This window comes from Streptomyces sp. NPDC002795, assembly GCF_042888725.1.
Taxonomy (GTDB): Bacteria; Actinomycetota; Actinomycetes; order Streptomycetales; family Streptomycetaceae; genus Streptomyces.
This window is the reverse complement of the sequence record NZ_JBIAQB010000001.1, coordinates 287641-343143: the sequence shown is the minus strand read 5'-3', so window position 1 is coordinate 343143 and position 55503 is coordinate 287641. Positions and strand designations below refer to the sequence as shown.

Sequence of the window (55503 nt, the reverse complement as noted above, 5' to 3'; positions counted from 1 at the left end):
GCTTCTGCCGAGAAGCGGGTGCGGGCTCACTGCCGAACCCGCCACGACCAGCATCGACCGTTCCGCCCCCCGGAGTAACACGCAGGCACGCTCACTCACGCAAACGTGCCCGGAATCTTCACGCTCTGTGCGGCTGGATCGTGGCGGACCCTCCGTCAACGATCGCGGTAAGCCTGCTCAGCACCACGTCGACCTCCTCGTCCGACAGCGGTACGAGTTCCAGGGCCAGCTCGCCGTCGTCCTGACGGTCCGTGTAGAGCCAGATCTGCGGATCCCCGGCCCTGAGCGCGTCCGCGAGGTCCGTGGCGTCGAGCCCGGCGCGTGCCGCGTCGACCCTTAGCACCGAGCGGGGGAACGGCAGGCCGGACGGGTCGGGGACGGGATGGGCGCTGAGGCCGGGCAGCGCGGCGGCGCGGGCGGCGAACCGTGCGACCTTGTCTTCCTGGCGCCGCGCCCACGCGGACACGTCGAGCTCCTGCCGTGCCTCCAGCGCGGCGAGCGTGCCCACGATCGACTCCTTGCTCGCCTTCATCGCCCGGCCGATCCCCTTGCCCTGCGCCCGCACCGCCCGGACGGCCCCCGCGCGGCCGAGCACCAGGCCGGCGGTCGGGCCGCCCAGGTACTTCTGGCCGCTGACGAGGACGAGATCGGCCCCGGTGTCCAGGAGTTCACCGACCCGGAAGTCCTGCGCGGCCCCGTCGATGATCGCGGGCACCCCGCGCCGGTGCGCCGCGGAGACCGCGTCGATGAGCGGGATCCGCGCCCCGCGCGTGAGCCGCGACGACACCAGGACGAGGCACGCCGTGCCGGGGTGGGCGAGGTCCTTCTCCAACTCCTCCGGCGAGCAGGCCGCGTCGGATCCCGACAGGACGGGCGTGGCGCCCGCCAGGCGGATGTCCTGGACCAGCGGGTGCCCGTAGTCGACCGCGTGGCCCGCGGGCAGCACCACGCGCGCGGGCAGCCCGCCGGTGTCCGGCAGTGCGGCGATCCGCTCCGCCGCTTCACCCGTCATCGCGGCCGCGACCGACAGCGTGATCGCCGACGATGTGCAGTGCACGACCGTTCCGGCCTCCGCCCCGGTGGCGCGTGCGAGGGCGCGGTCGGCGAGTTCGTGCAGCTCCTCCATGACGAAGAAGCCGGACAGCGCCTCCGCGACGGCGCGTCCGACCCGCTCCTCGCTGCGCGAGACACCGGCCGGGGTGAACGGCCCCCGGGCATTGATCAGCCGCGTCAGCCCGTATCGCTCGTGAAGCCCCTGTTGTTCGTGAAGTCCCATGGGCAGCATGGTGCCTGGTCGGTGCCGCCTGCCCGGCGACCGACTCAGCGGGCCGCGTGCAGCGCGTCGCCGAACCGCCGATGACTGTGCCGCCAACCGTCCGTGACCCGCACAGCGTCACGCACATGCGGATGATCCGCGGCGAGCCCCACATGCTCGTGCTCCACCTCGGTGGCCGGGTCACCCACACCCACCGGCCACAACCGCGCCGCCGCGACCCCCGCGCCCACCGCCACCACTCCGAGCCCGACCACGGCAGCGCCAAGACCAGCCCGCGCGCCCAGCCACCCCGCCAGCGGGTACGTGAGCAGCCAGCACGCGTGCGACAGGGAGAACTGCGCGGCGAAGGCGGCCGTACGCTCCCGCTCCGGCGCGGCCCGCCGGACCAGCCGGCCGGTCGGCGTGAGCACCAAGGAGCACGCACCACCGAACGCGGCCCACGCGGCGAGCAGCGCTGGCACCCGCCAACTCCCGGCGGGCGCCGCCGTGATGACCCCGACGGCGACGAACACGCCGCCCAGCGCCAGCGCCCCGCGCACCATCACCGTCCGCTCACCGACCCGCTCCAGCATCCGCGGCACCACGAGCGCCACCGCCATCGACCCGGCCCCGTACGCCCCGAGCGCCACCGGCACCGCACCCGCCGACAGGCCCAGGAAGTCCCTTACGTAGACGACGGAGTTGACGGTCACCATCGCGCTCGCCGCCGCCACGGCCAGGTTCAGCGCGAGCAGGCCCCGCAGTTGGGGGAGCGCGAGGAAGAGGCGGGTCCCGGCCGTCGCCTTGGCGAACACGCCACCCGCGCGCGGGGGAGCGGGCGCGCGCTCGGGCAGCGCCGTCGAGACCACGAGCGCGGCCGAGACGAGGAAGCCCACGACCGTCCCCGTGAACAGGCGGTCGTACGAGAGCACGGACAGCAGCGCCGCGGCGAGCGCCGGACTGAACAGGCTCTCCATGTCGTACGCGAGCCGGGCGAGCGACAACGCGCGCGTGTAGTCGCGTTCGTCGGGCAGTACGTCCGGGATCAGCGCCTGGAACGTGGGCGTGAAGACGGCCGAGGCGGACTGCAACGCGAACACCAGGACGTAGACCTGCCAGACCTGGTCCACGAACGGCAACGCCAGGGCCACGGCGGCCCGCAGCAGATCGGAGCCCACCAGCACCGCGCGCCGCGGCAGTCGCTCCGCGAACGCCCCCACCAGCGGGGCGACCAGCACATACGCCGTCATCTTGATCGCGAGCGCGGTGCCGAGCACGGCCCCCGCGTCCGCACCGGCCATGTCGTACGCCAGGAGTCCGAGCGCGACGGTGGCGAGACCGGTGCCGACGAGGGCGACGACCTGGGCGCCGAACAGCCGGCGGTACGTGCGGTGGCGCAGAACCGTGAGCATGCGGACCCCTCCCGAAGGCTGCGCCGCCAGAATACTCGTCATGTGCGCACCTGCGCACATGACGAGTATGTAACCGCTGGGTGCGCCGTTCGCGCAAGGGCTCCATAGGGAGGCATCTAGGCTGGGGCCATGCCCGCCAGCGACCCGACCCCCACCGCGGCTCCCACGGCTCCCGCGGCCGTCGCGCACCCGCGCGAGCCCGACGCCGCCCGACTCGCCGAGGCGACAAGGGTGTTCGCCCTGCTGTCGGACGCGACCCGGCTGCACGTGCTGTGGCTGCTCGCCCTGGAGGAGTCGGACGTGGGATCGCTCGCCGACCGCGTCGCGGCATCGCGCACGGCCGTCAGCCAGCATCTGGCGAAGTTGCGGCTCGCGGGCCTGGTCGAGGCGCGCCGCGAAGGCCGGCACATGCACTACCGCCTCGCCGACGGGCACCTGCGGCGCCTGGTGACGGAGGCGCTGAGTCACGCGGACCACCGGGTCACCGGAGAGGCCCCGCACGACTGAGCCGTACAGGACCTACGTCACGTACGGTCGCGGACCGAGGTGAGCAGGCCGTAGAGGACGACGTTCCCCGCGTACCCGGTGCCCTTGCTGTACGTGCCGCCGCAGGTGATGACGCGGAGCTCGGGCAGGCCGGTGCCGCCGTAGACGAGGCGGGACGGGAAGTGCTTCTTGTCGACCACATCGATGCCGTGGATCTCGAACACGGCCGTCTTCCCGTCGGCGCGGTCGATCTCGATGTGCTCGCCCTTCTTGAGCGCGCCGAGCCCGTAGAAGACGGCGCGGCCCTCGGCGTTGTCGACGTGCCCGTCGATGACGGCCGTGCCGCGTTCGCCGGGCGTGACCGCTCCGGGGAACCAGCCCGCCAGGTTCGCCTTGTCCGGCGGCGGCGCGTCCAGCCAGCCCTCCGCGTCCCGGCCGACGCGCGTCAGCGGAGCGTTCACACCGATCTCGGGGATGCGGATGCGCTGCGGAGCGGCGGCGGGCAGCGGGTCGGCGGGCGGTGTGTCGGTGCCGAGCTTCGCGGCGCCTGGCTCGGGCTGCGGCGGCCCGTCACCGGATATCCCGTGGTGCACGAGCAGCACTCCGGCCAGCAACGTCGCCGCGAGGAAGGACCACGTGGGGCGGCGACGCGGCACCGCGGGCGAGGACTCGGCTATCGCAGGCATCAGCGGCTCCCGGGCCCGGTCCGTCGTCGGCGCAGCCGCCTGCCGACGAGCACCGGCACACACGCCAGGGCCAGCAGCCCCGCCGCCGCGCCGAGGTGCCGGCCGATCCCGCCCGAGGTGTCGCCCGGCTCGGCCCCCGTGGCGGGTGCGGGCGCCGGGGCTGCCGCGGCCAGCTGCTGCGGAGCCGAAGGGCGCCGCAACGCCGCCGCCTGCCGCGCGTGCAGGGGCGCCGCCTGCGCGCCCCAGTCGAGCAGCGCGCGGCTCTCTTCGTAGACCGCGTTGAAGTCCCCGTCCTGCGGGTTCATGACGGTCACCAGGACCGTGCGCCCCTTGTGGCTCGCGGCGGAGACCAGGGTGCTGCCGGCCTTCGACGTGTAGCCGTTCTTCACGCCGATCAGGCCCGGATAGGCCGCCACCCCGTGCGAGCCCACGAGGAGCCGGTTGGTGTTCTCGATGCCGAACGCCTGCGGGCCGCCGGCCGCGGGGAAGCGCGCCCACTTCGTGGCCATGTAGCGCCGGAAGTCGGGGTTCTTGAGGCCCTCCCTGGCGATCAGGGCCAGATCGTGGGCCGAGGAGAACTGGCCGGGTGTGTCGTAGCCGTCGGGGGAGCGCACCTGGGTGTCGCGGGCGCCGATCCGGCGGGCGGTCGCCTGCATCTGCTCGACGGTGCGGGAGACACCGCCGTTCATGTGGGCGAGCGTGTGCACGGCGTCGTTGCCGGAGCTGAGGAACACACCGCGCCACAGGTCGGCGACCGTGTACCGGTTGCCTTCGTCGACCCCGACGAGGCTGCTGCCCTCGGAGACGTCGGAGAGATCCCCGTACGTCGCCCGGTGCACCTCGTCCTGACGCAGCTTCGGCAGCACGGTGAGGGCGAACAGGGTCTTGAGCGTGCTCGCGGGCGGCAGCCTGAGGTGAGCCGCCTTTGCGGCGAGGACGTCGCCGGTGCGGGCGTCCATGACCTCCCAGGACAGCGCGGAGACGGACGGCGGCGCGGGCGGGTCCGGCACCGGAGGATCGGCGCTGACGGGGCCGACGGTGCCCGCGGACACCACCGCGCACACGCCGCACGAGACAACGGCCCTGCCGAAGGCAGGGCGAAAGCCGAGGAAAGACGCCATGCCGGAAACGTAGAACCGGCATCGAACGACCGCGCTCCAGGTACGCCATACGGCCGCCGCACACGGGGGACGCCCGCCCGAGGTGCGCGCGATATCACCCGGAAATAGGCTGTTCGAGTGACGGCCGCGCCGATCCGGGCGGCCGTGATCCTCCCCGCCGAGCCGGGCGGGCCACGAACGTGACGTACGTACGCTGGAATGACACGACGGTGGAGGTGGCCGCCATGACGGCCCAGACACGACTCCTGAACCGGCTCTCGCACGCGGACCGGGACCGGTTGTTGCCCATGGCCAAAGAGGTCTCGTTCGCGCAGGACACCCGGATCTTCGAGGAGGGGGACCGGGCGGACCGGTTCTGGATCATCCGGACCGGGATGGTCACCCTCGACGTCCACGTCTCCGGCCGCGCCCTTCTGCCCATCGACCCGCTCGGCCCCGGTGACCTGCTGGGCTGGTCCTGGCTGTTCGAGCCGTACGAATGGGACTTCGGCGCGGAGGCGTTCAGCCCGGTGCGCGCCTACGAGTTCGACGGCGCGGCCGTACGCACGCTGTGCGAGCAGGAACCGACGCTCGGGGTGGCGGTGCTGCACGGAGTGGCCGAGGTGATGGCGCACCGGCTGGAGGCGGCGCGGGTCAAGCTGCTCGAGGCGCATCGGACGCACGGGTACGTCTAGCGCCCTTCTGACGTCACCAGGGGTTCCAAAGAGTCGTTCGCGTCACCCGACTCGACGCCTCGACAGGCGGTGGGCGCGTCCACGCGGTGGGATCGGTCGCGGAGTACCCGCACATCCGTGGTCCGTCCGCCGGGCCCGCCGAGAGGAACCGCATGGGCCGCACCGCGTCCTGGCCGACCGCCGCCGTCGCCGCGGCCACACTCGCCATCGGGGCTCTGATGTGCCCCGTGGCCTGGGCCGCGGACGACGATCCCGCGTGGGACACCGACACATCATGGACCGAGAGTCCGCCGGTCGCCGACACGTCGGGAACGCTGGAGCTCGTGCCCGCCGACCCGGGGCCGGGAGCGAGCGTCACGGCGAGCACGAGCGCCTGCGGCGAGGACCAGACCGCGACGGGGGACGCCGCCAGCCTCGGGGCGGGCGAGTTCCCCTTGCAGACCGCGACCCAGGAGGGCTCGGTCACGGGTCAGTTCAAGGTGCCGACGGGCTCCAGGTCCGGCACCTTCCCGATCACCGTGACCTGCGAGGACGGCACCGAGGTGCGACAGACGCTCACCGTTTCGGGGCGGGGTGGCACCGAACTGGGCGGCGTCAAGGCCGGGGACGGCGGCTCGCTCGGCACGCTGAGCGTCGCGCAACTCGCCCTGGGCGGGACCCTCATCGCCGGTGCGCTGATCGCGGCCGGGCACTACGCACGCCGCCGCGGCCAGGAAGCGTGAAGCTCCCGGGCGCGGCGGCGGTCTCGAAGTGCCTTAGCCCTTCCGGGACTTGACGTCCTCGGTCAGGGCGGGGACGACGTCGAAGAGGTCGCCGACGACGCCGTAGTCGACGAGGTCGAAGATCGGGGCCTCGGCGTCCTTGTTGATCGCGACGATCGTCTTCGAGGTCTGCATGCCGGCCCGGTGCTGGATCGCGCCGGAGATGCCGGAGGCGATGTACAGCTGCGGGGACACGGACTTGCCGGTCTGGCCGACCTGGTTGGAGTGCGGGTACCAGCCCGCGTCCACCGCGGCACGCGAAGCGCCGACGGCCGCGCCCAGGGAGTCGGCGAGCGCCTCGATGACCGAGAAGTTCTCGGCACCGTTGACGCCACGGCCACCGGAGACCACGATCGCGGCCTCGGTCAGGTCCGGGCGGCCCGAGGACTCACGCGCGGTGCGCGAGGTCACCTTCGTACCCGTCGCCTTCTCGGAGAAGGAGACGGCCAGGGCCTCGACGGCGCCGGCGGCCGGAGCGGCCTCCACGGCGGCGGAGTTGGGCTTGACGGTGATGACCGGCGTGCCCTTCGACACCGTCGACGTGGTGGTGTACGAGGCGGCGAACACCGACTGCGTGGCGACGGGGCCGGATTCGCCGGCCACCAGGTCGGTGGCGTCGGTGATGATGCCCGAACCGATCCGCAGCGCCAGACGCGCGGCGATCTCCTTGCCCTCCGCGGAGGACGGCACCAGTACGGCGGCCGGGGAGACGGCCTCGACGGCGGCCTGCAGCGCGTCGACCTTCGGCACGACCAGGTAGTCGGCGTACTCGGCGGCCTCGTGCGTGAGCACCTTGACGGCGCCGTGCTCGGCCAGCGCGGCCTGCGTGTCACCGGCACCGTTGCCCAGCGCGACGGCGACCGGGTCGCCGATCCGGCGCGCGAGGGTCAGCAGCTCCAGGGTGGGCTTGCGGACGGCACCGTCCACGTGGTCGACAAAGACCAGAACTTCAGCCATGACTGTACTTCTCCAACTTCCGCTGTCTCAGATGAACTTCTGGCCCGCGAGGAACTCGGCGAGCTGCTTGCCGCCCTCGCCCTCGTCCTTGACGATCGTGCCCGCGGTCCGCGCCGGACGCTCATCGGCGGACGCGACCTTCGTCCACGCGCCCTCCAGACCCACTTCCCCGGCCTCGATGTCCAGGTCGTCCAGGTCCCACGCCTCGACCGGCTTCTTCTTCGCCGCCATGATCCCCTTGAACGAGGGGTAACGCGCCTCACCCGACTGGTCCGTCACCGAGACGACCGCCGGAAGCGAAGCCTCCAGCTGCTCCGAGGCGGTGTCACCGTCACGACGGCCGGTCACCTTGCCGTCGGCCACCGCGACCTCGGACAGCAGCGTCACCTGCGGCACACCCAGACGCTCGGCGACCAGCGCCGGCACGATCCCCGCGGTGCCGTCCGTGGACGCCATACCGGAGACCACCAGGTCGAACCCGGCCTTCTCGATCGCCTTCGCCAACACCAGCGAGGTGCCGATCGCGTCCGTGCCGTGCAGGTCGTCGTCCTCGACGTGGATCGCCTTGTCCGCACCCATCGACAGCGCCTTGCGCAGCGCGTCCTTGGCGTCCTCGGGACCCACCGTCAACACGGTGATCTCCACGTCGTCATCGGAGTTCTCCGAGATCTGCAGCGCCTGCTCCACCGCGTACTCGTCCAGCTCCGACAGCAGACCATCGACATCGTCACGGTCCAACGTCAGGTCATCGGCGAAACCCCGGTCGCCCGTGGTGTCCGGCACGTACTTCACGGTGACAACGATCCTCAAGCTCACGCCGACTCCTCCACTGCCTGCTGCCCTACCGCAGTCGTCCAACTACTGCCGCCAACGTATGGCACTCAGTTCCCTCTGTAAAGGTACCTAGTGCCAATGGTGGCCGTCCGGTGTTACGTTCCCGGCATGAGCGAGGCGCGCGAGGTCAACGGGTCACAGAAGAAGGCACCCATGCGGGAGGTGCTGGCCGAGGCGGCGTTCCAGCTGTTTCTGGAGCGTGGTTTCGAGCGGACGACCGTGGACGACATCGTGGCGCGGGCCGGGGTGGGGCGGCGGTCCTTCTTCCGCTACTTCCCGTCGAAGGAGGACGTGGTCTTCCCCGACCACGAGAGCTGCCTCGCCGACATGACGGCCTTCCTGGAGGCCGCGAGCGACGAGAGCGACGCCGTGGACGTGGTGTGCGACGCCGCGTGCCTGGTGCTGCGCGTGTACGCCACGAACCCCGAATTCTCCGTGCAGCGCTACAAGTTGACCCGTGAGGTGCCGGGTCTGCGGACGTACGAACTGTCCGTCGTGCGGCGCTACGAGAGCATGCTCGCCGGGTATCTGCGGCGGCGCTGGGCCGACACCGCCGACGGGTCCCTGCGCGCCGAGGTGGTGGCCGCGTCCGTCGTCGCCGCGCACAACAACGGCCTTCGCTCCTGGCTGCGTTCGGGCGGAGAGGGTGACGCCGAGGTCGCGGTGGACCGCGCACTGAGGCTCGTACGGCGGACATGGGGGGAGGGGGGCGCGGCCGCGCCCGAGCCTCAACAGGAGGACGTCGTCGTGATGGTGGCGACCAAGGGGGCCCCGATGTGGCGGGTCATCCAGCGGGTGGAGTCGGCACTGCGGGACGGCTGAGAACGGAGCCCGAAGCAACTTGATGGTACTCAGTGTCTTTACCGGTTGGCACTGAGTGTCATACGCTGAGGGGGCGCCGAGGCACCGTCGCCCGGCGCGCGCCGGCGAGTGCGGGAGGCCGAAGGATGTCAGTGATGTCAGGGACGTTCACGAGCAGCATCGGTGTCATGGCGCCGAAGGGTGTCGGCGGCGTCAAGGGTGCCGCGGAGGCCGACGCGGGATTCCCCTACCAGCGCTGCCGTTGGTGCCGCACCCCGTCCTTCCGGCGGCTGCTGTGTCCGGTGTGCGCGTCGAGCGAGCTGAAGACCGAGCACAGTGAGGGCCCCGGCGTCGTGGTCCAGTCCCGGGTCGTCCACCGCGGCACTGGAGTCGCGCGCAATGAGGCGCTCGTCCGCTTCCCCGAGGACTTCATCGTGCCCTGCCGCATCGTGGGCACCGCACCGCACATGGTGTGGCTCGGCGCCAGTGTGCGCCCGGTGGAGAACGCGGCCGCCGACTCCGGCGAGGTCCTCTTCGAGCTGGAGGACGACTTCACCGTCGACTACGGCCCGCGCTGACCGTCACACCTACCGCGCCCGCGCCGCCTCCTCGGCGATCCGGTCGAACTGGGCGCCCATCGCCTCTGCCAGCGCCTGCGCGGCGGACAGTGGACGCACCATCACCATGAACTCGTCGATCAGGCCGTCCTCGTCGAAGTGCAGGAAGTCGGCGCCGGTGATCTTCCGGTCGCCGACCCGCGCCTCGAAGACGAGCACGTGATCCCGCCCGTTCGCGTCGCCGATCTCCCGTACGTAGCGGAAGTCCTCGAAGACACGGGTGACCCCGCGCAGGATCGCCGCGGTGATCGCCTTGCCCGGGTACGGCTTGAACACGACCGGGCTGGTGAAGACCACGTCCTCGGCCAGCATGGCCTCGACCGCGTCGAGATCGTCCTTCTCCACGGCTGCACGGAAGGGATGCATGGATGCCACCTCGGTTTCTCGCCCACAGCTCCACAGCTTCATAGGCAACAAGTTGAATAGGTGCGGGTGACAGTAATCGCATCGCTGTAGGGTGTCCACATGTCGCTCAAGTACGCCGTCCTGTCCGCGCTGCTTGAGGGCGAGGCCTCCGGGTACGACCTGGCGAAGATCTTCGACGTCTCGGTGTCGAACTTCTGGGCGGCGACGCCCCAGCAGCTCTACCGGGAGCTGGACCGGCTGACCGCCGACGGGCTGATCGACGCGCGGGTGGTGGCCCAGGAACGCAGGCCGAACAAGCGGATGTTCACGCTGTCCGTGGCCGGCCGCGCCGACCTGGCCGCGTTCACGCGGCGACAGCCCAAACCGCTCGCGCTGCGCGACGAACTCATGGTGAAGGTGCAGGCCGTCGACGTCGGCGAACTCGACGCCGTCCGCGCGCACATCGCGGAGCGGATGGACTGGGCGCACGGGAAGCTCGCCCGCTACGAGCGGCTGCGGCGGCATCTGCTCGGCGAGCTGGACGAGGCGGACTTCCTCGCCGACGGAGAGCGTGTCGGACCGTATCTGACACTGCTGCGCGGCATCTCCTTCGAGGAGGAGAACCTGCGCTGGGGGCGACGCGTCCTGGAGATCCTGGAGCGGCGCGCCGCCCGCGCGGCTCAGCCCTCGGGTTCGCCGGGAGCCTCGGGCTCCCTGAGCTGAAGCCCGTTCTCCCAGATCTTGTTGAGCGTCGTCACCAGCTTCTCGTACGGGATGCGCTGGCCGAGGACGAACACCAGGTACGCCATGCGGCTCACCATGACGGACAGGGCGTGCGCCGTCACCAGCGGGTCGAGGCCCGGGTCGGCCTGGCCTGCGTCCTGGAGGGAACGGATCAGTTTGGCGTTGCGGCGCGCGAACGCGTTGCCCCGCTCGATGCGCAGCTGCTTGAACGTCTCGTCGACCTGCGCGACCTGCTCGAAGAGCGCCATGAGGCGGGCGTTCTTCTTGTAGGCGCGCAGGTATTCGCGGTTCGACGCGTCGATCATCTCGCGCGGATCCGTGATGCCGGTGCGCTCGCGCAGATGCGGGTGCAGCATCTCCTCCTGCACCTGCGCGACGAGCGCCTGGAAGATCTCTTCCTTGCTGTTGAAATACGTGTAGAACGAGCCGGACGCGACATGCGCGGCCTTGGAGATGTCCGTGATCCGGGCGTCGAGATACCCGTCGCGCTCGAACACCTCACGGGCGGCGACGACCAGCGCGTTGCGCGTGCGGACGCCGCGGGCGCTGCGCGGTGTGATGGGTTGCTTCTGTCCGCCGTCTGCGGCCGGGGCCTGGGCAGCCAACGCGGGTCCCTTCGTTCGTGTTTCCACTGGTGGACGAGCATCCGTCAGGGGGTGTGCACCCACCGGTGGCTGCGGATCGTATCAGCCGACATCCGCGAGGAACTCCAGGAGAGCGGCGCTGACCGCACCGGCACGCTCCTGCTGGATCCAGTGTCCGGCCCCTTCGAGCACGACGCGTCCGCGCAGATCGGTCAGCACCTCCTCAAGACGGTCGGCGGGCATGAACCGGGCCACCGGGTCCGCGGAGCCGGTGACGAACAGCGAGGGGCAGTCGACGGTGCGTCCGTCGAGATGCTTCGTCAGTTCCCAGGTGCGGTCCAGGTTCCGGTAGTAGTTGAGGCCGCCGGTGAACCCGGTGCGCTCGAACTCCTCGACGTAGTAGGCGAGTTCCTCCTCGCTCAGCCACGGGGCCGGCGGGAAGTTCTCGTCCGGGCGCGCGGCCCACTCGGCCGACCAGATCTCCCGGGTCACCAGCGTCCTGCGCACGTTCTGCGCGAGGGCGCGGTCGGCGACACCCGGCTCCTGGAACCACACCATGTAGAAGGCGTCGCCGAGTCGCCGCTGCATCACGGGCAGGGGTGCCACGGGGGAGCGCGGCGCCACCGGCACACTCATCCCCACCACGCCCCGCACCCGCTCCGGGTGAGCGAGCGCCATCTGCCACACCACCTGCGCACCCCAGTCGTGGCCCACGAACACCGCGTCGTCCGCGCCCACCGCATCGAGCAGCCCGACGAGGTCCGCGCAGACGGTCAGCGTGTCGTACGCGTCGACCTCCGCGGGCCGTGAACTCCCGCCGAACCCGCGCATGTCGGGGGCGAGCACCCGGTACCCCGCCGCGCCGAGCGCGAGCACCTGGTGGCGCCACGAGAAGGCCAGCTCCGGAAAACCGTGGCAGAGCACCACCAGTGGCTTGTCGTGCTGGTCGGTATCCGCCGGTCCGTGCTCGAAGACGCGCAGCGAGATCCCGTTCACATCGACCTGCCGCGCGCTCACGCGCTTCCACTCGGTCACGGCTCCGGGGGTACTCATGAGGGCAACTCCTCGATCTCGGCATCGGGTGACGACTTGAACAGTCCCTGTTCACAGGCGTGTTCAAGGTATTGAAGTTGACGTTGGGTTCAAATATACAGGGGGCGGCCGCAGGGCCGCAGCGGTCGTGACATGTTTGGACGACGGAGGAGCCCCGCACGTGAATCCGCCCACCGCACAGCCCCGAAAAGGCACCGAACAGGCAGCCGCCGAGACACCTCCGGCGCGCGCCTCGGGCAAGCTACTCGCCGCGGGACTCATCGGCAGTTCCATCGAGTGGTACGACTTCTTTCTCTACGGGACGGCCGCCGCGCTGGTCTTCCCGCACGTCTTCTTCCCCGACTCGTCGGCTCTGATCGGCACCCTGCTGTCGTTCAGCACCTTCTGGGCGGGCTTCCTCGCCCGGCCGATCGGCGGCGTCGTCGCGGGACACCTCGGCGACCGGCACGGCCGCAAGGCCATGGTCGTCCTCTCCATGGCGCTGATGGGCGCCTGCACCTTCCTCATCGGCTGCCTCCCGGGCGCCGGGGTCCTCGGCGCCGCCGCGCCGCTGCTCCTCGTACTGCTGCGCTTCCTCCAGGGCCTCGCCTGCGGCGCCCAGTGGGGCGGCATTGCGCTGCTGCTCACCGAGTCCGCGTCACCCAAACGCAAGGGGTATGCGGGCACCTTCGGGCAGATGGGTGTCTCGCTCGGTGTGTTCCTCGGCAACGGGGTCTTCCTGCTGGCGAGCGCGGTCACCTCGGACGACGCGTTCATGAGCTGGGGCTGGCGCATCCCGTTCCTGGTGAGTGCCGTGCTGCTGCCCGTCGTGATGTACGTACAGAACAAGGTCGAGGACTCGCCCGAGTTCCGGCAGATGTCCGAGCAGGCCGCCGCGAAGAGCGACAAGCAGAAGGTGGCACGGGCGCCCGTCGTCGAGGTGATCCGCTCCAAGTGGCGCACCGTGCTGCTCGCGGCCGGACTCCTCGCCGGAACCAACTGCCTCTTCTACATCAGCATCGCGGGTGTCATCAGCTACGCCGCCGAGCACCTCGGCCTCGACAAGGACTCCATCCTCCTGGTCGCGATGCCGGTGACGGCGGTCGGCGCCCTGTTCGTGCTGTGGGCGGGATGGCTGTCCGACCGCGTCGGGCGGCGGCCGGCCGTGCTCGTCGGGGCGGCGATCATCGTGCTGTGGGCGTTCCCCTACTTCTGGCTGGTCAACACCGGTTCGCTGCTGTGGCTCGGTGTCGCCGTCCTGATCGGCGGGTTCGGCCAGTCCCTCACGTACGGTCCGCTCGCCGCCTACATCGGTGAGCTCTTCGAGCCGCGGGTGCGCTACTCCGGCGCCTCGCTCGCCTACCAGATCGCCGCCCTGACCATCAGCGGCGGCACCCCGCTCATCATGACCGCGATCATCGGCGGCACCGGAGGCACCACCTGGGTGTCCGTGTTCATCGCGGTGATGGGCCTGCTCACCTTCGGCTGCGCCTGGGTGCTGCGCGAGACCAACCCGCGCGAGGTGCGCGAGGACCCGACAGCGGTGCCGGGCGCCGCGGAAGGAGTGCGATCGTGACGACGACCGAGCAGGACCTGGTGTACGCCGAGCGGCGTGGCGCCGTGACCGTGGTGACACTCAACCGCCCCGACCGGCTCAACGCCTGGACCAACGAGCTGGAGGACCGCTACTTCGCGCTCCTCGACGAGGCGGAGGCCGACCCCGAGGTGCGCGCGGTCGTCGTGACCGGAGCGGGTCGCGGGTTCTGCGCGGGCGCCGACATGGCCGAGCTGGAGCGGATCGGCTCCGCCGACGCGACGAGCGAGGAACGGCCGAAGAGGGAGCGGCCCCGCTGGTTCCCGCTGAGCCTGCGCAAGCCGCTGATCGGGGCGATCAACGGGGCGGCGGCGGGGCTCGGTCTCGTCGAGGCCCTGTACTGCGACATCCGTTTCAGCACACCGGACGCCAAATTCACCACGTCGTTCGCGCGCCGCGGGCTGATCGCCGAGTACGGGATCGCGTGGCTGCTGCCACGCATCGTCGGGCCCGCGCGAGCGGCGGACCTGCTGTTCTCGGGGCGGGTGATGCGTGGCACGGAGGCGTACGAGATGGGGCTCGTGAACCGGGTCGTCGAGCGGGACGCGCTGCTCGACGAGGCGGTCGCCTACGCCACGGAGCTGGCGACCTGGTCGTCGCCGACGTCGATGAGTGTGATGAAGCGGCAGCTCAGCGAGGCGTTCGACACGGACTTCTACGCTGCCGCTCGGCAGGCGGAGGTGTTGATGGAGGAGTCGTTCGGGCGGGCCGATGCGGTGGAGGGTGTGCGGAGTTATGTGGAGGGGCGGGAGCCGGGGTTTCGGTCGTTGGGCTCGGCCTGACGGTTGTTTGCGCTCACCCGGCGCGGGGTCGCGGGGCTCTGCCCCGGACCCCGCTGCTCAATCGCCGCAGGGGCTTGATTTGGTCGGCCCGCCGCTCTGGAGCTCATGAAAGGTCCCGTATGTCCAACGCCTCCGCTCCCATCTGGACCCATGCCGCCTCCGCTCCCGACCGGATCGCGCTGCGCGGTTCGGCATCCGGCGTCTGGACCTACGGGCAGCTCAGTGAACGCGCCTGCGCCGTACGGGAGTTGCTGAGCACGCACACCGTCCGGCCCGGTGACCGGGTGCTGCTCGTCGCGCCGTCCGTGCCCGAGTTCGCCATGGCGTACTACGGGATCCTCGCTGCGGGTGCCATCGCGGTCACCGCCAACACCATGGCAACCGAGCGCGAGTTGACGTACATGGCGCGGGACGCGGACGTGCGGCTCGTCCTGGCGTGGACCGCGCTCGCCCCGGCCGCCCGGCGCACGGCCGACGAACTCGCGGTGCCGTTCCGGAAGTTGAGTGAAGGGCTGGACGGCATCGCGCCCGCCTCCGTCGCACCCGAACCGCTTCCCGCCGACGCCCACGACACCGCGGCAATCCTCTACACCTCCGGCACCACGGGCAAGCCCAAGGGTGCCCAGCTCACGCACGGGAACCTCGAATCGTGCGCCGCCATCTTCTGTGACATCCACGCTATCGGCCCCGACGATCGCGCCGTCACCGGGCTGCCGCTCTTTCACGTGTTCGGGCAGGCCTGCGTGATGGGGACGACGATGCGTGCCGGTGGCTCGCTCACCCTGCTCGAACGGTTCGAAGCGCGTGCCATGACGGCGCTCATCCGGCGCGACCGGCCCACCTTCATCGCGGGCGTGCCGACCATGTGGAACGCCATGCTGCGGGCGGCCGACGAGGAGAGAGCCGACTTCTCGGGCCTGCGGCTCGCCTCCTCCGGCGGGGCCTGTCTGCCCGTCGAGGTCATGCGGGCCTTCGAGGAGCGGTTCGGGTGCGCCATCGTCGAGGGGTACGGCCTCACCGAGACCACCGGCGCCGGGACCTGCCATCTCGCGGGCGAACCGGCCACGCCGGGGACCGTGGGGCGGGCGCTGCCGGGCTGTGCGGTCGCCGTACGTGACGACGAGGGCGCCGAGCTGCCGCCGGGCGAGGTGGGTGAGGTGCACATCAAGGGGCCCGTCGTGATGAAGGGCTACTGGAACCGGCCCGACGCGACCGGGGAGGCCCTCGACGCCGACGGCTGGCTGCGCACCGGGGACCTCGGCTCCCTCGACGCCGACGGTGATCTGCGCATCGTCGACCGCAAGAAGGACCTCGTGATCCGCGGCGGCTACAACGTCTACCCGCGCGAGGTCGAGGAGGTGCTGTACGAGCACCCCGACATCGTCGAGGCCGCCGTCATCGGGGTGCCCGACCCGCATTACGGCGAGGAGGTCGCCGCCGTCGTCGCCCTGCGTCCCGGGGCCGCGCTCGATGTACGGGGGCTGCGGGCCTGGGCCAAGGAGCGGCTGTCCGCGTACAAGGTGCCCCATCTGCTCGCCGTGGTCGACGAGTTGCCGAAGGGAGCCACCGGCAAGATCCTCAAGCGCGCCATCGACCCCGCGGTCGTCACCGGAATCTCTAGAACTTGACGTCGGATTCAAGTACGGTGAGTGCCACGCACCGGGTGGGACGAAGGAAGCGAAGGAGCGGACAGCGGGATGTTGATCAACGACAAGGTCGCGATCGTGACGGGAGCCGCCGGAGGCATCGGCGCCGCCGTCGCCCAGCGCCTCCTGGAGGCCGGCGCCCGAGGTGTACTGCTCACCGACCTCGACGCGGCCCGCCTGGACGAGACCGTGCGGCGGCTCGCCGAGAGTCACGGGGAGCGCGTCGCGGGCAGGGCCGGGGACGCGGGGGACACCGAGCACCTGCGCGGCCTCATCGCGGCGGCCGAGGAGGGCTTCGGGCCCGTCGACCTGTACTTCGCCAACGCCGGGATCAGCGGCGGCGCCGGGCTCGACGCGAGCGAGGAGGAGTGGAGCCGCGCCCTCGACATCAACGTGATGGCACATGTGCGCGCCGCGAAGCTCCTCCTGCCGGGCTGGACCGAGCGCGGCGAGGGCTACTTCTTCTCCACCGCGTCCGCCGCGGGCCTGCTCACACAGATCGGCTCGGCGACGTACTCCGTCAGCAAGCACGCCGCCGTCGCCTTCTCCGAGTGGCTCTCGGTCACGTACGGCGACCAGGGTGTGCGCGTCAGCTGCCTGTGCCCGCAGGGCGTCGAGACCGAGCTGCTCATGGCGGGCACCCGCTCCTCCGACCCCACCGAGCAGGCCGCGGCCCGCGCCGTGCTGGAGGCCGGGAACCTGCTCAAGCCGCTCGACGTCGCCGACGAGGTGCTGGCGGCCGTCGGCGACGAGCGCTTCCTCGTGCTGCCGCACCCGCAGGTGCTCGACTTCTACCGCCACAAGGGCAGCGATTACGACCGCTGGCTGCGCGGCATGCGCCGCTACCAGAAGTCCGTGCGATGACTACGCGCGGCGCCGTCCTCTTCGACTTCGGCGGCGTACTCACCACGAGCCTCATCGACGCCTTCGAGGACCTGGGGCGCGAACTCACCGGTGAACCCGGCCTGTTGCTGCGCCTGCTGACGCACGACAAGGAGTCCAGCGCCCTGCTCGTCGAGCACGAGAAGGGGCTCATCGGGCAGCGCGCGTTCGAGGAGGGCTTCGCGGCGCGGCTGCGTGCTCATGGAGCCGACGTCGAAGCCGCCGGACTCGTCACCCGCATGCAGGCGGGCCTGCGCCCCGACCCGGACATGGTCGCCCTCGTCGCGAAGCTGCGCGCCGAAGGGCACCGCGTCGGCCTGCTCTCCAACTCCCTCGGCGACGACTGCTACGCGGGCTTCGACCTGCCCGCGCTGTTCGACGCCGTCACGATCTCCGGTGAGATCGGCGTCCGCAAACCCTCGCGGCGCGCCTACGCCATCGCCTGCGAACGCCTCGGCGTCGCCCCCGAACAGACCGTCATGGTCGACGACCTGGAACAGAACATCACGTCCGCGGCCCGCATCGGCATCGCCGGGGTCGTGCACCGAAACGCCGCCACGACCACCGCCGAACTCGACCGCCTGCTAGGCCCGTCGAGCCGCGTGTGACACCGTACGTAATGACTTGGGAGGAACCACTCGTGTACGAACAGTCCGCCAGGGGCAAGGAGTACCAGGACAAGCTGCTCGCCTTCATGGACGAGCACATCTACCCCGCGGAGGCGGTCTACGCCGCGCAGATGGCCGAGTCCGGCGACCCGCACTTCCACCCGCCGGTCATCGAGGAGCTGAAGACCGAGGCGAAGAAGCGCGGCCTGTGGAACCTGTTCAGCCCGCACCCCGAGTGGGGCCCCGGGCTCACCAACCTCGAGTACGCGCCGCTCGCCGAGATCATGGGCCGCAGCGCCGGCCTCGCCCCCGAGGCCACCAACTGCAACGCGCCGGACACCGGCAACATGGAGGTCCTCACCCTCTTCGGGACCGAGGAGCACAAGGAGAAGTGGCTCAAGCCGCTGCTCAACGGTGAGATCGCCTCCGCGTTCGCCATGACCGAGCCCGCCGTCGCCAGTTCGGACGCCAGCAACATCCAGATGCGGATGGAACGCGACGGCGACGACTACGTGCTCAACGGCCGCAAGTGGTGGACCTCCAACGCCCTGCACCCCAACTGCAAGGTCCTCATCGTCATGGGCAAGACGGACCCCGACGGGCCCGCCTTCCGCCAGCAGTCGATGATGGTCGTGCCGATCGACGCCCCCGGTGTCACGATCGTGCGCGGACTGCCCGTCTTCGGCTACCAGGACCGCGAGGGCCACGCCGAGGTGCTCTTCGAGAACGTACGGGTCCCGGCCACCGCCCTGCTCTCCGGCGAGGGCGACGGCTTCATGATCAGCCAGGCGCGGCTCGGCCCCGGCCGCATCCACCACTGCATGCGCGCCATCGGCATGGCCGAGCGGGCGCTGGACCTGATGATCGACCGGGCGCAGGCGCGGGAGACCTTCGGCGCCCCGGTCGCCGACCGCGGCAACATCCAGGACTGGATCGCCGAGGCCCGCATCGAGATCGACATGGCGCGACTGCTCACGCTCAAGGCCGCCCACCTGATGGACACCGTCGGGAACAAGGAGGCGCGCACCGAGATCGCGGCGATCAAGGTCGCCGCGCCGAACGTCGCCCTCAAGATCGTCGACCGCGCCATCCAGGTGCACGGCGGCGGCGGCGTCTCCGACGACTTCCCGCTCGCCAGCATGTACGCGCACCTGCGCACCCTGCGCCTGGCCGACGGCCCCGACGAGGTGCACAAGCGGACGATCGCCCGCCGCGAGCTGCGCCGCCGGGAGAAGCAGCGGTGACATCCCTGGAGGGACGGGTCGCGCTCGTCACCGGCGCGTCGCGGGGCATCGGCCTCGCGGCCGCCGGCGCCCTGCGCGACCGCGGCGCCCGCGTCGTGGTGACCTCGCGTGACGAGGAGCGCGCCAAGGAGGCGGCCCGCCAACTCGGCGCCAACGTCGAGGGGTTCGGGGCACACGCCACCGACGAGGACGCCGCGCGCGCCTGCGTCGACCACGTCGTGGAGACGTACGGCCGCCTCGACATCCTCGTCAACAACGCCGGTACGAACCCGGCGTACGGCCCGATCGTCGACCAGGACCACGCGCGCTTCGCCAAGACCATGGACGTCAACCTGTGGGCGCCGATCCTGTGGACGTCGCTCGCGGTGCAGGCCTGGATGGGCGAACACGGCGGCGCCGTCGTCAACACGGCCTCCATCGGGGGACTTTCGGTCGCCAAGGACGTCGGGATCTACCACGTCTCGAAGGCCGCGCTGATCCACCTCACCAAGCACCTCGCCCTCGAACTCGGCCCGAAGGTACGGGTGAACGCCATCGCGCCCGGTGTCGTCCGTACCCGGCTCGCCGAAGCGCTGTGGCACGACAACGAGGAGGCCGTCGCGGGTGCGACGCCGCTCGGCCGGATCGGTGAACCCGAGGACATCGGTGAGGCCGTCGCCTTCCTCGCCGGTGAGGGCGCCCGCTGGATCACCGGCGAGACCCTCGTCGTCGACGGCGGCCAACTCGTCGGCTCGGGCCCGCTGTGACGCGGTAGTGGATGGGGGTGGTCCTCCAGGTGAAGCGTGCGCGAGGATGGGGGCATGACCGCGGCCCAGCGCGCCATGACCGAGCTCGGGACATGGCCGAACCTGGTAATCGGCCCGCCCCGGTGCTCGGTTGGGCACGCCTTTCGCGCGGCGGGCCACGACCTCGTGCACTTCCATGCGGACGACTGCGCCGATCTGTACCTGACGTCGTCGGCCGTGCAGCGACTGCTGCCCCAACTGCGACACAACAGTGCCATCAGGGTGCAACCGGGGGCCTCCTGGATTACCGTGCTTCTCGAATGCGACACCGATGTGCAGCTGCTGCTGAGCCTGGTGAGCGTCGCCCTGAAGGAACACGATGCGCACGCCTGTCCCTCACCCCCGTGTGACTGGGAGCGCGGTTAGCGGTTGCCGGAGAGAGGCGACCACGCAATGCGCAAGATCGTTTTCATGATGGGCATGTCCCTCGACGGCTATATGCAGGGCCCCGACCGCGAGATCGGGTGGCACCGGGTCGACGAGGAACTGCACCAGCACATGAATGACGTGGGCCGCTCCTTCGGCGGCTTCCTCAGTGGCCGCGTCACGCACGAACTCATGGCCGACTACTGGCCCACGGCGGACAAGGACCCCGAGGCCTCGCCGGCCGTCGTCGAGTTCGCGGGCATCTGGCGGGACGTGCCGAAGATCGTGTTCTCCCGGACGCTGAAGCCCGGCCCGGGGGAGTGGCACACCACCGTCACGCCGGAGGTGGTGCCCGAGGCGATCCGCGCACTCAAGGAACAGCCCGGGGGTGACCTGGCCATCGAGGGGGCGAACATGGCGACGACGTTCCTGGAGCACGACCTCGTGGACGAGTTCCGGGTCTACGTCCACCCGGTCCTCATCGGCGTGGGCACCCCGATGTTCCACCCGGGCAAGACGCTCACCGAGCGCGCGCTGCGCCTCGCGGAGACGCACACGTTCGGGAACGGGGTCGTCCTGCTGCGGTACGAGCGGGACCGCGACTGAGCGATATCGCCGTGGGCGAAGTCCGGGGCGGGGCCGTCGCGCGCGCTCGTACGGTGGGCCGATGAGCATCCAGGAGAACAGCCGCCCCCGTCCCGTCCCGGTCCAGGAGCCGCTGTGGCGCCATGTCGTCGGCGGGGTGCTGCGGCGGCGCAGGCGGGCGCAGGGACGGACGCTGCAGGACGTGGCGGACGTCGCCGGGATGTCGATGCCCTACCTCTCGGAGATCGAGCGAGGGCGCAAAGAGGCGTCCTCCGAGATGCTGGCCGCCGTGGCGGGAGCGCTCGGGCTCGGGCTCGTCGACGTACTCGCCCTCGCGCAGGGGGAGTTGGCGCGGGCGGTGCGGCCGGCCCGGCTGGTCTCGGCCACCGGCGTGAGCATGTCCGGCCAGGCGTCGAGGGGCACGGTCCGCCTCGCGGCCTGAGCCGGGTTCAGCCCTCTTCGAGGTGGCGCCGCAGCACCGGGACGTGGCTGTGCTCGATGTCCTTCACCGACGTCACGAGCGTCACCCGGCCGTGCTGCGCCAACTCGCGTACACGGTCCACGAGTTCGGTGCGCTCCGGTTCGGCCAGCTCCGCAGCGTAGCGCTCGGCGAACGTGTCGTACCGGCCCTCCTTGTCCTCGTGGTACCAGGAGCGCAGCTCCTTCGACGGCGCGATGTCCTTGAGCCACTCGTCGACGTCGGCGCGCTCCTTCGAGATGCCGCGCGGCCAGAGCCGGTCGACCAGCAGTCGGGTGCCGTCGGCCGGGGCGGCGGGGTCGTAGACCCGGCGGACGGCGAAGGGGCCGGAACCATGGTGTGCGGTCATGGAGTCATTGTGCTGCTTTCTCCGCTGTGGCGTTTCTGGCGTTTCTGGCGTTTCCGGCGGGAGAGAGCGTCCGGCGTCAGCCGTTCGGCCCACGCGCGATGGCGGAGCCCGGTGTTCCGTAGCGAAAGTCGAGCATGACCCAAGCACCGTACGACCCGCAGACCCCGTACCGGACGCCCGGCGGCGACACCCCGCAAGGGCAGGGTCCGCTCGGCAGACTCGCCCAATCGGCCTGGCAGGCCGTGCTGCTCATGGGCGTCGCCTCGGTGATCCTCGGGGTGCTCGTCCTGGCCTGGCCGGGCGCGTCGCTGCGCGTGGCGGGCGTCCTGTTCGGCGTGTACCTGCTGGTGAGCGGCATCTTCCAGCTCGTCGCCGCGTTCGGCACGCACGCGACGGCCGGGATGCGTGTCATCGGCTTCATCAGCGGCGCCCTGTCGGTGCTGCTGGGCCTGTTCTGTTTCCGCGATGCGATGGAGTCGACGCTGCTGCTCGCTCTGTGGATCGGCATCGGCTGGCTGTTCCGCGGCATCACGCAGACCGTCGCCGCGGCCTCCGACCCCGCGATGCCCACCCGCGGCTGGCAGATCTTCCTCGGTGTCGTCACCGCGATCGCCGGGGTCGTCCTGATCGTGTCGCCGTTCGAGACGCTCGCGGTGCTCACGCTGGTCACCGGCATCTGGCTGCTCGTGGTCGGCGTCGTGGAGATCGGCACGTCGTTCGCGGTGCGCAAGCGGGCGAAGGACATCCCGACCGGGGTGTGAGCACACATCACATACGGCGAGGACCCCGCTGCTCCAGCGGGGTCCTCGCCGTATGAGTGTGTCTCAGGAGAGCGGGCGCCTCAGACGCCCACCGCCTCCTCCATCTCCTCTTCCTGTTCCTGGTCGCGCACGGTCTCCCGCTTGTGCTTGTGCGCGGGGGCCGGCTCGACGGCCGGGGTGCCGCGCCGGCGCTCGGCGAGACCCGCCACCGTGATCATGGCGACGCCCACGAGCAGCCAGGCCACGAGCGTCCAGAGGTTGCGGGCCAGGTCGTGCTGCCCGAAGTAGAGGAGGTCGCGTGCGCCCTCGACGTATCCCGCGCCGTTCCAGAAGCCGTGCAGGCCGGCGAAGAAGCCGTTCTGCAGCTCGGGCCGGAAGATCCCTCCGGAGCTGGTGAAGTTCAGCATCACGAACAGCACCATCACGCCGAGCGTCGTCCACTTCTTCAGGAACGTGTGCAGTCCTACGCCGATCAGCAGGACGCCCGCCGAGTAGAGCCACGTCATGCCCCACAGGCCCCACAGGTGGGAGTGCGCGAGGTGGAAGACGGGGCCCGCGAACGCCGCGCCGATCAGGCTGACCACGCCGGACGCGCCGACGACGAGCAGGGCGCGGGTGCGCATCCGCAAGCCGGCGCCCGCGCCGCCGATCACCGCGACCGAGGCGTACGAGCCGATGCTGACCGCCACGAGCAGGAAGAACAGGCCCTGTCCTGTCGGGTCGTCGTCCACCGACGGCGTCACGTCGGTCACCTTCAGCGGCGAGCCCTGTTCGGCGGCGACCGGCGTGAAGATCTTCTGGACCACGGAGACGGTGGTGTCCGATCCGGCGGACGCCACGATCAGCTCGGGCGCCTTGGCGTCGAGGACGTAGGCGCCGTCGATGTCCCGGGTCTCCAGCTGGTCGACCGCGGTGGAGCGGGAGTCGAGCGTGCGGACGTCGAGCGCGTCGCCCGCCTTGTCCTTGACCGTCTGCGCGAAGACCTTCGCCTCCGGGCCCGAGCCGACGACGGCGATCGGCAGATGGTGCGGCTCGGGAGAGGCGAAGGCGCCGAGATAGGCGAGGCCCATGCCGACGCACATCAGGAGCGGGGTGAGCAGATGCGTCAGGACGTGGCGCAGCGCGGGTTCGCGCATGCCGCTCATGAGCAGGACCTCCACGGATCGATTCGGTTGGCTTATACAACTCTTGGTGCAGTTGTACTCTACAACCATACGGAGGGCCGGAAGTCCCTGAGTCGGTGTGACCATGGCCACCCAGGGGAGGAAGGGCAGGTCAGGCGGGGCGTGACAGTGATCGGTCCGCAGCGGCGTGCGCCGGTGGCGCGGGATGTCCGTCGCCCCCGTTCTCGTACGTCCGAAGGCGCTCGCGCAGCGCGTGCATGCGCAGGCTCGTCTCGTACAGATAGCGGACCTTCGTCCGCATCACCCATGGCTCGACCGGCTTCGACACGTAGTCGGCGACGCCGAGTTCGAAGGCCCTGGCGGCGAGCTTGGTGTCCTGGCCCGCGCCGGTGATCAGCATGATCGGGATGTCCTGCGTCTGTTCGAGGCGCGTCATGTAGTGCGCGACCTCGAAGCCGTCGACATCGGGCATCAGCACGTCGAGCAGGACCAGGCCGATGCCGCCGCGCAGCACTGCCTTGAGTGCGTCGTTCCCGGTCTTGGCCCGGTCGATCGGATAGCCGAGCGGGGCCAGCGCGCTCTCCATCGCGAAGAGGGTGTCGTCCCGGTCGTCGACGACGAGAATCCTCGGCCGTGCAGCGGTGGGCATCGCCAAGCGCCTCCCCTCGTCGGCACCGACAGCATATGCCCGAATCCACGGGAGGGAAGGGCTCGCTCAGTCCTCTCCGCGCACCAGATTCCAGTCCGTGTCACGGTCGTTCGCGCCACCGGAGGGCTCGTGTTCGTCGCGCCGTGCGGCCCTGTAGGTGCGGACCCTGCCCTTGACCTCGCGTTTGGTCTCTGCGGGGTGCGGGGCGCGCTCCATTGTGTTCATGATCGGATCTTTCTCCGGCTGAAATCCGAGGGAAATCAGTCGAGTTCGGTTGTAGACGGTCGTGTAGACGCCACGTTCGAGGCCTGTTCCGTGAGCTTTCCGAGGGCCGGCTCAGCCGGTCTTCGGTGCGGGGTGCCGGGCGCAGTGCGTCGCGAACGGATGCCCGGCAGGGTCGGAGTACAGGCGCATCTCGTTCGGGCCGCGGGCGCCACGGGTCTCCAGCGGGCGGGCGCCCAGGCCGATGAGCTTGCGCTCCACCTCGTCGAGGTCCTCCTGGTCCACCAGGAAGTCGAGATGGGCCTGCTGCGAGTCGTCGGGGCGCGGCCAGCTGGGCGGGGCGGCGTTCAGGTCGCGGCGGAAGGCCATCCGCATACCCTGCTCGCCGACGACGTCGATGCGGTTGCTGCCGGGCATCGTATCGATCTCGCCACCCAGCAACGTCCGGTAGAACTCGGCCAGTTCCTCCGGCTCCGCGCAGTCCAGGACCAGCACTCCAGCCCGCACCAGGCTCATGTCTCCTCCTCCGTCGCACCCCCGTGGCGCGTCGGGGCGCCGAGTACCCAGAGCGGGCGGCGCCAACCGGGTTTCCCCGGTCCCTGGCTGGTCACCCGGCCCAGCGCGTGTTGCCAAAGCAGCGTTCCTCGAACCGAAAGGTCCCGGCATGAGCACCAAGGTCGCCGATCACATCCTCGAACGCCTGCGCGCCTGGGGCGTGGAGCAGGTCTTCGGCTACCCGGGCGACGGCATCAACGGACTGCTCGCCGCCTGGGGCCGGGCCGACAACCGGCCCGAGTTCGTACAGGCGCGGCACGAGGAGATGGCCGCCTTCGAAGCGGTCGGCTACGCGAAGTTCAGCGGCCGCGTCGGTGTCTGCGTCGCCACCTCGGGCCCCGGGGCGATCCACCTCCTGAACGGCCTGTACGACGCCAAGCTCGACCACGTCCCGGTCGTCGCCATCGTCGGGCAGACCGCCCGCAGCGCCATGGGCGGCTCGTACCAGCAGGAGGTCGACCTGCACACGCTGTACAAGGACGTCGCCTCCGACTTCGTGGAGACCGTCAACGTCCCCGAGCAGCTGCCCAACGTCCTCGACCGGGCGATGCGCACCGCCACCGCGCGCCGCGCCCCCACCGCCGTGATCATTCCGGGGGACGTGCAGGAACTGGACTACAACCCGCCCCCGCACGCCTTCAAGATGGTGCCCTCCAGCCTCGACCGCAGCTCGTGGACCGCCGAACCCGCGCAGGAGGCGGTGGAACGGGCCGCCGAGGTGCTCAACGCGGGCGACAAGGTGGCCATCCTCGTCGGCCAGGGCGCGGCGGGCGCGAAGGACGAGGTGTGCGAGGTCGCCGAACTGCTCGGGGCCGGTGTGGCCAAGGCACTGCTCGGCAAGGACGTGCTCTCCGACGAACTCCCGTACGTCACCGGGGCGTCGGGTCTGCTCGGCACCCGCCCCTCCTACGAGCTGATGAGGGACTGCGACACCCTCCTCACCATCGGCTCCAGCTTCCCGTACGCGCAGTTCCTGCCCGATTACGGCAAGGCGCGCGGCGTGCAGATCGACATCGACCCGCACATGATCGGCATGCGCTACCCGTACGAGGTGAACCTCGTCGGCGACGCAAGCGCCACACTCCGCCGGCTGCTGCCGCTGCTGCGCCGCAATGAGGGCCGCGACTGGTTCGACGAGACCTGCGCGAGCGTCCGGCGCTGGCACGACGTCATGGACCGCCGCGCCCAGTTGAGCGCCGACCCGATCAACCCCGAACACGTCGCCCGCGCCCTCGACCCGCTGCTCCCGGACAACACGATCCTCACCTCGGACTCCGGCTCCGCCGCCAACTGGTACGCCCGCCACATCACCATGCGCGGCACGATGCGCGGCTCCCTGTCCGGCACGCTCGCCACCATGGGCTGCGGCGTCCCCTACGCGATCGGCGCCAAGTACGCCCATCCCGACCGGCCCGTCGTGGCGCTCGTCGGCGACGGCGCGATGCAGATGAACGGCCTCGCCGAACTCATCACCGCCGCCAAGTACCGGCACCGCTGGACCGATCAGCGCCTCGTCGTCGGCGTGTTCAACAACCGGGACCTCAACCAGGTGACCTGGGAGCTGCGCGCCATGGGCGGCTCGCCGTCCTTCCTGCCCTCGCAGGAGCTGCCCGACGTCGACTACGCCGCGTTCGCACGGCAGTTGGGGCTCACCGGCATCCGCGTCGAGAAGCCCGCCGACGTCACCGACGCCTGGAGCGCGGCGCTCGCCGCCGACGGGCCCGCCGTCGTCGACTTCCGCACCGACCCGTCCGTCCCGCCGATCCCGCCGCACGCGACGTGGGAGCAGATGGAGTCCACGGCGGAGGCGATCCTCAAGGGCGACCCGCAGAGCACCGACATGGTCAAGCAGGGCTTCAAGGCGAAGGTGCAGGAGTTCATGCCGGGCGTCGGCAAGCGCGACCACTGACGTATTTTGGGGTCCGACCTGGAAACGGTGGGGCCTTGCGAACAGGGGGAGTGGCAGTGGACGCGCGGGACGCGCAGCAAGCGGTGGGGGAGCGGGACGACACGGCCGAGCGGCTGCGCGCCATCCGCGACGAGCTGTCGGAGCGCTTCTACGAACGCGCCGACGTCGTACGCACCCTGATGACGGCGCTGCTCGCCGGTCAGCACTCCCTGGTGCTCGGGCCGCCCGGCACCGCGAAATCCGAGCTGGCCCGCGAGCTCACCGGCCGGGTCGAGGGGGCGGCGTACTGGGAGATCCTGCTGTCCAAGTTCACCGCCCCCACCCGGATGTTCGGGCCCATCGACGTCGCCGCCCTGGCCCGCGGCGAGTACCGCCAGGTCTACGACGGCCGGGCCACGACCGCGCACATCGCGTTCATCGACGAGATCTTCAAGTGCTCCACCGCCGCCCTCAACGAGACGCTGGGCTACCTCAACGAGCGGATCTACCACCCCGAGAACGGCGGCGCGCCGATCCACTGCCCGCTGATCGGCGCCATCACGGCCAGCAACGAACTGCCCGAGGGCGAGGACACCGCCGCGATCTACGACCGGCTCCTCGTCCGGATCGAGGTCGGCTACCTGGAGGACCCCTCGAACTTCGCCGCCCTCGTCCGCTCCGCCGTCGGCGGCCGCTCAAAGGCTCCGGCACGGACCACGATCCACCTGGCCGACCTGCAACGGGCCGTGGCCGAGACCGTCCCCGCCGTGGACGTCCCCGACACCATCGTCGACGCGGTGTGCACACTGCGGGCCGCCCTGCGCCGCAAGGAGCTCATCGCCTCCGACCGGCGCTGGCGGCAGGCGGTCGGACTGCTCCAGGCGTCCGCGTACCTCGACGGCAGGACCGAGGTCGCCGAGACCGATCTGTCGGTGCTCACCCACGTCCTGTGGGACTCGCCGGCCCAGCGCCCGACCGTCGAGCGCGAGGTGCTGCACCTGGTCAACCCCGACGCCAAGGAAGCGCTCGACCTGGCCGACACCATCGAGGAGCTGGAGACCCAACTCGACGCCATGGCAGGGCAGTCCCGCGAAGCGCTGAGCGACTGGGTCATCAAGAAGGCCCACCACCAGCTCGCGACGGCGGGGCAACGCCTGGACAAGCTCCGCGAGGAGGCGGCGGGCGCGGGCCGCTCCACCGCCGCCATCGACCGGGTCACGGGACGCCGGCGCGCAGTCCGCGCCCGGATCCTCACCGAGGCCCTCGGCGTGGACGCGAACATGGTGCGGGACGAGCCCTGAACGGGGCCGTGGTCGCGGACCGTTTCGACCGGCTGACGTGGCGCGACACATATGAACAGGCGGCGGGCGTACGGGAGTTGACGGCGGAGCTCGCCGCGCGCCACGAGAGCGCACGGGATCTGCTCGCCGATGTGTTCCTGGCCGCTTACACGGCGCGGGTGCGGGTGCGCGAGCGTGCGGACATGGACCCGTCGAGGCTGGTGAACCACGAGTTCGTCACCGCGCTCGTCGAGTCACCCGAGTTCGTGGAGCTGCGCAGGGACACCGTCGGAGACCCGTACGCCGCCGCGATGGCGCTGCTCGCACAGGGGCCCGCGCTGCGCGGGCTGCTTGACCGGGACACGCAGGAGCGGCCGGACGAGACACCTCGTCGTGACGGGCAGGGCACCGCCGCGGCAGCGGCCGGCGCGCCAGGCGCTCCGGGCGCCCCCGGCATCCGCGCCACCGCCCGCAGCGCCGCCGCGAAAGCCTCCCGCGCCGTACGGCAGGAGGCATCCCTGATGCGGGCCTGGGGTGTCGGACCCGGCGAGCTGGAGCGGATGCCGTTCGAGGAGCGGGCCCGGCTCGCCGAGCGGTTGCGCACCGGGCGGCTCGCCGAATGGGCCGAACTCATCGGCCGCTTCCGGCAGATGGCCGCCGGTGAACGCGCCCGCAAGGTGGAGAACACCACCGGGGAACTCGTCGGCGTCACCCTCGGCGACGACCTGTCCCGCCTCGTCCCCTCCGAACTCGCCGGACTCGGCGTGCCCGCCCTGCGCGCGGTGTTCGCCGCCCGGTACGCCGCCAAAGAGCTGATGCTCTACGACAGCCGGGGCGAGCAGCCCACCGGGCGCGGCGCCGTCATCGCGTGCGTGGACACCTCTCACTCCATGTACGAGGCGGGGCCCGGCGGCGTCACCCGTGAGGTGTGGGCGAAGGCGTGCGCGCTGGCGCTGCTCGACCAGGCCCGCGCCGCAGAACGCGACTTCGTCGGCATCCTCTTCTCCGCCGCCGACAAGGTCCGCGTCTTCCGCTTCCCCGCCGACCGGCCGGCAGGACTCGACGTGACCCTGGAGTTCGCGGAGACCTTCCTCGGCGGCGGCACCAGCTACCAGGCCCCGCTGGGCGCCGCCCGCGACGTCCTTGAGCGGGAGTTCGAGGACGCCGCCCGCGCCCGCGGCGACATCGTGCTGCTCACCGACGACGACTGCGGCGTCACCGAGGAGTGGATGCGCGGCTGGAACGCGGCCAAGCACCGCCTGGGCTTCCGCGTCTTCGGCGTGGCCGTCGGCGCCCCGCGCGCCGCCGAGGCCGAATCCGTCCTGGACGCGCTGTGCGACAACCTCCGCTCGGTGGAGGACTTCACCGACGTGCACGCCGCCGCCGACCTGTTCCGCGTGATCTGACCCGGCGGGTATCAGCGCTCAGATACCGGCTTCGGCGCGTTCACCACGTCCAGGAACACCTGGTCGGCCTCGGGCCAGCGGTCCTGCACCGACCGCTTGACGCGCTCCAGGACCAGCTCCAGGCGCTCGCTCTCGATGCCGGGCGCGAGATCGATCCGCGCCGCGACCAGCGTCGAGTCCGTCCCCAGCTGCATCGTGTGCAGCGCCGCCACATTGTCGATCTCGGGCTGCGCGGCGAGGAGTTCGCGGATGCCGCGGTGCAACTCGGGGTCGCCGGCCTCGCCGATCAACTGGTCGCGGGCGCTCCTGCCGAGCCGGTACGCCACGTACACGAGCAGCACGCCGATGGAGAACGAGGCGGCCGCCTCCCACTCGATCCGCCCCGTCACCATGTGCAGCGTCATCCCGCCCGCCGCGATGAGCACACCGATCACCGCTGTGCCGTCCTCGGCGAGGACCGTACGCAGCGCGGGGTCCGAGCCGATGCCGTCGCCCGGCTGCACACGCACCTGGTGCACGGCGCGGGCCAGCGAGCTGCCCTCCGCGAGCAGCGCCACACCGAGGACCACGAGCCCGGCGACGTAACCGCCGCGGGACTCCTCCTGGCCGCCCGACGTCAGCGCCTCGAACGCCTGGAAGAACGAGAAGCAGCCGCCCATCACGAAGATGCCGACGGCGGCCAGCAGCGACCAGAAGAACCGCTCCTTGCCGTACCCGAACGGATGCTTGCGGTCGGCGGGCCGTCGGCTGCGGCGCAGCGCGGCCAGCAGGAACACCTCGTTCAGGCTGTCGGCCACCGAGTGCGCCGCCTCCGAGAGCAGCGCGGGCGACGCGGCGAAGAGACCGCCGACGGCCTTGGCCACGGCGATCAGCAGATTGGCGGCGAGCGCCACCAGGACGGTGATCCGGGTCCTTCGGTCGTCTTCCTCGGAATTCTTCGGAGTCACGTCAACTCGCAGAGGGTGAGTGGAGTACGGGGGGAATTCTCGGGAACTCGGCGCCCCAAGGAGGTATTCACCGTGATTCCTGTTCTGCTGGTCCTGTTACTCGCGCTGCTTCTTTTCGGCGCGGGATTCGCTGTGAAACTGTTGTGGTGGGTGGCCATCGCCGTGCTGGTGGTGTGGCTGCTCGGATTCGTGATGCGCAGTACGACGGCGGGCGGATCGAGGTCTCGCTGGTACCGGTGGTGAGTAACCGAACCAGGTACCGATAAACCCCGGAACGAAACCCTTGAAATGCCGTCCGGGTCGGAATGATCCGCGATATGCCGGCCCGGACGGCACGACCCACACTCCCGGGAGGACGTCATGCCCGAGTACGGCTACTTTCTGGCGTCGGAGGAATTCGGGCCGCGCGAACTCGTGGAACAGGCCCGGATGGCGGAACAGGCGGGCTTCGACTGCCTGTGGATCTCCGACCACTACCACCCGTGGAACGACGCCCAGGGCCAGAGCCCCTTCGTCTGGAACGTGCTCGGCGCCCTCTCGGAGGCCGTGTCGCTGCCCGTCGAGACCGCGGTCACCTGCCCCACCGTCCGGATCCACCCGGCCGTCCTCGCCCAGGCCGTCGCCACCAGCGCGGTGCAGCTGGAAGGCCGCTTCCGCTTCGGTGTCGGCACCGGGGAGGCGCTCAACGAACACATCCTCGGCGGGCCCTGGCCCTCCGCGCACGTCCGTATGGAGATGCTCGAAGAGGCCATCGCGGTCATCCGCAAGCTCCTCGACGGCGGCGAGGTCACCCACCGTGGCGAGCACTACACAGTGGAGAACGCCCGCGTCTACACCCTGCCCGACGAGCCCGTACCGATCGACATCTCCGGCTTCGGCCCGCAGGCCACCGCGCTCGCCGCCCGCGTCGGCGACGGCTACATCACCATGAGCCCCGACGAGGAGCTGGTCACCCAGTTCCGCAAGGGCGGAGGCGGCGCGAAGCCCGTCGCCGGCGGCCTCAAGGTCTGCTACGGGCCCGACCGGGCGGAGGCCGTACGGCGGGTGCACGGGCTGTGGGCCAACCAGCTGCTGCCCGGCGAACTCGGCCAGGTGCTGCCCACGCCCCGCCACTTCGAGCAGGCGGAAACCCTCGTCACCGAGCAGATGGTCGACGGCGCGATGCCCTGCGGCCCCGACGTCGACGAGCACGTGAGCGCCCTCGATGCCTTCGCCCGGGCCGGCTTCGACCGTGTCTACGTGAACCAGATCGGCCCGGACCAACAGGAGTTCTTCGACTTCTACCGGACGAAGGTGCTGCCGCGGCTCAAGTGAAGCCCGGTTTGGGGTCCGCCGATCCGGCAACTCGCATCGCAGCCGTACGTCCCCTGGAAAGGAGCCGGGCCGGTGACCTCCCTGGCGAAGTATCAGCACCTCCACGCCGAGGCCCCCACGGGCGCCGACCGTGCCCTGATGACCGAACCGCCCAAGGACGACCTCGTCCGCTTCCTGGAGGACCGCTTCGCCTGCGCGCAGTCCTGCACGGAGTGCGCCCGCGCCTGCGCCCTGCTGGTCAGCTCCACCGACCTGGGGCCCATCGCCCCGCAGGTGCACGGTCCCGTGCGCCCGGTCCCGGACGAGAGCCCGGAACAGATCGACGCGCCGCACGGCCTGCGGCGCGCGCTGCTGCTCAGCGTCGAGGTGTGCGACGCGACCTGTCGGCTGCTGTCGGAGGAGGCACACCAGGACGAGTACGGGATCCGGCTCCAGGTCGAATGGTGCCGGGCCGTCACCCTGGAGTGCGCGCACGTCTGTGATCGCACCGGCGACGCCGCCGACTGCGCCGAATTCTGCCGGGCCTGCGCGCGGGCGTGCACGGATCTCCTCGCGACCCTCGGCTGACGACGCTGACGTTCCATCAGTTTCTGCGGTCCCCGGCATTCCCTATTTCTGGAACGCGTTCTACTGTGTGCGCCGTCAGGCTGGCGCCAAGCCGGCTCCCGGACCACGCAGTCGACCGCCAGGAGGGGCCGTGCACCTCGAATACACGCCTGAGCAGCAGCAGTTGCGCACCGAGCTGCGCGCCTACTTCGCCGAGCTCGTGCCCGAGAACGCGTACGCGCGCTACGAGGACCCGGCCGCGCAGAAGCGGTTCTACCGGGAGACGGTGCGCCGGCTCGGCAGCGACGGATGGCTCGGCGTGGGCTGGCCGAAGGAGTACGGCGGTCGTGGCCTCTCCCCGATGGAACAGTTCATCTTCTTCGACGAGGCCGCACAGGCGGGCGTGCCGCTGCCGCTGATGGCGCTGAACACCGTCGGCCCGACCATCATGCAGTTCGGTACCGACGAGCAGAAGGAGTCCTTCCTCCCGAAGATCCTCTCCGGCGAGCTCGACTTCGCGATCGGCTACAGCGAACCCGACGCGGGTACGGACCTTGCGGCGCTGAAGACGCGCGCGGTCCGCGAGGGCGACACGTATGTCGTCAACGGCCAGAAGATCTGGACGACCAACGGGGACACGGCCGACTGGGTCTGGCTCGCCGTCCGCACCGACCCGGACGCGCCCCCGCACAAGGGCATCACCATGCTGCTCGTCCCGACGACCGACCCCGGCTACTCCTGCACCATCATCAACACCCTCGCGTCGCACGACACCACGGCCAGCTACTACGAGAACATCCGCGTCCCGGTCTCCCGCCGCGTCGGCGACGAGAACAAGGGCTGGCGCCTGATCACCAACCAGCTCAACCACGAACGCGTCACGCTGGCCGCGCACGGCACCATGGCGATCCGCGCCCTGCACGACGTGCAGCGCTGGGCCATGGACACGAAACTCGCCGACGGCCGCCGCGTCATCGACCTCGGCTGGGTCAGGAAGCGCCTCGCCCAGACCCACACGAAGCTCGACGCGATGAAGCTCCTCAACTGGCAGATGGTGAACGCCGTTCAGCAGGGCACCCTCCTCCCGCAGGACGCCTCCGCCGTCAAGGTCTACGGCTCCGAGGCCCGCCGGGACGCGTACGCCTGGCTGATGGAGGTGGTGGGCGCGGCGGGCGCGTTGAAGGAGGGCAGTGCGGGGACGCTGCTCCACGGCGAACTGGAGCGCGGCTACCGCTCCGCCGTGATCTTCACTTTCGGCGGCGGGAACAACGAGATCCAGCGGGAGATCATCTCGTGGATCGGCCTGGGGATGCCGAGGGTGCGGCGCTGACCGGGTCCAGGGCGATCCGGGCCCGAACGGGAAGGTGGTCACTGCCGGTCGAGGCCAGGGGGCGGACGGGTCCGACGTTCGCCGAGCGGGCCATGATCTGGTCGATCCGGGCCACGGGGAACGCGGCGGGGTAACTGAAGGCGAGTCCGCGGTCCGGCACGTCCAGTTGTGAGGTCAGCGGGGCGAGGCCGCGGTCGTCGACCGTGCCGTTGAAGTCCCCGAGGACGAGCACCGTCTCCGTCTTCTCGGCGGCGACCTCCGCGCCGAGCTTGCGGGCGCTCTCGTCCCGCCACCGCGACGCCAGGCCGCTCGCGCCGATCCGTATCGAGGGGAGGTGTGCGACGTACACGGCGATGTCGCGCCGCGGGGCCTCGACGACCGCGCGCAGGCCCCGGTTCCACGGCTCCGTGATCCCGGCCGGCTTGATGTCCGCGGCCCGGACGCCGGTGAGCGGGTACTTCGACCAGAGCCCGACCGTGCCGACCACAGCGTGGTGCGGATGGCTCGCCGCAAGGGCGCGCTCGTACACCGCGCGGGCCTTCGGCAGCAGCTCCTCCAGGGCGATGAGGTCGGGGAACGACATGGACAGCTCGCTCGCCGTGCCCTGTGGGTCGGTGTTCTCGTCACTGACGTTGTGCTGCACCACGACGAGGTCGTGCCGTTCGGACCGGGGCTCGGGCAGCAGCACGCCGTATTGATGGGCCCAGACCGCCGTCGACAGCAGCGCAGCCAGCACCGCGAGTGGCGCCCGGCGCAGCAGAGCCAGGCCGAGGAGGACGACCAGCACCAGCCAGCACCACGGCAGGAACGATTCCACCAGGCTCCCGATGCGCCCCGGCGTGTTGGGGATCAGCCGGTGGAAGACGAGCACGAGCGCGGTCAGGACGGCGAGCGACGCGAGTACGCGCCCGCGACGCCATGGCGGGCGTCTGTCGCCCGCGCCCTCCGTGGCTGCCGTCGCTCCGTCGGCCCGCTCGCTCATGTCGCCCCGTCCACTCGCCCGTTGCCCGTGCCTGTTGTCCCTGCCCGGTCCCTGATCCTCAAGGACGAGTCCGCCGTTGATCGGGTTCCGCCCCCGGCCGTGTGCGTACGCTGCGAAGAGGAGGTGCTGTGCGACATGAGCAAAGCGGACCCGGGGCTCTTCGGCCCCGACTCGGTGACCTGGCAGCTGCACGCCGACCCCATGATGTGGATCGCGGGTGTGCGCGCCCTGTACTTCCAGGCGCTGCACCCGCGCGCCGTACGCGGCGTCATGCAGAACTCCGACTTCCGGCGCGACGCCTGGGGCCGCCTGATGCGGACCGCGGGCTTCGTCGGCACGACGACGTACGGGACGAGCGAGGCCGCAGAGGCGGCCGGGGCGCGCGTACGGCGGATCCACAGCCACCTGGGGGTGACCGACCCGGACACGGGGGAGCGCTACGGCGTCGACGAACCCGAGCTGCTGCTGTGGGTGCACTGCGCCGAGATCGACTCCTACCTGCACGTCGCGCGCCGCTCCGGCTTCCGCCTCACTGAGGCGCAGGCCGACCGGTACGTCGCCGAGCACCGGACCAGCGCCCGGCTCGTCGGCCTCGATCCGGAGAAGGTGCCGGGCAGCCGGGCGGAGTTGGCGGCGTACTTCGAGTCCGTACGTCCGGAGCTGGCCGCCGGGCCCGAGGCGCGCGACGTCGACGACTTCCTTCAGCGGCCGCCCACCCACCTGCTGCTGATCCCCGCGCGCGAGCTCCTCTGGCGGCACGTGGCCAACCTGGCGTACGCCTCCCTGCCGCCGTACGCCCATGAGCTGTACGGCAGACGCGCCCCCGAACCGGCCGCCGTCACGCGCCGCTTGCGCACCACGGGAACCGCGCTGCGCCTGACCCCCGACCGTGTGCGCTGGCAACTCCCGCCCAAGCACATCCTGCGGGCCATGGGGAGACTCGGTGCCGACGCCCGACCCGCCCCGTACAAAGTCGACAGAGGGGAAGCCATACTGGACGGGCCGGGGAGGGCACAGCGACGCGACGGGGGCGACGGCGGGAGATGCCAGAGGTGGGGGACACGGGGGACGTCAGGCTGATCCACGGGCGGTATCAGCTGCTCGACCTGATCGGCCGGGGTGGCATGGGCGAGGTCTGGCGGGCGCGCGACGAGTCGCTCGGCCGGCACGTCGCCGTGAAGTGCCTCAAGCCGCTCGGGCCCGAGCGCGACCAGACCTTCACCCGCATCCTGCGGGAGCGCTTCCGCAGGGAGGCGCGGGTCGCCGCCGCGCTCCAGCACCGGGGCATCACGGTCGTGCACGACTTCGGCGAGCACGAGGGCATCCTCTACCTCGTCATGGAACTGCTCGACGGGAAGAACCTCAGCCAGCTCCTGGACGACAACCGGCACCACCCGCTGCCCGTGGACGACATCGTCGACATGGCCGGGCAGGTGGCCTCCGCCCTCGCCTACACCCACGAACAGGGCGTCGTGCACCGTGACCTGAAGCCCGCCAACATCATGCGGCTCGGCGACGGCACCGCCAAGATCTGCGACTTCGGCATCGCCCGGCTCGGCGCCGACATCGGTTTCACCTCGCGCCTCACCGGCACCGGCATCGCCATGGGGACCCCGCACTACATGTCGCCCGAGCAGATCGGCGGCGACCAGGTCGACGAGCGCAGCGACCTGTACTCGCTGGGATGTGTGCTCTACGAGGTCGCCACGGGCGCGCCGCCCTTCGACCTGGAGGACGCGTGGTCCGTGCTGGTCGGACACCGCGACACCGAGCCCGAGGCGCCGCGCGGGCACCGGCCCGAGCTGCCCGGATATCTCGACCGGATCATCCTGGACCTGCTCGCCAAGGACCCCGAGGAACGGCCGCGTGACGCGCGGGAGCTGGGGCGCCGAATCACGGAAGGCACGCGGCCCGGACGCGGGACGTATGTGCCGACGGTGCGGGCGGCACAGATCGAGCCGCGCACGGGCACGCCTGTACGGCAGCCGGAGTCGCCCGGGTCCCGCGAGCCCCGGCTGCCCTCCTGGACCCGCGGCATGACCACAGGACACAAGGCCAACGCGGGCCCCGGCCCGCGCGTCACACCACCGGACGCCGCGGCCGGGCTCTCCGGTGAATGGATCCCGCGCGACATCGACCACACCCCCGCCGCCCCGGAGGTGACGCAACGGCCCACCCCCGCCCCGGAACTGCTCGCGACCCTCGTCTCCCGGCACAACGCGGGGCTCAGCCTCGGCCGGCTGGAACGCTGGGCCGAGGCGGGCGAGGTGCACCGCTCCGTCGCCGCCGAGCGGGAGTACGCCCTCGGCCCCGACCACCCCGACACCCTCGCCAGCCGCTACGAGGTCGCCTTCACCCTCAGCCGCACCGGGCGGGCCGCCGACGCGCTGCGCGAGTACCGCGGCGTCGTCGAGGGCCGCGAGCGGATCCTCGGCCCCGAGCACCCCGACACGCTCGGCGCGCGGCAGGAAGTCGCGTACGTACTGGGGAAACTGGGGCGACACTTCGAGGCGCACCAGGTGTACAGCGCCGTCCTCGCCGCCCGTGCTCGCGCGATGGGGCCCGAGCACCCGGACACACTGCGCTGCCGCCACAACCTCGCCTTCAACCTCAGCAGGCTCGGCCGCCTGGAGGACTCGTACCGGATGGCGGACGAGGTCGCCGACGCGCGCGCCCGCGTGCTCGGCTCCGACCACCCCGACACACTCGTCACGCGCTGCGAAGTCGCTTACGCCCTCGGCCAGTTGGGCCGGTGGAGCGAGGCCCTGCGGACGTATCAGGAGGTCGCTCGGGTTCGCGCGCGGGCGCTCGGCGGCGACCACCCGGACACCCTCGCCGCGCGCTACGAAGTGGGCATCAGCCTCGGCCGCCTCGGCCGCAGCGCCGAGGCCCTGACGCTCTACCGCGACCTGATCGACGACCGCACGCGGGTCAGCGGTCCCGACCACCCCGAGACGCTGCGCGCCCGGCACGGCCTCGGCGTGAACCTCGGGCGGCTGGCCCGCTGGGAAGAGGCCATCGCGGAGGCCCGCGACGTGTGCGCGATCCGCGGGCGCGTGCTCGGCGCCGACCACCCGGACACACTCGTCAGCCGCCGCGAGGTCGCCGTCGGCCTGGGCTGGCTCGGCCGTTGGCAGGACGCCCTCGGCGAGTACCGCGCGGTGGCCACCGCCCGCGAGCGCGTCCTCGGCGAGGCCCACGCAGGCACCCTCGCCAGCCGCAACGACGAGGCACACTGCCTGGAGCAGCTCGGCCGCACGGCGGACGCGGTCGCCCTGTACCGCAGAGTGGCGGCACTGCGCCAACAGGGCGCGCCCGGCGCATGAGTGTGGGCCTGCGCTCTGGTCCGTCGCGTGTCTTCTAGGGGCATGCCCGTACGTGATCTCCGCGTCCGTTGCGGGTCGGTTGTCGTCGGTGGCGGTGGTAATGGTCTGGTGGTTGTCGCCCACTTCGCGTTGCGGCAATGGGGTGCGTCCGGCGTGTGAGTGTGGGCCTGCGCTCTGGTTTGCCGTGTGCGGCGCGTGTTTCCTAGGGGTATGCCCGTGCGTGGTGTCTGTGTCCGTTGCGGCTCGGTTGTCGTCGGTGGCGGTGGTAGCGGCTTGGTGGTTGTCGCCCATTTCGCGAAGGGGGCGGTGCGGCGTCAACGGGGCGTGTGCGGCGCGTGTTTCCTAGGGGTATGCCCGTGCGCGGTGTCCGTGTCCGTTGCGGCTCGGTTGTCGTCGGTGGCGGTCGTATCGGCCTGGTGGCTACCGCCCGCCTCGCGTCGCGCCAACGGGGCGCGTCCGGTGCGTGAGCGTGGGCCTGCGCTCTGGTTTGCCGTGTGCGGCGCGTGTTACCAAGGGGCATGTCCGTACATGATCTCCGTTCCCGCTACGACACGGTCATCGTCGGCGGCGGCCACAACGGCTTGGTGGCCGCCGCCTATCTGGCCCGCGCAGGACAGTCCGTCGCCGTCGTCGAACGCCTCGGCAGCACCGGCGGCGCCGCCGTCTCCACCCGGCCGTTCCCCGGCGTCGACGCCCGGCTCTCCCGCTACTCGTACCTCGTCAGCCTGCTGCCCAAGAAGATCGTGGCCGACCTGGGGCTGCGCTTCGCGACCGCGACCCGTGATGTCTCCTCGTACACCCCGACCGTCCGCGACGGGCGGCCGACGGGACTGCTCGTCGGCGGCGGGGAGGAGCGCACCCGTGCCGCGTTCCGCGAACTCACCGGCGGTGAGCGGGAGTTCGAGGCGTGGACCCGCTTCTACGAGACGACCCGGCGCGTCGCCGAACGGGTCTTCCCGACGCTGACCGAGCCGCTCCCCGCAAGGGGCGCGTTGCGCGAGCGGGTCGGCGACGAGGACGCCTGGCGGCTGCTGTTCGAGGACCCCATCGGCGTCGGCATCGAGGAGCACTTCAGCGACGACCTGGTGCGCGGCGTCGTCCTCACCGACGCCCTGATCGGTACCTTCGCCGACGCCCACGACGCGTCCCTGGCCCAGAACCGCTGCTTCCTCTACCACGTGATCGGCAACGGCACGGGCGACTGGGACGTCCCCGTCGGCGGTATGGGCGCCCTCACCGACGCGCTCGCCGCCGCGGCCCGCTCGGCCGGCGCGGACCTGGTCACCGGGCACGAGGTGACCCGGATCGAGACGGACGGCGCCGAGGCCGAAGTCACGTACCGGACGGCCGACTCCGAGGGAACCGTCGCCGCCCGCAACGTCCTCGTCAACGCCTCACCGCAGGACCTCGCCCGGCTCACCGGCGACACCCCGCCGAGCCCCGCGGAGGGCGCCCAGCTCAAGGTCAACATGCTGCTGAAGCGGCTGCCGCGCTTGAAGGACACCTCCGTCGACCCGCGCGAGGCGTTCGCCGGAACCTTCCATGTCGCGGAAGGGTACGCCCAGTTGGCGACCGCGCACGCCGAGGCCGCCGCGGGCGCCCTGCCGAGCGCGCCGCCCTCCGAGATCTACTGCCACTCGCTGACCGACCCGACGATCCTCGCCCCGGAGCTGGTCGAACGCGGCTACCAGACACTCACCCTCTTCGGCCTGCACACCCCGGCCCGGCTCTTCGCCGCCGACAACGACACGGCCCGCGCAGACCTGCTCAAGGCCACGCTCGCCCAGCTCGACACCCACCTCGCCGAACCCATCGAGGACTGCCTCGCGCTCGACGCAGAGGGCCGACCCTGCATCGAGGCGAAGACCCCGCTCGACCTGGAGCGGGACCTGCGACTGCCCGGCGGCAACATCTTCCACCGGGAGCTCTCGTTCCCGTACGCCTCGCAAAGCACCGGCCGTTGGGGTGTGGAGACCGGCCACGCGAACGTCCTGCTGTGCGGCGCGGGCGCCGTGCGCGGCGGCGGGGTCAGCGGCATCCCGGGGCACAACGCCGCGATGGCGGCGCTCGGCCACTGACCCCCACCCGCACGCGCGTAGACGCTAGGGCCCTTCTGACGGATCTTGCTGGAGTCGCGGGCCCTGGCACGCGCATCTGCGGCGTTGTCGTCGGTTGCCAACGCTCCGCGTTGGCGCCCTCCTCCGCCTTGCAGCTGCACCCACCAGACCCCGCTTGTCGGCACCGCACATGGCGGCCACCCGGATCCAGCCTGATCCGTCAGACAGGCCCTAGTCGCGGGAGGCCGTCCACCCCTTCGCCTCGATGCGGGACACGTCCGCCGGGCGCACCTCGTCGAACGCCACCTCGTCGCCGTCGAGGACGCGGATTCCGTCGACGTAGGCGCCCCGGCCGACGTACAGCTGGTCCGTCGCGTAGCGCCAGCGGAGGCGCAGCGGCGTCGTGGCGAAGGGCCCCAGGTCGGCGGTGAGGCGGTGCCAGGTGCGGTCGGCGTAGCCGTCGACCGCGCCCGACGGGTGGGCGTCGGAGCGGCCCGTGGTGAACGGCAGCGGCTTCCAGTTCTTGCCGCCGTCCGTCGACGTCTCCAGGAACAGGAAGTCCGAGTGCGGCTCCGTGTCCCACCACAGGTCACAGGCGAGTCGGGCCTTGTCGGATGCGAGACGCAGATCGGGGAGCGTGAGCGTCGCCGACGTGGCGCTCGCCATCCCCGAGAACCAGGCGGTGCGGCCGTGCTTGGGCCGGACCGCGACCGCACGCGCCATGTTGTTGCCCGCGGCGACCCGGGGAGCGGAACCGGACCGCCAACTGCGCACAGGGTGCACGGAGTTGCCGAGGACGATGAGGAACGAGTCGGTCGTCGGGTCGAGCACGAGCGAGGTGCCCGTGAACCCGGTGTGGCCCGCCGTGCGCGGCGTCGCCATCGCGCCCATGTACCAGTGCTGGTAGAGCTCGAAGCCGAGGCCGTGCTCGTCGCCGGGGAAGTCCGTGTTGAAGTTGGTGAACATCAGGTCCACGGACTTCTGGGACAGGATCCTGGCCTTGCCGTAGGTCCCGCCGTTGAGCAGCGTGCGGCCGAGCACCGCCATGTCCCAGGCGCAGGAGAAGACGCCCGCGTGGCCCGCGACGCCGCCGAACGCGAACGCGTTCTCGTCGTGCACCTCGCCCCACACCAGGCCCCGGTCCAGGCCCGACCACGGCGCGCGGGCGTCCTCGGTCGCCGCGACCTTGGGCTTCCAGGAGGCGGGCGGGTTGTAGCGGGTGCGGGTCATGCCGAGCGGCCCCGTGATCCGCTCGGACAGCAGCACGTCCAGGCGCTTGCCGGTGAGCTTCTCGACGACGAGCTGGAGCGTGATGAGGTTGAGGTCCGAGTACAGATACGTGGTCCCGGCGGGATTGAGCAGCGCCTCCTTCCACAGGAGGGCGAGCTGCGCGTCGTGCTCCGATTCCTTGTAGAAGGCGAGGAAGGGCCTGAACCCGGAGGTGTGCGTGAGGAGCTGACGGACCGTGACGTCCTGCTTGCCGCCGCCGGTGAACTCGGGCAGGTACGTGACGACCTTCGCCTCCAGTTCCAGCGCGCCGCGCTCCACCTCCTGCACCGCCAGGATCGACGTGAACAGCTTGGAGATCGAGGCGAGGTCGAAGACGGTGTCGTCGGCCATGTCGATCTGCTGGTCCGCGGGGAACTCCACGCCCGTGTCGGTGGCGTCGTCGTAGTGGGAGTAGCGCACCGCCTTGCCGATCGGCTGGTGCAGCGCGACCGTGCCGCCGCGGCCCGCGAGCAGCACCGCCCCCGCGTACCAGGGGTGCTTGGGGCCTCCGGGAAACGTTCCGAGGAACTTCTCCGCGTCGGCGACGAGTTGGCGCAGATGGCCCGCGAGCAGGCCCGCGCGCTCGGGGGAGCCGCGCCGCAGGATCGGCCGGGCCGCCGAGGCCTCGGCGGCGGCCGCCGCGGGGCCCGCGGGGAACGGGGCGAGGGCCAGGGCGCCGCCCAGCGCGAGGCCCGCCGCGCCGAACTGTCGCCGGCTCAGGCCGGGGCCCGTGGCGCCTCTGTGTGGTCTGTCCGCTGCTTCGGGTGCTCCGCTCATGGACGAGGCCCTTCTGAAAAATTCTTTCGGGATCTACCGATTCGGATGAAACTTCTCTGTCAGCGCCACCTCGTGTCAACACCCGTGCGGCATGACCGGCCGGTGAAGAATCTGACGCTGCATCAGGAAACCCCTTCCGTCGTCCGCCGCGCTGCGGCATCCTGCGCGCATGCAGACGGAACTGAGCAAGAAACTGGGGATCGAGCACGCCGTCTTCGGCTTCACGCCGTTCCCTGCGGTGGCCGCGGCCATCAGCAGGGCCGGAGGCTTCGGCGTGCTCGGTGCGGTCCGCTACGCGGCACCCGACGAACTCAAACGCGACCTCGACTGGCTCGACGGACATGTGGACGGCCGGCCCTACGGCCTCGACGTCGTCATGCCCGCCAAGAAGGTGGAAGGCGTCACCGAGGCCGACATCGAGGCGATGATCCCGCCGGAGCACCGGCAGTTCGTCCAGGAGACCCTCGCCAAGTACGGCGTCCCGGAACTCGCCGAGGGCGAGGCGTCCGGCTGGCGCATCACCGGCTGGATGGAGCAGGTCGCCCGCAGCCAACTCGACGTCGCCTTCGACTACCCGATCAAACTCCTCGCCAACGCACTCGGATCGCCGCCCGCCGACGTCATCGCCCGCGCCCACGAACACGACGTCCTCGTCGCCGCGCTCGCGGGCAGCGCCCGGCACGCCCGTAAGCACGCGGACGCGGGCATCGACGTCGTCGTCGCGCAGGGCTACGAGGCCGGAGGGCACACCGGTGAGATCGCCTCCATGGTGCTCACCCCGGAGGCCGTGGAGGTCGTCGACCCGCTGCCGGTCCTGGCCGCGGGCGGCATCGGCAGCGGCCAGCAGGTCGCGGCCGCGCTCGCGCTCGGCGCGCAGGGGGTGTGGCTGGGCTCGGTGTGGCTGACGACCACGGAGGCCGACATGCACTCGCCCGCCGTCACCCGCAAGCTGCTCGCCGCGGGCTCCGGCGACACGGTGCGCTCGCGCGCGCTGACCGGGAAGCCCGCGCGCCAGCTGCGCACCGAGTGGACGGACGCGTGGGACGACCCGGAGGGCCCCGGCACCCTGCCGATGCCCCTGCAGGGCCTGCTCGTCGCCGAGGCCGTGTCCCGGATCCAGAAGTACGAGGTGGAGCCCCTGCTCGGCACGCCCGTGGGGCAGATCGTCGGGCGGATGAACGAGGAACGCAGTGTCCAGGCGGTCTTCGACGACCTGACGCGCGGCTTCGAGAAGGCGATCGACCGCATCAACAAGATCGCGGGGCGGGGGTGACGAGCCGGGCATGAAGCCGCCCGAGGGCCTGTGGAGCGCGTGCTCGCCCGGGCTCTCCCGGCGATCGTCGGTTTGGCCGGTGGCCGGTCGTGCGGCTCTCCGCGCCCGAGGAGGGCGCCCATGTGCGCCGCTTCGCAGCCTCCGAGGGGGTGGGGAGCCGCTCGACCAGCCACCGGTCATCCGCCCGGAGCCCCACAGCGATCCGCTGACAGGAAGCCGCCTTGAACACCCCTACGCAGAAGGGACGCATCATGCCCGAACAGTCCGCCCCCAACGGCTTCTGGGCGCAGGCCGCCGCCGAGCCCGACCGCACGATCCTCATCGCCCCGGACGGCGAACCCTGGACGGCGGGCCGCCTGCACGCCGCCGCCAACAAGATGGTCCACGGTCTGCGCGCGGCAGGCCTTCGGCGCGGCGACGCCTTCGCCGTCGTCCTCCCCAACAGCGTCGAGTTCTTCACCGCCTACCTCGCCGCCTCGCAGGCCGGCTTCTACCTCGTGCCCGTCAACCACCACCTCGTAGGACCGGAGATCGCCTGGATCGTCTCCGACTCCGGCGCCAAGGTCCTGATCACGCACGAGCGCTTCGCCGACGCGGCCAGGTCCGCCGCCGACGAGGCGGGCCTGCCCGACAGCCACCGGTACGCGGTCGGAGAGGTCGCGAGCTTCCGCCCGTACGCCGAACTCCTCGACGGTCAGAGCGAGTCGGCGCCGTCCGACCGCACCCTCGGCTGGGTCATGAACTACACGTCCGGCACCACGGGCCGCCCCCGCGGCATCCGCCGCCCGCTGTCCGGCAAGCTCCCCGAGGAGTCGTACCTCGGCGGATTCCTCGCCATCTTCGGCGTCAAGCCGTACGACGACAACGTCCACCTGGTGTGCTCGCCGCTCTACCACACGGCGGTCCTCCAGTTCGCGGGAGCCTCCCTGCACATCGGGCACACGCTCGTCCTGATGGACAAGTGGACACCCGAGGAGATGCTCCGCCTCATCGACACCCACCAGTGCACGCACACGCACATGGTGCCGACCCAGTTCCACCGCCTGCTCGCGCTCCCGCAGGAGGTCAAGGACGCTTACGACGTCACGTCCATGCGGCACGCGATCCACGGCGCCGCGCCCTGCCCCGACCACGTCAAACGAGCCATGATCGACTGGTGGGGGATGTGCGTGGAGGAGTACTACGCGGCCAGCGAGGGCGGCGGCGCGTTCGCGACGGCCGAGGACTGGCTGAAGAAGCCGGGAACCGTCGGAAAGCCCTGGCCCATCAGCGAGTTGGCGATCCACGACGACGACGGCAAGAAGCTGCCTGCCGGTGAACTCGGCACCGTCTACCTGAAGATGAACACCGGCGGATTCTCGTACCACAAGGACGAGGGCAAGACGAAGAAGAACCGCATCGGCGACTTCTTCACCGTCGGTGACCTCGGCGTGCTCGACGAGGACGGCTATCTCTTCCTGCGCGACCGCAAGATCGACATGATCATCTCGGGTGGCGTCAACATCTACCCCGCCGAGATCGAGTCCGCGCTGCTCACCCACCCGGCCGTCGCCGACGCCGCCGCGTTCGGCATCCCGCACGACGACTGGGGCGAGGAGGTCAAGGCGGTCGTCGAGGTCGCGGAGGGCCGGGAGGCCGGGGACGCCCTGGCGGCCGAGATCCTCACTCACTGCGAGACTCAACTCGCGGGCTACAAGCGGCCCAAGAGCGTCGACTTCATCGAGACGATGCCCCGTGACCCCAATGGCAAGCTCTACAAGCGCCGCCTGCGGGACCCGTACTGGGAGGGACGGACCAGGGTGGTCTGAGACCACCCCGGCCCGCGCTTGTCGCACGTCAGTCGCGCACCCGCACCACCTTCAGCGCGGGCGACGTGAGGATGTCCTTCTCACAGAAGCGCTCCGTGACCCACTTCTTCTTCGCGAAGAGGTGGGTCTGGTCGCTGTAGTGCGGCGAATTCGGGTTCGACGACTGGGAGTACGTGAGGAGGGTGCGCGCCACCGGGCAGCGCCCGCCGTCCCAGCCGACCGCCTGGATGTAGCTCGATCCGGTCGTGACGTCGGTGTAGCCGCCGCCCGCGGCGTTCCACACCGGCTCGGCCTTGTTCCACACGCCGAGAGACTCCGTGCCGCCGTGCACCGGGACGCGGTCGTCGCCGCGCGTCACGAACTGGTGGTCGCCGAGCCTGGCGTCCAACGGGATGCTCGCGGCCTTCAGTTCGGCGACCGCGTCGGCGAGCGCCGTGGCGAAACCGGGTGCCTGCGTGTTCAGTGTGTTCGGCGTACGCACCGGATCCGCCGCCGAGAACGGCACCTTCCACAGCTGGGCCGCCGGCACCGCCGCCGTCAGCTTCCGCCAGAACCGGTCGAAGAGCAGGGCGCCCCGGCTGTCGGTGTTCATGGTGCGGTCCCACGCGGCGATCACGCCGCAGGCCTTCGAGACATCAACCGCCGTGCCGTCGCTGCCCGTTGCGGAACCGCCAGGCAGGGCCGCGCACGCCTTCGCGGTGTCGGCGGCCGTCAGATCGGCGGCGGGCACCCGGTTCGCGAACTGCTGCTTTTGAAGGTCCGCGACCTTCAGGCCGCCCTTGTCCGCCATCCCCGCGACGTCCTCGACAGCGCCCCGGGTCCGCATCGAGCGCTGCGTACCGACGTTCCCGAAGACCCGCTCGTAGCCGCTGATCGGCTTGTCCGCGTTGGCGAGCCAGGCGCTGTCGTTGGAGTTCTCCGCGTACGGGGCGTCCTTGAGCACCGGCATCTTCGACGGGCCGAAGATTCCCGGCTGCACGGCGTCCTTGTCCCTGCCGAGCCCGCAGTCGCTCTTCGCGCCGTCCAGGATCGCGACGCCCGAGGCCGGATACGTCGCCTTGCCCAGCGGCGTGGAGCAGCGTTCCGCCAGCTCGTCGGTGATCCGCGGCAACACCTGCGACTGCGTGAACAGCGAGTGGCCCGAGGAGTCCGCGGCGATCGTGTTCACCCACGGCAGACCCTGCGTGCGGCGCAGCGACGCGAGGACGTCGGCGGTCGAGCGGGCCTTGCTGAAGCCGAGCGCCGTGTCGGAGGCGCGCAGGTTGACCGCGTTCGGGTCGCCCAGGGCGTAGGCCGTCGTCGCGGTCCAGGGGAGCGGGAGCTGGGCGCCGAGGTTGGTGACGATCGGCCCGTAACGGGTCCACCACTGGGTGCGGGTGACGTCCGGGCCGCCCTTCACGGGAACGGTCACGGACCGCTTGGTCATCTTCTGCTTCTTCCCGTCGACGACGTACGTCGTCGGGTCGGACGGGTCGAGGGTCAGCTGGTGGAGGTTGAGCGTGACGCCCGTCGCGACCGTGTGGCTCCACGCGACGTGCGCGTTGTGGCCGATGGAGATGCCTGTGGTGCCCAGCAGCGAACCGCCCATCACGTTCAGTTCACCGGGGATCGTCTGCTGCGACTGCCAGAAGCGGCGGCCGCCCTGCCACGGGTAGTGCGGGTTGCCGAGCAGCAGCCCCCGCTTGTTCGCCGTCACCGCGCCGCTGAACGCCACCGCGTTCGAGCCCATGTCGGAGTCGTCCTGCGCGAACAACTCACGGGCGGCGTGCGCGACATCGGCCTTGTCCGGCTGCGTCTGCACGGCGCCGGTGGTCGGCGGCTGTGCGGCCGTGATGCCCTCGATCCCGCGTCCCTGCCCGCCGAGCACCGAGATCGCGAAGCCGCGCGTCGCCACGTCGAGCGGGGTCACCGGCTTCACCCAGTCCGCGCCCTTGCACGCCGGGTCGGTGATCCTGTTCTGCTTCAGCCACGCGTTGTACCCGGCGGCCCAGCCGCGCATGGCGTCCTTGACGTCGCGGCTCGGGCCCGCGGGCGCGCGTACGGCGAGCAGCTTCTCGACCGTGTGCGTCTCGCGAACGCCCTTGAAATACAGGTCACTTGAGAGGTTCCTGGTCGCCGACGACAGTGAGCCGTCCGGCGCCGCGTCGGGACCGAAGACGCGCGAACGCTCGCCGCGCAGCGTCACGAACCCGTCGGCGAGCGTGCACACCTGGTCGGCGGCCTGCGCCCACCCCGTGCCGAACCCGAGGTTCGCGGAGTCCTTGGCGACGATGTGCGGGATCCCGTACTCGGTGTAGCGGATGGTGGCGGACAAGCCACCGCCGCGCGGGTGTGTGTCACGGTCGGCCGCGGCGGACGACACCGAGGCGGTGCCGGTGACCGCGGTCAACAGGGCGACCCCGAGGGCCGCGAGTCGTCTGTGTCCCGGACGTGTGCGCATCGTTCTCCCAACTGCGGTATGGGCAGAGGCGGTTGAGCTGGAAGTGGCGCCGTTGAGCGTACCAACAGCGGTGGTGCGCGCCCCATGGTGTGCCGTGGCGCACGGACGCCGGGCCTCCGCACGCACAGGGCAGACGGAGCCGTCCGCCCATGCGATGCTGCCTTTCACAAAACGCTCCATAACGGCTTCCTACGGTGAGGGTGTTACGAGTGCGTCTGATGCGTCTGACAGGCAGGGCCCGAGAGCACGGACAACTCGATCGCCTCCTCGTCGATCTGCGCCAGGGGTTGAGCGGCGTCGTGGTGCTGCGAGGCGACGCCGGTATCGGCAAGACCGCGCTGCTCGCCCACGTGGCAGGCGAGGCCGCCGATCTGCGGGTGCTGCGGGTGGCGGGCGTGGAGGCGGAAGCGGGCTTCGCGTTCGCGGCGCTTCAGCGGCTGCTCGTGCCGTTCCTCGACGACCTCAAACACCCCGGGATACTGCCGCCGGCCCAGCATCAGGCGCTGCGGGTGGCCTGCGGACTGGCCGACGGGCCGCCCGCGGACCGGTTCCTCGTGGGGCTCGCCGTCCTCACGGTGCTGGCGGAGGCCGCGAAGCAGCGCGCGCTGCTGGCCTGCGTCGACGACCTCCAATGGCTGGACAGGGACTCCTTCGACGTACTCGTGTTCGTCGGGCGCCGACTGCACGCCGAGAGCGTCGGTCTCGTCCTCGCCGCCCGCACCGGGGCCGACACCCCGGCGGGCCTGCCGGTCACCGAGGTCACCGGCCTGGCGGATCCGGACGCCCTGGAACTCCTGCGTTCGGTGGTCGCCGGGCCGCTGGACACCAGGGTCGGGCTGCGGATCGTGGCGGAGACCGGCGGCAACCCGCTGGCACTGACCGACCTCGGCCGCGAACTGTCCGAAGGACAGCTCTCCGGCGTGTCCGCGCTCCCCGAGCCACTCCCCGCGGGCAGCGGACTGGAGGATCACTACCTGCGCCAGGTGAGCGGGCTGCCCGCCCCGACCCGCACCTGGCTGCTGCTCGCCGCGGCCGAGCCGGCCGGCAGCCCGGAGTACATCGCGGCGGCCGCCGCGCTGCTCGGCATCGGCCCGGACGCCTCCGGACCGGCAGAGGCCGCGCGGCTCGTACTGCTGCGCACCGGCGTCGAGTTCCGCCACCCGCTGGTGCGTTCAGCGGTGTACGCGGGCGCCACCAGCGTCGACCGGCGCCGGGCCCACCACGCGCTCGCCGAGGTGACCGACCGCCCGGACGACAGCGACCGGCGTGCCTGGCACCGCGCCGCGGCCGCACCCGGACCGGACGCCGCCGTCGCCGACCAGGTGGAGCGGGCGGCCGACCTGGCGGGTGCGCGCGGCGGTCACGCGGCCCGTGCCACCTTCCTGACCCGGGCGGCCGAGCTGACCCCGCAGGACGGCGCCCGCGCCGGGAGACTGCTCGCCGCGGCCGAGGCCGCCTTCACCGCCGGAGCGCCGCTCCAGACGAAGGTACTGCTGGACACCGTCGACATCGGCCTGCTGGACAGCGTGGCCCAGGGCCGCGCCCTCCTCGTGCGCGCCGGCGCCCTCAACGGCCTGGGCGCATCCGACGCGCATGCCAGGGCGGCGGCCCTGAGCCTGTCCGCGTCGGCGGCCTTCGGAACCCGGGCTCCCGAGCTGACCCGCGAGGCCCTGCTGCGAGCGGCCCAGTACACGCTTACCGCTCGGCACCGGGCACCGGCGACGACGGTCGCCGACGTCGCGAAAGCGATACTGACGCGTGCCCCGGCCTCCGGCGCCGAGACGCCGCTCGACCACCTCTTGCACGGATTCGCCGTCCTCGCCTCGGACGGCTACGAGCAGGCCGTTCCCTACCTGCACAAGGCCCTCGACGCGCTGTTGGCCCCCGACACCCCGGACGAAGTGGTCCTGCGCGGCTACCAGTTGGGAGTCTGGTACTCCACACTCGTGTGGGACCACGAGGCCCGCAGCCGACTGCTCCGGCGCGCCGACTCCGTCGCCCGCCGCACCGGAGCCCTGTGGCACCTCGACTGCATCCTGCTGTGCGCCGCCATGGCCGAGACCACACTCGGCCACCTCGCCGCTGCCGACAGCCTGGTGGCCGAGAACCAGCAGATCCGCGGGGCGATGGGCCTGAGCGCCGCGCAAGCGCGGATCTGCCGGAATCCGGAGCTGCTCGCCTGGCACGCCGACGACGCGGTCGACGACGAGCTGCGCCGGTCGCTGAGCACGGCCGGCGCCCTCGGCAACGGCGCGATGGAGTCGCTCGCGCAGAGCGGCGCGGTGGTCCTGGCGCTCGGCAGCGGCGACTACGCCAGGGCCGTGCCCGTCGCGCACGAGCTGATCAGGCAAGACGTGCTCGGCCTGCACTCCCGTCTCCTGCCGTCCGTGATCGAGGTGGGCGTCCGCAGCGGTGACCGGGCACTGGCCACCACGACCCTGCGCACGCTCACGGACCGCGCCACGGCAGCCGGCACCCCCTGGGCGCTGGGTGTGCTGGCGCGCTCCCGGGCGCTGCTCGCCCCGGCGGACGGCGCCGAGCCGCCGTACCGCCGGGCCGTCGACCTGCTGTCCGGCGCCGGCACCGAAGCGGACCTCGCCGTCGCGCACCTCCTCTACGGGGAGTGGCTGCGCCGGCGAAAGCGCCGCAAGGACGCGCGGGAGCAACTGCGGGCCGCCCTGGGCCTGTTCCGGGAAATGCGCGCAACGGCCTACGCGGCACGCGCCGCCCGGGAACTGGAGGCCACGGGAGAGCGGGTCGGTCCGGCACGGGCCGGGGCCGCGAACCCGCTGACCCCGCAGGAACGGGCCATCGCCCGGCTCGCGGGGGACGGTGCCACCAACGCCGAGATCGCCGCCCGGCTGTTCATCAGCGCCAACACGGTCGACTACCACCTGCGCAAGGTGTTCCGAAAGCTGGATGTGACCTCCCGGCGGCAGCTCGGCCGGACGCGTCCTTGAGCAGCGGGCTCAGGACTACGCGCCGCTCGTGGTACGCGTGGTCCTCCCGCCGGTGAACGATCGGGCCCCCGCACATCAACCGCGACCGGGAGCCCTTACATGCCATTCGTCACCGCAGCGGACGGAACCCGGATCCACTACAAGGACTGGGGCACCGGCCGCCCGGTCGTCCTGAGCCACGGCTGGCCGCTGAACGCCGACAGCTGGGAGGCGCAGCAACTGTTCCTGGCCACCCACGGATTCCGCGCCATCGCCCACGACCGGCGCGGCCACGGCCGCTCCGACCAGCCATGGCACGGCAACGAGATGAACACCTACGCCGACGACCTCGCCACCCTCGTCGACACCCTCGACCTGCGTGACGTCACCCTCGTCGGCTTCTCCACCGGCGGCGGCGAGGTCGCGCGCTACATCGCACGGCACGGCACCGCCCGCCTCGCACAGCTCGTGCTGGTCTCCGCGGTGCCGCCCTTCATGCTCAAGACCGCTGACAACCCGGGCGGGGTGCAGGTCGAGGTGTTCGACGCGATCCGCGCCGGCTGCCTCGCCGACCGTTCGCAGCTGTACCGCGACCTGGCCGACGGGCCGTTCTTCGGCAACAACCGCCCCGGCGCCGACGTCTCCACGGGCATCCGCGAGGCCTTCTGGCGCCAGGGCCTGCAGGCCGGGCACCGAGGTGCCTACGAGTGCGTCGCCGCCTTCTCCGCCACCGACTTCCGCCCCGACCTGGACGCCGTTGACGTACCCACGCTCGTCATCCACGGCGACGACGACCAGGTCGTGCCGTTCGACGTGGGAGGCAAGGCGTCGGCTGCCCGGATCAAGAACGCGGCCCTGAAGGTCTACCCGGGTGCTCCGCACGGCATCACGGACACGCACAAGGAGCAACTGAACGCCGACCTCCTCGACTTCCTCAACTCCTGACTTCGGAAGGAACGAGATGATCCCCGGACACCATCCCCGCCGCCGGGTCCTCGGCGGGCTGCTCGCGGCCGGCGGCGCGCTCACCCTCGGCGCGGCCACCACACCCGCCTCGGCCGCCGCCGGCAAGGGCACCGGCACCAGACCGACCGTCGTCCTCGTCCACGGGGTGTTCGCCGACGCCTCGGGCTGGAACGCCGTCACCGCCCGGCTGCTGCGGGCCGGTTTCCGGGTCATCGCCCCCGCCAACCCCCTGCGCGACCTCGCAGGCGACGCGGCATACGTCCGCAGCGTGCTCGACACGATCCCCGGCCCTTTGATCCTCGTCGGCCACTCCTACGGCGGGGAGGTCATCACCAACGCCGGACGTGGCCACGCGGGCGTCAAGGCTCTTGTCTACGTCGCCGCCTTCGCCCCCGACGAAGGTGAGAGCGCGCTGGACCTGGCGGAGAAGTTCCCCGGCAGTCAGCTGGAGAGCGCCCTCGTGCCCCGCCCCTACCCGATCCCCGGAGCGAAGCCCGGACTGGACGGGTACATCGACCCCGCGAAGTTCCACGACGTGTTCGCCCAGGACCTGCCGCGCGCGCAGACCGACGTCATGGCGACGGCCCAACGCCCGGGCAGCATCGGCGGGTTGAGCGGAGCCAGTGGCGTACCCGCGTGGAAGTCCCTGCCGTCCTGGTACGTCGTCGCGACCGCCGACCGCGTCATCCCGCCCGCCGTGCAGCGCTTCATGGCCGAACGAGCGAAGAGCACGGTGGTCGAGGTCAAGAAGGCCTCGCACGTCGTGATGATGTCCTGCCCGGACAACGTCGTCCACCACATCGAGGCCGCGTACCGCGCCACCCGCTGACCTGTGCCATCCGCCGAGCCATGCCTGGAGGAGCCATGAGCGCCCCCGACACCATCGTCCTGATCCACGGATTCTGGGTGACCCCGAGGAGCTGGGAGCACTGGATCACCCACTACGAGAAGCGCGGATTCCGCGTCCTCGCACCCGCCTACCCGGGCTTCGAACCGGAGGTCGAATCCCTCAACGCCGACACCACGCCGATCGAGAAGGTCACCGTCCCGCAGATCATCGAGCGCCTGGAAACCCTGGTCCACGGCCTCGACAAGCCACCCGTCCTCATCGGCCACTCGGCCGGGGGTGTGTTCGTGCAGCTGCTGCTCGACCGGGGCCTCGGCGCCGCGGGAGTGGCCATCTGCTCAGCACCGACGGAAGGCGTCGCGGTGCTGCCGCTGACCCAGATCAAGTCCGCCTTCCCGGTGCTGAAGAACCCGGCCAACCGGCACCGCGCGGTGGGCCTGACCTTCGACCAGTGGCACTACGCCTTCACCAACACGTTCCCGGAGGAGGAGTCCAGGGCGCTGTACGAGCGGTACGCGATCCCCGCCTCGGGCGGCATCTTCTGGGACAGCGCCCTGGCCACGCTGCGCCCCGGCCACCAGGACACACACGTCAATTACCACAACGACGCCCGCGCCCCGCTGCTGTTCATGTCCGCGCAGATGGACCATCTGATGCCCCCCAAGGTGCAGCAGTCCAACGCCCGGCATTACAAGTCGACCGCGCTCACGGAGATCAAGGAGTTCCCCGGGATGCCGCACCTGCTGCCCGCCGCACCCGGCTGGCAGGCCGTCGCCGACGAGGCCCTCGACTGGGCTGTCACGCACGCCCGGTAGAGCGCACGCCGGGGCGGCGCGACCGGCCGCCGCCCCGGCACCGGGGGAACGTGGCACCCCGCGGATTCCCTGGGAACACCTCCTTGACCCGGCCCCCGCCACCCCGCAGGATCACGCCATGACGAGGTCACCTTTCCCCAAGCTCTCGGCTCCGCTCGACCAGGGGAGGCCCTATTCCGAGGCCGCCAGCAGCACCGTGGACGGAGTCCTGCGCCGCAGCGCGCGCCGCACCCCGGCGCGCGTCGCCCTGCGCTACGGGCCGCGCTCATGGACGTACGAGGAACTGGACGCCGCCGTGTCCCGCGCGGCCGGGGCCCTGCGCGCCGAGGGCCTCGCGCCCGGCGACCGGGTCGGCGCCTACGGGCACAACTCGGACGCGTACCTGATCGGCTTCCTCGCGTGCGCCCGCGCGGGCCTCGTGCACGTCCCCGTCAACCAGAACCTGACCGGCGACGACCTCGCGTACATCGTGGGCCAGTCCGGCGCCTCGCTCGTCCTCGCCGACCCCGACATCGCGGACCGGCTCCCCGGCGACGTACCGGTGCTGCCGCTGCGCGACGCGGACGACACGCTGCTCACGCGGCTCGCGGCGAGCGCGCCGTACGACGGGCAATTGCCGGGCGCCGACGACCTGGCGCAACTGCTCTACACGTCGGGGACCACCGCACTGCCCAAGGGTGCCCGGATGACACACCGGGCACTCGTGCACGAGTACGTGAGCGCCATCCACGCGCTCGACCTCAGGGAGACGGACCGGCCGGTGCACGCGCTGCCGCTGTACCACTCGGCGCAGATGCACGTGTTCCTGCTGCCGTACCTGGCGGTGGGCGCCACCAACACGATCCTCGACGCGCCGGCGGCCGGGCCGGTCTTCGACCTGGTGGAGGCGGGGGAGGCGGACAGCCTGTTCGCGCCGCCGACGGTGTGGATCGGGCTCTCCCAGCACCCCGAGTTCGCCGCCCGCGACCTGAGCGGACTGCGCAAGGCGTACTACGGCGCCTCGATCATGCCGGTCCCGGTGCTCGAACGGCTGCGGGCCCGTCTGCCGGGACTCGCCTTCTACAACTGCTTCGGGCAGAGCGAGATCGGGCCGCTCGCCACCGTCCTCGGGCCCGAGGAGCACGAGGGGCGGATGGAATCGTGCGGGCGGCCGGTGCTGTTCGTCGAGGCGAAGGTCGTCGACGACGAGGGCAAGGACGTACCCGACGGCACACCCGGCGAGGTCGTCTACCGCTCGCCACAGCTGTGCGACGGCTACTGGGACAAGCCGGAGGAGACCGAACAGGCCTTCCGAGGCGGCTGGTTCAGGTCCGGGGACCTCGCGGTGCGCGACAGCGAGGGCTACTTCACCGTCGTCGACCGGGTGAAGGACGTCATCAACTCCGGTGGCGTGCTCGTCGCCTCACGCCAGGTCGAGGACGCCCTCTACACCCACCCGGCCGTCGCGGAGACCGCCGTCGTCGGGCTGCCCGACGAGCGCTGGATCGAGGCGGTGACGGCGGTCGTGGTGCGCTCCGCGGACGTCGAGGCCACCGAGGAGGAACTCCTCGCCCACGCCCGCGAGAAGCTCGCCCACTTCAAGGCACCGAAGCGCATCGTCTTCGTGGACGAGCTGCCGCGCAACGCCTCCGGCAAGATCCTGAAGCGGGAGCTGCGGGACCGGTTCGCGGACTAGTCGACCGGCCCGGCGGTGACGATGTCCTTGCGTAACGGACTCAGCGCCGCGGCGATCGAGCCGATCGTGTCCTCGTCGACCCCGGCCTCGGCGAGTGCCGCCCCCAGGTGCTCGACGACGCTGTCGAAGGCGCTGTCCGTGACGAGCGCATGGGCGTGGGCCTCGGCCATGGCGCGCCCGGTGTAGGGCTCGGTGGAACCCAAGGCCTGACCGATGAACAGCCGTTGGTGGTCCTTGAGTCCCTCCAGGCCGATGTCCGTGAAGTAGTGCGCGAGCTCGGCGTCGGCGAGGACCTTGTCGTAGAAGCGATCCACGACGGACCTGACCGCGGCATCGCCGCCTATCTGCTCAAAAATGTTCGAACTTCGTTTGCCCATGGGCGAGTTGGGTGAAAGTTGAGTCATGTCGCTGAGCGTAGGAGTCGGTGGGTGCCGGGTCGCCGGATTCGGGCGAGCGCCCGTGTGAACCTTCGTACGGCGTGTGGTGGAGACCGCGTCAACGCTCCCGCTCGTCCACGATCCGCTTGATCTTCCCCACCGACCGCTCCAGCGACTCCGGCTCGACGATCTCCACGCTCACCGTCACCCCCACCCCGTCCTTCATCCCGGCCGCGATGGCGCGTGCCGCCGCCTCCCGCTCCTGCGGTGTCGCGTCGGGCCTGGCCTCCGCGCGTACGGTG

At 71.2% G+C, this 55503-nt stretch carries 54 protein-coding genes (1 of these 54 only partly in view); 34 read left to right on the top strand and 20 right to left on the bottom strand.

The window, feature by feature from the left end; translation table 11 throughout:
* Positions 1-118: 118 nt before the first annotated feature.
* Both ACFYWS_RS01450 and ACFYWS_RS01445 read right to left on the bottom strand, forming a co-directional pair.
* Positions 119-1276, bottom strand: a complete 1158-nt coding sequence (locus tag ACFYWS_RS01450) for a hypothetical protein (protein WP_389268269.1) — start codon at positions 1274-1276, stop codon at positions 119-121.
* A 44-nt stretch (positions 1277-1320) separates the two neighbouring features.
* Positions 1321-2667 (bottom strand): MFS transporter, encoded by a 1347-nt coding sequence (locus ACFYWS_RS01445; protein WP_389269439.1) that lies wholly within the window; start codon positions 2665-2667, stop codon positions 1321-1323.
* A gap of 129 nt (positions 2668-2796) precedes the next feature.
* On the opposite strand from ACFYWS_RS01445, the gene ACFYWS_RS01440 reads away from it, so the two are divergent.
* On the top strand, positions 2797-3174 hold the full coding sequence (locus tag ACFYWS_RS01440) for an ArsR/SmtB family transcription factor (RefSeq protein ID WP_389268267.1): 378 nt from the start codon (positions 2797-2799) through the stop codon (positions 3172-3174).
* A gap of 17 nt (positions 3175-3191) precedes the next feature.
* On the opposite strand, the gene ACFYWS_RS01435 is transcribed toward ACFYWS_RS01440, so the two are convergent.
* Complete coding sequence (locus ACFYWS_RS01435; RefSeq protein WP_389268265.1) at positions 3192-3839, bottom strand: class F sortase; 648 nt, start codon at positions 3837-3839, stop codon at positions 3192-3194.
* Positions 3839-4960: a D-alanyl-D-alanine carboxypeptidase family protein gene (locus ACFYWS_RS01430; RefSeq protein ID WP_389268263.1), complete on the bottom strand. Its 1122-nt coding sequence runs from the start codon at positions 4958-4960 to the stop codon at positions 3839-3841. Before ACFYWS_RS01430 ends, ACFYWS_RS01435 begins: the two co-directional genes overlap by 1 nt.
* Positions 4961-5184: 224 nt before the next feature.
* Between ACFYWS_RS01430 and ACFYWS_RS01425 the strand changes: the two genes are divergently transcribed.
* On the top strand, positions 5185-5634 hold the full coding sequence (locus ACFYWS_RS01425) for a cyclic nucleotide-binding domain-containing protein (protein ID WP_389268261.1): 450 nt from the start codon (positions 5185-5187) through the stop codon (positions 5632-5634).
* 152 nt (positions 5635-5786) lie between these two features.
* On the top strand, positions 5787-6356 hold the full coding sequence (locus ACFYWS_RS01420) for a hypothetical protein (RefSeq protein WP_389268259.1): 570 nt from the start codon (positions 5787-5789) through the stop codon (positions 6354-6356).
* 33 nt (positions 6357-6389) lie between these two features.
* Here the strand turns inward: ACFYWS_RS01420 and ACFYWS_RS01415 are convergent, their stop codons facing one another.
* The gene (locus tag ACFYWS_RS01415; RefSeq protein ID WP_389268257.1) at positions 6390-7352 is read right to left on the bottom strand and encodes an electron transfer flavoprotein subunit alpha/FixB family protein; all 963 of its coding nucleotides are present in this window, start codon (positions 7350-7352) and stop codon (positions 6390-6392) included.
* 27 nt (positions 7353-7379) lie between these two features.
* Positions 7380-8168 carry an electron transfer flavoprotein subunit beta/FixA family protein gene (locus ACFYWS_RS01410; protein ID WP_389268255.1) on the bottom strand — a complete coding sequence of 263 codons (789 nt, stop codon included), beginning with the start codon at positions 8166-8168 and terminating at the stop codon, positions 7380-7382.
* A 126-nt stretch (positions 8169-8294) separates the two neighbouring features.
* Between ACFYWS_RS01410 and ACFYWS_RS01405 the strand changes: the two genes are divergently transcribed.
* Both ACFYWS_RS01405 and ACFYWS_RS01400 read left to right on the top strand, forming a co-directional pair.
* Complete coding sequence (locus ACFYWS_RS01405) at positions 8295-9008, top strand: TetR family transcriptional regulator (protein WP_389268253.1); 714 nt, start codon at positions 8295-8297, stop codon at positions 9006-9008.
* Positions 9009-9175: 167 nt separating this feature from the next.
* A complete protein-coding gene (locus ACFYWS_RS01400) occupies positions 9176-9565 on the top strand; it encodes a Zn-ribbon domain-containing OB-fold protein (RefSeq protein WP_389269437.1) in 390 nt (129 codons plus the stop codon).
* A gap of 9 nt (positions 9566-9574) precedes the next feature.
* Here ACFYWS_RS01400 and ACFYWS_RS01395 read toward each other — a convergent pair whose 3' ends face one another.
* A complete protein-coding gene (locus tag ACFYWS_RS01395) occupies positions 9575-9970 on the bottom strand; it encodes a nuclear transport factor 2 family protein (RefSeq protein WP_389268251.1) in 396 nt (131 codons plus the stop codon).
* 99 nt (positions 9971-10069) lie between these two features.
* On the opposite strand from ACFYWS_RS01395, the gene ACFYWS_RS01390 reads away from it, so the two are divergent.
* The gene (locus ACFYWS_RS01390) at positions 10070-10672 is read left to right on the top strand and encodes a PadR family transcriptional regulator (protein ID WP_389268247.1); all 603 of its coding nucleotides are present in this window, start codon (positions 10070-10072) and stop codon (positions 10670-10672) included.
* On the opposite strand, the gene ACFYWS_RS01385 is transcribed toward ACFYWS_RS01390, so the two are convergent.
* Together ACFYWS_RS01385 and ACFYWS_RS01380 are read right to left on the bottom strand one after the other, a co-directional pair.
* Positions 10630-11298, bottom strand: a complete 669-nt coding sequence (locus ACFYWS_RS01385) for a TetR/AcrR family transcriptional regulator (protein ID WP_389268245.1) — start codon at positions 11296-11298, stop codon at positions 10630-10632. The genes ACFYWS_RS01390 and ACFYWS_RS01385 overlap by 43 nt on opposite strands.
* A gap of 81 nt (positions 11299-11379) precedes the next feature.
* Positions 11380-12330, bottom strand: coding sequence for an alpha/beta fold hydrolase (locus tag ACFYWS_RS01380; RefSeq protein ID WP_389268243.1), 951 nt, complete (start codon positions 12328-12330; stop codon positions 11380-11382).
* Positions 12331-12490: 160 nt separating this feature from the next.
* Between ACFYWS_RS01380 and ACFYWS_RS01375 the strand changes: the two genes are divergently transcribed.
* From ACFYWS_RS01375 to ACFYWS_RS01330, 10 genes are all read left to right on the top strand, one after another.
* Complete coding sequence (locus tag ACFYWS_RS01375; RefSeq protein ID WP_389268241.1) at positions 12491-13885, top strand: MFS transporter; 1395 nt, start codon at positions 12491-12493, stop codon at positions 13883-13885.
* Positions 13882-14685, top strand: coding sequence for an enoyl-CoA hydratase-related protein (locus ACFYWS_RS01370; RefSeq protein WP_389268239.1), 804 nt, complete (start codon positions 13882-13884; stop codon positions 14683-14685). The genes ACFYWS_RS01375 and ACFYWS_RS01370 overlap by 4 nt, the downstream gene beginning before the upstream one ends.
* A gap of 119 nt (positions 14686-14804) precedes the next feature.
* Complete coding sequence (locus ACFYWS_RS01365; protein WP_389268237.1) at positions 14805-16313, top strand: long-chain fatty acid--CoA ligase; 1509 nt, start codon at positions 14805-14807, stop codon at positions 16311-16313.
* A gap of 69 nt (positions 16314-16382) precedes the next feature.
* Positions 16383-17195 carry an SDR family oxidoreductase gene (locus tag ACFYWS_RS01360; RefSeq protein WP_389268235.1) on the top strand — a complete coding sequence of 271 codons (813 nt, stop codon included), beginning with the start codon at positions 16383-16385 and terminating at the stop codon, positions 17193-17195.
* A complete protein-coding gene (locus ACFYWS_RS01355; RefSeq protein WP_389268233.1) occupies positions 17192-17821 on the top strand; it encodes an HAD family hydrolase in 630 nt (209 codons plus the stop codon). Before ACFYWS_RS01360 ends, ACFYWS_RS01355 begins: the two co-directional genes overlap by 4 nt.
* A gap of 11 nt (positions 17822-17832) precedes the next feature.
* Positions 17833-19065, top strand: a complete 1233-nt coding sequence (locus tag ACFYWS_RS01350; RefSeq protein ID WP_389268231.1) for an acyl-CoA dehydrogenase family protein — start codon at positions 17833-17835, stop codon at positions 19063-19065.
* Positions 19062-19811: an SDR family oxidoreductase gene (locus ACFYWS_RS01345; protein WP_389268229.1), complete on the top strand. Its 750-nt coding sequence runs from the start codon at positions 19062-19064 to the stop codon at positions 19809-19811. Before ACFYWS_RS01350 ends, ACFYWS_RS01345 begins: the two co-directional genes overlap by 4 nt.
* A gap of 54 nt (positions 19812-19865) precedes the next feature.
* Positions 19866-20216, top strand: coding sequence for a luciferase family protein (locus ACFYWS_RS01340; protein WP_389268227.1), 351 nt, complete (start codon positions 19866-19868; stop codon positions 20214-20216).
* 27 nt (positions 20217-20243) lie between these two features.
* Complete coding sequence (locus ACFYWS_RS01335; RefSeq protein ID WP_389268225.1) at positions 20244-20822, top strand: dihydrofolate reductase family protein; 579 nt, start codon at positions 20244-20246, stop codon at positions 20820-20822.
* A 61-nt stretch (positions 20823-20883) separates the two neighbouring features.
* The gene (locus tag ACFYWS_RS01330; RefSeq protein WP_389268223.1) at positions 20884-21243 is read left to right on the top strand and encodes a helix-turn-helix domain-containing protein; all 360 of its coding nucleotides are present in this window, start codon (positions 20884-20886) and stop codon (positions 21241-21243) included.
* Positions 21244-21250: 7 nt separating this feature from the next.
* On the opposite strand, the gene ACFYWS_RS01325 is transcribed toward ACFYWS_RS01330, so the two are convergent.
* Positions 21251-21628 (bottom strand): DUF488 domain-containing protein, encoded by a 378-nt coding sequence (locus ACFYWS_RS01325; protein WP_389268221.1) that lies wholly within the window; start codon positions 21626-21628, stop codon positions 21251-21253.
* Positions 21629-21762: 134 nt separating this feature from the next.
* On the opposite strand from ACFYWS_RS01325, the gene ACFYWS_RS01320 reads away from it, so the two are divergent.
* Complete coding sequence (locus ACFYWS_RS01320; protein WP_389268219.1) at positions 21763-22389, top strand: HdeD family acid-resistance protein; 627 nt, start codon at positions 21763-21765, stop codon at positions 22387-22389.
* 80 nt (positions 22390-22469) lie between these two features.
* Here the strand turns inward: ACFYWS_RS01320 and ACFYWS_RS01315 are convergent, their stop codons facing one another.
* From ACFYWS_RS01315 to ACFYWS_RS01300, 4 genes are all read right to left on the bottom strand, one after another.
* The gene (locus ACFYWS_RS01315; RefSeq protein WP_389269435.1) at positions 22470-23525 is read right to left on the bottom strand and encodes a hypothetical protein; all 1056 of its coding nucleotides are present in this window, start codon (positions 23523-23525) and stop codon (positions 22470-22472) included.
* 139 nt (positions 23526-23664) lie between these two features.
* Positions 23665-24162, bottom strand: coding sequence for a two-component system response regulator (locus ACFYWS_RS01310; RefSeq protein WP_389268217.1), 498 nt, complete (start codon positions 24160-24162; stop codon positions 23665-23667).
* A 66-nt stretch (positions 24163-24228) separates the two neighbouring features.
* On the bottom strand, positions 24229-24387 hold the full coding sequence (locus ACFYWS_RS01305) for a hypothetical protein (RefSeq protein ID WP_389268215.1): 159 nt from the start codon (positions 24385-24387) through the stop codon (positions 24229-24231).
* Between the two features lie 111 nt (positions 24388-24498).
* The gene (locus tag ACFYWS_RS01300) at positions 24499-24900 is read right to left on the bottom strand and encodes a VOC family protein (RefSeq protein WP_389268213.1); all 402 of its coding nucleotides are present in this window, start codon (positions 24898-24900) and stop codon (positions 24499-24501) included.
* A gap of 148 nt (positions 24901-25048) precedes the next feature.
* Here ACFYWS_RS01300 and ACFYWS_RS01295 point away from each other — a divergent pair, with 148 nt between their 5' ends.
* Genes ACFYWS_RS01295 through ACFYWS_RS01285 form a run of 3 tightly spaced genes read left to right on the top strand, consistent with a single transcriptional unit; the run spans position 25049 to position 29513 of the window.
* Positions 25049-26848, top strand: a complete 1800-nt coding sequence (locus ACFYWS_RS01295) for a thiamine pyrophosphate-requiring protein (RefSeq protein ID WP_389268211.1) — start codon at positions 25049-25051, stop codon at positions 26846-26848.
* A gap of 56 nt (positions 26849-26904) precedes the next feature.
* Positions 26905-28128, top strand: coding sequence for an AAA family ATPase (locus ACFYWS_RS01290; RefSeq protein ID WP_389268209.1), 1224 nt, complete (start codon positions 26905-26907; stop codon positions 28126-28128).
* Positions 28125-29513 carry a VWA domain-containing protein gene (locus tag ACFYWS_RS01285; RefSeq protein WP_389269433.1) on the top strand — a complete coding sequence of 463 codons (1389 nt, stop codon included), beginning with the start codon at positions 28125-28127 and terminating at the stop codon, positions 29511-29513. Before ACFYWS_RS01290 ends, ACFYWS_RS01285 begins: the two co-directional genes overlap by 4 nt.
* Before the next feature lie 11 nt (positions 29514-29524).
* On the opposite strand, the gene ACFYWS_RS01280 is transcribed toward ACFYWS_RS01285, so the two are convergent.
* Entirely contained in the window at positions 29525-30460 is a 936-nt protein-coding gene (locus ACFYWS_RS01280; RefSeq protein WP_389268207.1) for a cation diffusion facilitator family transporter, read from the bottom strand.
* Positions 30461-30532: 72 nt separating this feature from the next.
* On the opposite strand from ACFYWS_RS01280, the gene ACFYWS_RS01275 reads away from it, so the two are divergent.
* The 4 genes from ACFYWS_RS01275 to ACFYWS_RS01260 all read left to right on the top strand — a co-directional run bounded on the left by ACFYWS_RS01275 (position 30533) and on the right by ACFYWS_RS01260 (position 33650).
* On the top strand, positions 30533-30703 hold the full coding sequence (locus tag ACFYWS_RS01275) for a hydrophobic protein (protein ID WP_266724941.1): 171 nt from the start codon (positions 30533-30535) through the stop codon (positions 30701-30703).
* Positions 30704-30820: 117 nt separating this feature from the next.
* Positions 30821-31774 carry an LLM class F420-dependent oxidoreductase gene (locus ACFYWS_RS01270; RefSeq protein ID WP_389268204.1) on the top strand — a complete coding sequence of 318 codons (954 nt, stop codon included), beginning with the start codon at positions 30821-30823 and terminating at the stop codon, positions 31772-31774.
* 138 nt (positions 31775-31912) lie between these two features.
* Positions 31913-32341 carry a ferredoxin gene (locus ACFYWS_RS01265; RefSeq protein WP_389269431.1) on the top strand — a complete coding sequence of 143 codons (429 nt, stop codon included), beginning with the start codon at positions 31913-31915 and terminating at the stop codon, positions 32339-32341.
* A 130-nt stretch (positions 32342-32471) separates the two neighbouring features.
* Positions 32472-33650: an acyl-CoA dehydrogenase family protein gene (locus ACFYWS_RS01260; protein ID WP_389268202.1), complete on the top strand. Its 1179-nt coding sequence runs from the start codon at positions 32472-32474 to the stop codon at positions 33648-33650.
* Here ACFYWS_RS01260 and ACFYWS_RS01255 read toward each other — a convergent pair.
* Entirely contained in the window at positions 33607-34632 is a 1026-nt protein-coding gene (locus ACFYWS_RS01255) for an endonuclease/exonuclease/phosphatase family protein (RefSeq protein ID WP_389268200.1), read from the bottom strand. The genes ACFYWS_RS01260 and ACFYWS_RS01255 overlap by 44 nt on opposite strands.
* A 135-nt stretch (positions 34633-34767) precedes the next feature.
* Here ACFYWS_RS01255 and ACFYWS_RS01250 point away from each other — a divergent pair, with 135 nt between their 5' ends.
* From ACFYWS_RS01250 to ACFYWS_RS01240, 3 genes are all read left to right on the top strand, one after another.
* Positions 34768-35712, top strand: coding sequence for an oxygenase MpaB family protein (locus ACFYWS_RS01250; RefSeq protein ID WP_389268198.1), 945 nt, complete (start codon positions 34768-34770; stop codon positions 35710-35712).
* Positions 35676-37958 (top strand): tetratricopeptide repeat protein, encoded by a 2283-nt coding sequence (locus ACFYWS_RS01245; RefSeq protein WP_389268196.1) that lies wholly within the window; start codon positions 35676-35678, stop codon positions 37956-37958. The genes ACFYWS_RS01250 and ACFYWS_RS01245 overlap by 37 nt, the downstream gene beginning before the upstream one ends.
* 518 nt (positions 37959-38476) lie before the next feature.
* Complete coding sequence (locus tag ACFYWS_RS01240; protein WP_389268194.1) at positions 38477-40036, top strand: phytoene desaturase family protein; 1560 nt, start codon at positions 38477-38479, stop codon at positions 40034-40036.
* 210 nt (positions 40037-40246) lie between these two features.
* Here the strand turns inward: ACFYWS_RS01240 and ACFYWS_RS01235 are convergent, their stop codons facing one another.
* On the bottom strand, positions 40247-42061 hold the full coding sequence (locus ACFYWS_RS01235; protein ID WP_389268192.1) for a serine hydrolase: 1815 nt from the start codon (positions 42059-42061) through the stop codon (positions 40247-40249).
* Positions 42062-42230: 169 nt separating this feature from the next.
* Between ACFYWS_RS01235 and ACFYWS_RS01230 the strand changes: the two genes are divergently transcribed.
* Positions 42231-43334, top strand: coding sequence for an NAD(P)H-dependent flavin oxidoreductase (locus ACFYWS_RS01230; RefSeq protein ID WP_389268190.1), 1104 nt, complete (start codon positions 42231-42233; stop codon positions 43332-43334).
* Positions 43335-43585: 251 nt separating this feature from the next.
* Positions 43586-45142: an acyl-CoA synthetase gene (locus tag ACFYWS_RS01225; RefSeq protein WP_389268188.1), complete on the top strand. Its 1557-nt coding sequence runs from the start codon at positions 43586-43588 to the stop codon at positions 45140-45142.
* Between the two features lie 28 nt (positions 45143-45170).
* Here the strand turns inward: ACFYWS_RS01225 and ACFYWS_RS01220 are convergent, their stop codons facing one another.
* Complete coding sequence (locus tag ACFYWS_RS01220) at positions 45171-47582, bottom strand: penicillin acylase family protein (protein WP_389268186.1); 2412 nt, start codon at positions 47580-47582, stop codon at positions 45171-45173.
* Between the two features lie 218 nt (positions 47583-47800).
* Here ACFYWS_RS01220 and ACFYWS_RS01215 point away from each other — a divergent pair, with 218 nt between their 5' ends.
* The 5 genes from ACFYWS_RS01215 to ACFYWS_RS01195 all read left to right on the top strand — a co-directional run bounded on the left by ACFYWS_RS01215 (position 47801) and on the right by ACFYWS_RS01195 (position 54824).
* The gene (locus ACFYWS_RS01215) at positions 47801-50542 is read left to right on the top strand and encodes a LuxR C-terminal-related transcriptional regulator (protein ID WP_389268184.1); all 2742 of its coding nucleotides are present in this window, start codon (positions 47801-47803) and stop codon (positions 50540-50542) included.
* A gap of 99 nt (positions 50543-50641) precedes the next feature.
* A complete protein-coding gene (locus ACFYWS_RS01210; protein WP_389268182.1) occupies positions 50642-51466 on the top strand; it encodes an alpha/beta fold hydrolase in 825 nt (274 codons plus the stop codon).
* 16 nt (positions 51467-51482) lie between these two features.
* Entirely contained in the window at positions 51483-52316 is an 834-nt protein-coding gene (locus ACFYWS_RS01205) for an alpha/beta fold hydrolase (RefSeq protein ID WP_389268180.1), read from the top strand.
* A 35-nt stretch (positions 52317-52351) separates the two neighbouring features.
* The gene (locus tag ACFYWS_RS01200; RefSeq protein WP_389268178.1) at positions 52352-53149 is read left to right on the top strand and encodes an alpha/beta hydrolase; all 798 of its coding nucleotides are present in this window, start codon (positions 52352-52354) and stop codon (positions 53147-53149) included.
* Between the two features lie 118 nt (positions 53150-53267).
* Complete coding sequence (locus ACFYWS_RS01195; protein ID WP_389268176.1) at positions 53268-54824, top strand: acyl-CoA synthetase; 1557 nt, start codon at positions 53268-53270, stop codon at positions 54822-54824.
* On the opposite strand, the gene ACFYWS_RS01190 is transcribed toward ACFYWS_RS01195, so the two are convergent.
* Both ACFYWS_RS01190 and paaK read right to left on the bottom strand, forming a co-directional pair.
* A complete protein-coding gene (locus ACFYWS_RS01190; protein WP_389268174.1) occupies positions 54821-55228 on the bottom strand; it encodes a group 1 truncated hemoglobin in 408 nt (135 codons plus the stop codon). The genes ACFYWS_RS01195 and ACFYWS_RS01190 overlap by 4 nt on opposite strands.
* A gap of 91 nt (positions 55229-55319) precedes the next feature.
* Positions 55320-55503, bottom strand: partial view of a phenylacetate--CoA ligase PaaK gene (paaK, locus tag ACFYWS_RS01185; RefSeq protein WP_389268172.1) — the 3' end only. It continues 1118 nt past the right edge of the window; the window shows 184 of its 1302 coding nt (coding positions 1119-1302); its start codon lies off the right edge, out of view — the gene reads right to left on this strand; its stop codon occupies positions 55320-55322.

Bases quoted from the DNA above. Each gene is read 5' to 3' on its own strand.
- ACFYWS_RS01425 (WP_389268261.1), top strand. From the start codon at position 5,185: ATGACGGCCCAGACACGACTCCTGAACCGGCTCTCGCACGCGGACCGG.
- ACFYWS_RS01270 (WP_389268204.1), top strand. From the start codon at position 30,821: ATGCCCGAGTACGGCTACTTTCTGGCGTCGGAGGAATTCGGGCCGCGC.
- ACFYWS_RS01325 (WP_389268221.1), bottom strand. From the start codon at position 21,628: ATGACCGCACACCATGGTTCCGGCCCCTTCGCCGTCCGCCGGGTCTAC.
- ACFYWS_RS01315 (WP_389269435.1), bottom strand. From the start codon at position 23,525: ATGCGCGAACCCGCGCTGCGCCACGTCCTGACGCATCTGCTCACCCCG.
- ACFYWS_RS01215 (WP_389268184.1), top strand. From the start codon at position 47,801: ATGCGTCTGACAGGCAGGGCCCGAGAGCACGGACAACTCGATCGCCTC.
- ACFYWS_RS01380 (WP_389268243.1), bottom strand. From the start codon at position 12,330: ATGAGTACCCCCGGAGCCGTGACCGAGTGGAAGCGCGTGAGCGCGCGG.
- ACFYWS_RS01350 (WP_389268231.1), top strand. From the start codon at position 17,833: ATGACTTGGGAGGAACCACTCGTGTACGAACAGTCCGCCAGGGGCAAG.
- ACFYWS_RS01210 (WP_389268182.1), top strand. From the start codon at position 50,642: ATGCCATTCGTCACCGCAGCGGACGGAACCCGGATCCACTACAAGGAC.
- ACFYWS_RS01420 (WP_389268259.1), top strand. From the start codon at position 5,787: ATGGGCCGCACCGCGTCCTGGCCGACCGCCGCCGTCGCCGCGGCCACA.
- ACFYWS_RS01365 (WP_389268237.1), top strand. From the start codon at position 14,805: ATGTCCAACGCCTCCGCTCCCATCTGGACCCATGCCGCCTCCGCTCCC.
- ACFYWS_RS01430 (WP_389268263.1), bottom strand. From the start codon at position 4,960: ATGGCGTCTTTCCTCGGCTTTCGCCCTGCCTTCGGCAGGGCCGTTGTC.
- ACFYWS_RS01300 (WP_389268213.1), bottom strand. From the start codon at position 24,900: ATGAGCCTGGTGCGGGCTGGAGTGCTGGTCCTGGACTGCGCGGAGCCG.
- ACFYWS_RS01355 (WP_389268233.1), top strand. From the start codon at position 17,192: ATGACTACGCGCGGCGCCGTCCTCTTCGACTTCGGCGGCGTACTCACC.
- ACFYWS_RS01265 (WP_389269431.1), top strand. From the start codon at position 31,913: ATGACCGAACCGCCCAAGGACGACCTCGTCCGCTTCCTGGAGGACCGC.
- ACFYWS_RS01450 (WP_389268269.1), bottom strand. From the start codon at position 1,276: ATGGGACTTCACGAACAACAGGGGCTTCACGAGCGATACGGGCTGACG.
- ACFYWS_RS01390 (WP_389268247.1), top strand. From the start codon at position 10,070: ATGTCGCTCAAGTACGCCGTCCTGTCCGCGCTGCTTGAGGGCGAGGCC.
- ACFYWS_RS01250 (WP_389268198.1), top strand. From the start codon at position 34,768: ATGAGCAAAGCGGACCCGGGGCTCTTCGGCCCCGACTCGGTGACCTGG.
- ACFYWS_RS01445 (WP_389269439.1), bottom strand. From the start codon at position 2,667: ATGCTCACGGTTCTGCGCCACCGCACGTACCGCCGGCTGTTCGGCGCC.
- ACFYWS_RS01400 (WP_389269437.1), top strand. From the start codon at position 9,176: ATGGCGCCGAAGGGTGTCGGCGGCGTCAAGGGTGCCGCGGAGGCCGAC.
- ACFYWS_RS01310 (WP_389268217.1), bottom strand. From the start codon at position 24,162: ATGCCCACCGCTGCACGGCCGAGGATTCTCGTCGTCGACGACCGGGAC.
- ACFYWS_RS01440 (WP_389268267.1), top strand. From the start codon at position 2,797: ATGCCCGCCAGCGACCCGACCCCCACCGCGGCTCCCACGGCTCCCGCG.
- ACFYWS_RS01225 (WP_389268188.1), top strand. From the start codon at position 43,586: ATGCCCGAACAGTCCGCCCCCAACGGCTTCTGGGCGCAGGCCGCCGCC.
- ACFYWS_RS01415 (WP_389268257.1), bottom strand. From the start codon at position 7,352: ATGGCTGAAGTTCTGGTCTTTGTCGACCACGTGGACGGTGCCGTCCGC.
- ACFYWS_RS01330 (WP_389268223.1), top strand. From the start codon at position 20,884: ATGAGCATCCAGGAGAACAGCCGCCCCCGTCCCGTCCCGGTCCAGGAG.
- ACFYWS_RS01230 (WP_389268190.1), top strand. From the start codon at position 42,231: ATGCAGACGGAACTGAGCAAGAAACTGGGGATCGAGCACGCCGTCTTC.
- ACFYWS_RS01320 (WP_389268219.1), top strand. From the start codon at position 21,763: ATGACCCAAGCACCGTACGACCCGCAGACCCCGTACCGGACGCCCGGC.
- ACFYWS_RS01200 (WP_389268178.1), top strand. From the start codon at position 52,352: ATGAGCGCCCCCGACACCATCGTCCTGATCCACGGATTCTGGGTGACC.
- ACFYWS_RS01235 (WP_389268192.1), bottom strand. From the start codon at position 42,061: ATGAGCGGAGCACCCGAAGCAGCGGACAGACCACACAGAGGCGCCACG.
- ACFYWS_RS01255 (WP_389268200.1), bottom strand. From the start codon at position 34,632: ATGAGCGAGCGGGCCGACGGAGCGACGGCAGCCACGGAGGGCGCGGGC.
- ACFYWS_RS01435 (WP_389268265.1), bottom strand. From the start codon at position 3,839: ATGCCTGCGATAGCCGAGTCCTCGCCCGCGGTGCCGCGTCGCCGCCCC.
- ACFYWS_RS01190 (WP_389268174.1), bottom strand. From the start codon at position 55,228: ATGACTCAACTTTCACCCAACTCGCCCATGGGCAAACGAAGTTCGAAC.
- ACFYWS_RS01245 (WP_389268196.1), top strand. From the start codon at position 35,676: ATGCCAGAGGTGGGGGACACGGGGGACGTCAGGCTGATCCACGGGCGG.
- ACFYWS_RS01335 (WP_389268225.1), top strand. From the start codon at position 20,244: ATGCGCAAGATCGTTTTCATGATGGGCATGTCCCTCGACGGCTATATG.
- ACFYWS_RS01220 (WP_389268186.1), bottom strand. From the start codon at position 47,582: ATGCGCACACGTCCGGGACACAGACGACTCGCGGCCCTCGGGGTCGCC.
- ACFYWS_RS01340 (WP_389268227.1), top strand. From the start codon at position 19,866: ATGACCGCGGCCCAGCGCGCCATGACCGAGCTCGGGACATGGCCGAAC.
- ACFYWS_RS01405 (WP_389268253.1), top strand. From the start codon at position 8,295: ATGAGCGAGGCGCGCGAGGTCAACGGGTCACAGAAGAAGGCACCCATG.
- ACFYWS_RS01295 (WP_389268211.1), top strand. From the start codon at position 25,049: ATGAGCACCAAGGTCGCCGATCACATCCTCGAACGCCTGCGCGCCTGG.
- ACFYWS_RS01395 (WP_389268251.1), bottom strand. From the start codon at position 9,970: ATGCATCCCTTCCGTGCAGCCGTGGAGAAGGACGATCTCGACGCGGTC.
- ACFYWS_RS01195 (WP_389268176.1), top strand. From the start codon at position 53,268: ATGACGAGGTCACCTTTCCCCAAGCTCTCGGCTCCGCTCGACCAGGGG.
- ACFYWS_RS01305 (WP_389268215.1), bottom strand. From the start codon at position 24,387: ATGAACACAATGGAGCGCGCCCCGCACCCCGCAGAGACCAAACGCGAG.
- ACFYWS_RS01205 (WP_389268180.1), top strand. From the start codon at position 51,483: ATGATCCCCGGACACCATCCCCGCCGCCGGGTCCTCGGCGGGCTGCTC.
- ACFYWS_RS01360 (WP_389268235.1), top strand. From the start codon at position 16,383: ATGTTGATCAACGACAAGGTCGCGATCGTGACGGGAGCCGCCGGAGGC.
- ACFYWS_RS01240 (WP_389268194.1), top strand. From the start codon at position 38,477: ATGTCCGTACATGATCTCCGTTCCCGCTACGACACGGTCATCGTCGGC.